A 57,671-nucleotide genomic window follows, 5' to 3' on the forward strand; every position below is an offset into this window, starting at 1 on the left:
CGATCGGGCGTCCGCTGGACAACATGCGCGCCTACGTGCTGGACGCCGGCCTGCGCCGCGTCCCGCCGGGCGTGGTCGGCGAGCTGTACCTTGCCGGCGAGGGCCTGGCGCGCGGCTACTGGCAGGCGCCGGGACTCACCGCCGAGCGTTTTCTCGCCGACCCCTTCGGCCCCGCGGGCAGCCGGATGTACCGGGTGGGCGACCTCGCCCGCTGGAACGGCGACGGCCGGCTGGAGTTCGCCGGCCGGGCCGACGACCAGGTGAAGATCCGCGGCTTCCGGATCGAGCCGGCCGAGGTGGAGGCGGCCGTCGCCCGCCACCCGGGCGTCGGCTCGGCGGCCGTGGTGGTCCGCGAGGACCGGCCCGGCGACAAGCGGCTGGTCGCCTACGCCGTGCCCGCGGCCGGGCACCAGCTCGACCTCGACGCCCTGCAGGCCGGCCTCGCCCGGACGCTGCCCGACTACATGGTGCCCGCCGCCGTGGTGGCCCTGGAGGCGCTGCCGCTCACCCCGAACGGCAAGCTCGACCGCAGGGCGCTGCCCGAGCCCGGGACGCCGGGCGGGGGCTCCGGCGGCCGTGCCCCGCGCACCCCCGAGGAGCAGGTGCTCTGCGGCCTGTTCGCCGAGATCCTGGAGACCTCCTCGGTCTCGATCGACGACGGCTTCTTCGACCTCGGCGGGCACTCGCTGCTCGCCACCCGCCTGGTGCTGCGCATCCAGGCCGTCCTCGGCGTCGAGGTGGCGGTCCGCGACCTGTTCAACGCCTCCACCGTCGCCGAGCTCGCCGGGCTGATCGCCGGCGCCGCCGGGGCGACCCGGACGCCGCTCGCGCCGGTGGAGCGGCCCGCCGCGGTGCCGCTGGCCTTCCCGCAGCGCGGCCTCTGGTTCCTCAACCAGATGGAGGGCCCGAGCCCCACCTACAACCTCGGCGTCTCGCTGCGCTTCACCGGGCAGCTCGACCGCGAGGCCCTGTACGCGGCCCTGCACGACGTCATCGCCCGGCACGAGAGCCTGCGCACGGTCTTCCCCGCCGAGGACGGCGTGCCCCGCCAGCACGTGGTGCCCGCCGCCGAGGCCCGGGCAACGATCGGGGTCACCGAGATCGCCGAGGAGGAGCTGGACGAGGCGCTGACCCGGGCCGCCCGGCAGGGCTTCGACCTCGCCCGCGACCTGCCGATCCGGGCCGACCTGCTGGTGATCAGCCCGACCGAGCACGTCTTCCTGGTCCTCGTGCACCACATCGTCTCCGACGGCTGGTCGATGACCCCGCTGGTCTCCGACCTCGCCGCGGCCTACGCCGAGCGGAGGGCCGGCGGCGCGCCCGACCGGGAGCCGCCGACCGTCCAGTACGCCGATTACACCCTGTGGCAGGCGCGGTCGCTCGGGAGCGAGACCGACCCGGAGAGCCGGCTCGGCCACCAGCTCGACCACTGGCGGCAGGCCCTGGCCGGCCTGCCCGAGCAGCTCGACCTGCCCACCGACCGGCCGCGGCCGGCGGTGCTGAGCAACCGCGGCGACATCGTCCCGCTGGCCCTCGGCCCCGAGCTGCACGCGGCGCTCGCCGGTGTCGCCCGCACCAGTGGCGCCAGCCTGTTCATGGTGGTCCAGGCCGGGCTCGCCGCGCTGCTGTCCCGGCTCGGCGGGGGCACCGACATCCCGCTCGGCACCGCCGTCGCCGGGCGCAACGACGAGGCCCTGATGGAGAGCATCGGGTTCTTCGTCAACACGCTGGTGCTGCGCAACGACGTGTCCGGGGACCCGACCTTCCGCCAGCTGCTCGACCGGGTGCGCGAGGCCGACCTGGCCGCCTTCGCCAACCAGGAGGTGCCCTTCGACCTGCTGGTGGAGGCCCTCAGTCCGCACCGGTCGCTGGCCCGGCACCCGCTCTTCCAGACCATGCTCACCTTCGAGAACATGCCCGAGCTGACGCTGCGCTTCCCCGGGCTGCAGACCAGGCTCCACCCGGCCAACGCCCGCGCCGCCAAGTTCGACCTGGACTTCTCGCTCGGCGAGACCTTCGACGCCGCCGGCGCCCCGGCCGGGATCACCGGCACGCTGTCCTTCAACACCGACCTCTACGACCGCACCGGCGCCGAGGCGCTGGCCGCCCGGTTCGTCCGGCTCCTGGAGGCGGTGGCGGCCAACCCGGCGCTGCCGGTCTCCGCGGCGGACCTGCTGGCCGACGAGGAGCGGGCCGGTCTGGCCGGCCCGTGGCAGGGCGCCGAGGCGATCGAGGGCCCGACCACCCTGGCCGATCAGCTCGCCCACTGGGCCGAGCGGACGCCCGACGCCGTCGCGGTCAGCACCGCCACCGAACGGCTCGGCTACGCCGAGCTGGCAGCCCGGGTGAACCGGCTGGCCCGGCTGCTGGCCGGCCACGGCGTCGGCCCGGAGCGCTTCGCCGCCCTGCTGCTGCCGCGCAGCCTCGATATGGCGGTCGCCCCGCTCGCGGTCACCGCGGCCGGCGGCGCCTACCTGCCGATCGACCCCGGCCTGCCCGCCGAGCGGATCCGGTTCGTCGTCGAGGACACCCGCCCGGCGGCCGTGCTGACGACCCGCCGGCTGGCCGCCGCGCTGCCGCCGCTGCCGGAGGGGACCGCCCTGCTGCTCCTGGACGACCCGGCCACCGGGGCCACGCTCGCGGCCCTGCCCGGGTACACCCCGGAGCCCGGCGAGCTGAACGGCGCGGTGCGCCCGGACAACCTCGCCTACGCCATCTACACCTCCGGTTCGACCGGCCTGCCCAAGGGCGTCACCGTCGAGCACCGCAGCCTGGTGAACCTCTTCACGGCGCACCGGCGCGACCTGTTCGAGCCCGCGGTCGCGGCGGCCGGCGGCCGCCGGTTCCGCGCCGGAGTGACGGCCTCGCTCTCCTTCGACACCTCCGTCGAGGGCCTGCTCTGGGCGCTGGCCGGCCACGAGGTGCACATCGTCGACGACGACGTGCGCCGCGACCCGCAGGCCCTGGTGGCCTACCTGGCCGAGCACCGCGTCGACTTCCTCGACATCACCCCCTCGTATGCGGCCGAGCTGGTCGAGGCCGGCCTGCTCGACCGCACCGACACCGCCCCGGCGGTGCTTATGCTCGGCGGCGAGGCGCTCGGCCGGGACCTCTGGGAGCGGTTGGCCGGATCGCCGGCCACCGCGAGCCACAACTTCTACGGCCCCACCGAGTTCACCGTCGACGCGCTCTCCGCACCGCTCGGCGCCGCCGACCGGCCGGTGATCGGCCGGCCGATCCGCGGCACCCGTGCCCATGTGCTCGACGGCGCCCTGCGGCCGGTCCCCCCGGGCGTCCCGGGCGAGCTCTACCTGGCCGGCGCCGGCCTGGCCCGCGGGTACTGGCAGCGGCCGGGCCTGACCGCCGAGCGGTTCGTCGCCGACCCGTTCGGCCCCGCCGGGAGCCGGATGTACCGCACCGGCGACGTTTTGCGCCGGCAGGCCGACGGCCATCTGGTCTACCTCGGCCGGGTCGACGACCAGGTCCAGGTGCGCGGCTTCCGCGTCGAGCTCGGCGAGATCGCGGCGGCCCTCGGTACGCTGCCCGGCGTCGCGCGGGGTGCGGCCCTGGTCCGCGAGGACACCCCGGGCGACCAGCGGCTCGTCGGCTACGCCGTGCCCGAGCCCGGCGCCGCGCCGGACCCGGCGGACGTCCGCGCCGCCCTGCGGCGGAGCCTGCCCGAGTACATGGTGCCGAGCACCGTGGTCCTGCTGGACGCCCTGCCGCTGACCGCCAACGGCAAGCTCGACCAGAAGGCCCTGCCGGCGCCGGAGCGCGGCGCGGCCACCGCGGCCCGGGCGCCCCGCACCCCGCGCGAGGAGGTGCTCGCCGGGCTCTTCGCCGAAGTGCTGGGCGTGCCCGGGGTCGGGGTGGACGACGGCTTCTTCGACCTCGGCGGGCATTCGCTAATGGCCGCCCGGCTGGTCAACCGGATCCGCACCGCGCTCTCCGTCGAACTCTCCGTCCGCACCCTGTTCGAGGCGCCCACGGTGGCCGCGCTCGCCCGCGCCCTGGACGGCGCGGCGGCCGCCCGGCAGCCGCTCGCCGTCCAGGAACGGCCCGACCCCCTCCCGCTCTCCTACGCCCAGCGCCGCCTCTGGTTCCTCAACCGGCTGGAGGGGCTGAGCGCGACCTACAACGTGCCGGTGGTGCTGCGGCTCTCCGGCGAGCTCGACCGGGCCGCGCTGGAGCTCGCGCTCGGGGACCTGATCGAGCGCCACGAGAGCCTGCGCACGGTCTTCCCCGAGACCGGCGGCACGCCGCGGCAGCGGGTGCTGGACGCCGCCGAGGCACGGCTGCCGCTGGCCGTCGTGGACACCACCGAGGAGGACCTGCCCGACCGGCTGCGGGCCGTCGCGACTCAGGGCTTCGACCTGGGCGGGCGGCTCCCGCTGCGGGCCACCCTGTTCGCGCTCGGCGGGACCGAGCACGTCCTCGCCCTGGTGGTGCACCACATCGCCACCGACGGCTGGTCCGAGGCGCCGCTGGTGCGCGACCTGTCGGCCGCCTACACGGCGCGCCGCGCCGGCGCCGCGCCCGACTGGGCGCCGTTGCCCGTCCAGTACGCGGACTACACGCTCTGGCAGCGCGCGCACCTGGGCGACGAGTCCGACCCGGAGAGCGGCATCGCCCGCCAGCTCGCCTACTGGCGGGACGCCCTGGCCGGCCTGCCCGACGAGCTGTCGCTGCCCACCGACCGCACCCGGCCGGCCGCGGCGAGCTACCGCGGGCGCACCGCGGAGTGCTCGCTGAGCCCCGAACTGCACCGGCGGCTGGCCGCGCTGGCCCGCTCGCGCGGGGTCACCCTGTTCATGGTGCTGCAGTCCGCCCTGGCCGTGCTGCTGACCCGGCTCGGCGCGGGCGAGGACATCCCGATCGGCAGCCCGATCGCCGGGCGCGCCGACGCGGACCTGGAGGACCTGGTCGGCCTCTTCCTCAACACCCTGGTGCTGCGCACCGACACCTCGGGCGACCCGACCTTCGCGGAACTGCTGGACCGGGTGCGGCGGACCACCCTGGACGCCTACGCGCACCAGGACGTGCCGTTCGAGCGCATCGTCGACGCGGTCGACCCGGAGCGCTCGCTGGCCCGCCACCCGCTGTTCCAGGTCATGCTGATGGTCCAGAACATGCCGGCCACCGGGACCGCCCTGGGCGGCCTCGCCCTCCGGCCCGAGCTGGTGGACACCGGCGTCGCCAAGGTCGACCTGAGCTTCGCCTTCGGCGAGCGCCCGGACGGCCCCGGCGAGCCGGGCGCGCTCTTCGGGGTGGTCGAGTACAGCACCGACCTCTTCGACGACGGCACCGTCGAGGTGCTGGTGAGCCGGCTGGTCCGGGTGCTGGAGGCGGTGGCCGACGACCCGGAGCTGCGGATCGGCGCGCTGGAGGTGCTGTCCCCGGCCGAGCGCGGACGCGTCCTGGCCGAATGGAACGACACCGCCCGGCCGGTGGCGGACCGGCGGGTGCACGAGCTCTTCGCCGAACAGGCCGCGCGCACCCCGCAGGCGACCGCCGTGGTCTCCGCGGGCGTCGAGCTGAGCTACGCCGAACTCGACGCCCGGGCCGACCGGCTGGCTGCACTGCTGGCCGCCCGCGGCGCGGGGCCGGAGCGTCTGGTGGCCGTCGCGCTGCCGCGCTCGGCCGAGCTCCTGGTCGCCCTGCTGGCGGTCCTGAAGAGCGGAGCGGCGTACCTGCCGCTCGACCCGGACCACCCGCGGGACCGGATCGGCTACATCGTCGACGACGCCCGGCCGGCGCTGGCGCTGGTCACCGCCGCGACGGCGGGCCTGTTCACCGGGACGGACGTGCCGCTGCTGGCCCTGGACGGCGACCGGGCCGCCCCCGACGCTCCCGCGCCCCGGGTGGCGGTCTCCCCGGACCACCCCGCGTACGTCATCTACACCTCCGGCTCGACCGGCCGGCCGAAGGGCGTGGTCGTCCCGCACGGCGGGCTGACCAACTTCCTGGCCGACATGGCGGACCGCTTCGCCCTCGGCGCCGGCGACCGCCTGCTGTCGGTCACCACGGTGTCCTTCGACATCGCCGCCCTGGAGCTGTACCTGCCGCTGCTCGGCGGCGCGGGTGTGGTGATCGCCGACCGCGACACCGTCCGCGACCCGGCCGCGCTGCTGCGCACCGCCGCCTCCACCGGCGCCGGGATCGTCCAGGCGACGCCGTCGCTCTGGCAGGCCATGGTGACCGCGGTGCCAGAGGGCCTGCGCGGGCTGCGGGTCCTGGTCGGCGGCGAGGCGCTGCCGGCGGCCCTGGCCGCCCGCCTGCGCGAGCTGGCCGGCCCGGTGACCAACCTGTACGGGCCGACCGAGACCACGATCTGGTCGACCGCCGCCGAGCTCGGCGCGGCGGACGGGGCGGGGGCGCCGTCGATCGGCGGCCCGATCGCCAACACCCGGGTGTACGTCCTCGACGAGGGTCTGCGCCCGGTGCCGCCCGGGGTCTCCGGCGAGCTCTACCTCGCGGGTGCCGGCGTCGTGCGCGGCTACCACCGCAGGCCGGCGCTCACCGCGGAGCGCTTCGTGGCGTGCCCGTTCGGCCCGGCCGGCGACCGGATGTACCGCACCGGCGACGTGGTGCGCTGGTCGGCCGACGGCCGGCTGGAGTTCTCCGGCCGGGTGGACCACCAGGTGAAGGTCCGCGGCTTCCGGATCGAGCTCGGCGAGATCGAGGCGGTGCTCGCCGCGCACGGGGACGTGGGCCAGGCCGTGGTGGTCGACCGCCGCACCGAGCAGGGCGCCGTACGCCTGGTCGCCTACCTGGTGCCGCGTGCCGGCCGGCCGGCCCCCGGGCCGGAGGAGCTGAGGGCACACCTGCTGGCGTCGTTGCCCGAGTACATGGTGCCGGCCGCCTTCGTTCCGCTGGACGCGCTGCCGCTCACCCCGAACGGCAAGCTCGACCGGAAGGCGCTGCCCGCCCCCGGGTTCAGCGCCGCCGAGGGGTCGCGGGCCCCGCGGACCCCGGTCGAGGAGGTGCTCTGCACGGCCTTCGCCGAGGTGCTCGGCCTGCCGTCGGTGGGCATCGACGACAGCTTCTTCGAGCTGGGCGGGGATAGCATCGTCTCGATCCAGTTGGTCGCCCGGGCCCGCGCGGCGGGCGTGGCGGTCGCGGTCAAGGACGTCTTCGAGCACCGGACGGTGGCCGGTCTGGCCAGTACCGCGACGCTGATCGACGGCGCAGCGGCGGCCGAACCCGACGTCGCGGTGGGCGAGTTCGCGCCGACGCCGATCATGCACCGGCTGCGCGAGCGGGGCGGCGGGATCGACGGCTACAGCCAGCCGATGCTGCTCCGCACCCCCGCAGGCCTGGACCTGCCGACGCTCACCGCGCTGCTGCAGGCGGTGCACGAGCGGCACGACATGCTCCGCGCACGGCTGATCGAGGACGAGCACGGCGGGTGGCGGCTGAGCGTGCCGCCGGCCGGGACGGTGGGCGCGGCGGACCGGCTCGACCGGGTCGACACCGCCGCCGCGGCCGAGCTCGCACCGCTGGTGGCGGACCACCTCGCCGGCGCGGTCGCCCGGTTGGCGCCGCGGGACGGGGAGATGCTGCGCGCGGTCTGGTTCGACGCCGGCCCCGACCGCCCCGGTCGGCTGCTGCTGGTCGCCCACCACCTGGTGGTCGACGGCGTCTCCTGGCGGATCCTGGCACAAGACCTCGCCGAGCTCTGGGCCGCGGCCGCCGACGGCCGGGACGCGGCGCTGCCGGCCGTGGGCACCTCGGTGCGGCGGTGGAGCGAGCTGCTGGCCGCCGAGGCCGCCACCGACCACCGGCAGGCCGAACTCGGCTTCTGGGCCGAGGTGCTGAGCACCCCAGACGCCCCGCTGGGCGCGGCGGACGCCCCGCTGGGCACGGCACCGGACCGCGCCGGCGCCGCCGTGGCCCCGGCCGGACGGGTCGCGCTGACCGTGCCGGTCGGCACCGCCGAGGCACTGCTGACCCGTCTGCCCGCGGAGTTCCACTGCGGAGTGGAGGACGTCCTGCTGGCCGCGCTCGGGCTGGCGGTCGTCGACCGGCGCCGCCGGCTGGGCGGCTCGGCGACCTCGCTGCTGGTGGCGGTCGAGGGCCACGGACGCGACGAGGGCGTCGGCGGCGCCGATCTCTCCCGCACGGTGGGGTGGTTCACCAGTCTCCACCCGGTGCGGCTCGACCTCGGGCCGCTCCCGTGGGCCGAGGTGTGGTCCGGCGGCCCCGCTGTGGGGCGCGTGGTCAAGCGGGTCAAGGAGCAGTTGCGGGCGGTGCCCGGCACCGGCATCGGCTACGGCCTGCTGCGCCACCTCGGCAGCCGGCCCGGCGCGGAGCCGGTCGGCCCGGCGGTCCCGCGGATCGGCTTCAACTACCTTGGCCGGATCGCGCTGGGCTCCGACCCCGCGGGCTTCTGGGACGTGGCGCCCGAGGCGCTGGACCTGGACCTCGGGGCGGCCGCGCCCGACCCGGCCCACGACCTGGAGCTCGACGTCGTCGCGGTCGACCGGGCGGGCGGACCGGAGCTGCGCGCCACGCTGACCTTCGCGCCCGACGCGCTCCCGGAGCCCGACGTGCGGGAGCTGGGCGCGGGCTGGCTGCGGGCCCTGGAGGCGCTGGTCGCCCATGGGGCGGGCCCGGGCGCGGGCGGCCACACCGCGTCCGACCTGCCGCTCGCGGGCCTGGAGCAGGCGGAGATCGAGCTGTTGGAGGGCGAGTGGTAGCCCCAGGCTGACCGGCCCGGCCGGTACGCCGTTCGGCGGCGGTGGGACCCGCCCACCGCCGCCCCCTTTTCGAGACCGGAGGCACAGATGTCCCTTGCACCCGAGGAGTTCACCCGGACGATGGCGCGGGTGCCCGGCCCGGTGGCGGTGGCCACCACGGTCGACCGGGCCGGCCGCCGCTGGGGGTTCACCGCCAGCTCGTTCAGCTCCCTGTCGATGACGCCGCCGCTGGTGCTGGTCTGCCTGGGCAAGTCCGCCAGCACGCACCGGGCGTTCGTGACCGCCGACTCCTTCATGGTCAACGTCCTCGCCCAGGAGCAGTCCGGGATCGCCCTGCGGTTCGCGCGCTCCGGCGTGGACCGCTTCGAGGCCGGCGACACCCTGCCGCTGGAGCTGGGGCTGCCCGGCATCCCGGAGGCGGCGGTCCGGGTGGCCTGCTCCATGCACCAGGTCCTCGACGGCGGCGACCACTCCATCCTGATCGGCCGGGTCGAGGCGGCCGCGGTGGGCGCCGATGCCCCGCTGGTCTACTGCGACCGCGCGTTCCAGCGCCCGGTGACGCTGGACCCGGCCACTGTCTGAGTGCGAACCATGGTTCGAACTTTTTGATGGATCGTTGGCGATCCGACTCGGGTCGCCGATCCTGCTGGCATGTCCATCACGCAGAATCGACCGGAGCGACCCGGTGCGGACGGCAGCACCGCCGCGCCCGGTCCGGTGCGGCCCCGGACCGCGCGTCCACCCTACGAGCGGCCGGTCCTGGCGGTGATCGCCGCGGCCTGCGCGCTGGTGGCCTGCTGGGACCTCGACGGCCGGGCCCTCTCGCCGTACGCGCCAGCCGCGGTGCGCAGCATGGCGCACTCCTGGAAGGCCTTCCTCTTCGGCGCGCTGGACCCGGCCTCCTCCCTGACCGTCGACAAGGTCCCCGGGGCGCTCTGGCCGCAGGCGCTGTCGGTGCGGCTGTTCGGGTTCCACCCCTGGGCGGTCTTCCTGCCGCAGGCAGTCTTCGCCGTGCTCACCGTGCTGGTGCTGCACCGGGCCGTGCGCCGGCACGCCGGCCCGCCCGCCGCCCTGCTCGCCGCGGCCGCGATGGCCTGCACGCCGGTGGCCGCGGCACTCGCCCACTTCGCCTGGCCGGACACCCTGCTGACGCTCCTGCTGGTGCTGGCCGCCGACGCGACCCTGCGGGCGGTGGACGGCGGGCGGCAGGGGCCTCTGCTGATGGCCGGCGTCTGGGTCGGGCTGGCGGTGCACGCCAAGATGCTGGAGGCGTGGGGCGTGCTGCCGGCGCTGGCCGCCGTCCACCTGCTCGCCGCACCGACCGCCCTGGCCCGCCGGCTGCGCGACCTCGCCCTCGCCGGCGTCGTCACGGCCGCGGCCTCCTGCGCCTGGATAGCGGTGGTGTGGGCGGTTCCGGCCGAGGACCGCCCGTACGTCGACGCGACCTCCGACAACGACCCGTTCAGCATGGTGTTCGACTACAACGGGCTCGACCGGTTCAACGCACAGACGCAGTCCGCCGGGACGTACCCCTACCGCAGCGGCCTGTTCGACGCGGTCTTCGGCCTGCTCGGCACCCAGGTCATGTGGCTGTTCCCGGCCGCGGCCGCGGCCGTGGTGTGGACGCTGCTCCGGCGCCGCCGCGCGGGCCGCACCGACGCCGCGCGCGCCGGGGTGCTGCTCTGGGCCGGCTGGCTCGGCACCTACGCCACGGTCTTCAGCGTCGCCCAGATCAACCACGTCGCCTACGCGGTCGTGCTCGGGCCGCCGCTGGCGGCGCTGGCCGGGGTGGGCCTGGCCGGGTGCGCGCAGGGCTTCCGGGAGGGGATCCGGGAGCGCGGCCGGCGGGCCTGGGCGCTGCCGGTGCTGGTCGCGGCCACGGCCGCCTGGGCGGTCCTCCTCACCCGGCGGGCACCCGGCTTCCGGCCCTGGCTTCCCGGCCTGGTGACCACCCTGGCCGTCCTCGCGGTGCTGCTGCTCCTGGGCCTGCTCCTGGCCGTGTTCCGGGGCCCGCTCCTGTCGGGCACCGCCCCGGGCGGGCCGCTGCTGCGCCGGTCGCGGGAGCGGCTCGCGGCCGCCGGGGTGGTGCTGGGGGTGGCGGCGGCGCTGGCGGCCCCGGCCACCTGGACCGTCTCGACCGCGGTCCGGGAGTACACCGGGATCTCGACCAGCCCGGAGGCCGGTCCGCTCTTCGCCGACTGGGAGTTCGTCGACGCGCCGCACGAGGTGCGCGCACAACTCTCCGCGGCGGCCGCCGAGTTCCTGAAGCCGGAGAACCTCGGGCAGGTGCTCGGCCCGACGGTGCCCGCCGCGGCGGACCAGGCCGCGCTGCGGTTCGCGGCCGAGCGCTCGGACGGGCGCCGGTACGCGCTGGCGGTCTCCGACGCGGTGCGGGCCGCGGACCTCATCGCCGACTCGGGCGCCTCGGTCCTGCCCATGGGCGGGTTCACCGGGCGCGTCCCGTTCCCGGACCGGGAGCACTTCCTGTCCCTATTGCGGGCGGGGGAGCTGCGCTACGTGCTGGCCGTCCCGCCGACCCAGCCGGGCCCGTCGACGGCGACCACCGCGAACCTGGAGTGGGTGGCGGCGAACTGCGCGCCGGTCGATCCGGCCGAGTACGGCGTGGGCGCGCCCACGGCCGACGCGGCGGCCGGGCCCGGGGGAGCGGCACCGAGCCGGCTCTACGACTGTGCGGGCCGGGCGCCGGCGGCCCCGTGACGGACCGCCGGACCGACGGCGGTGGCCCCCCGCCGACCGCGGCGGGGGGACCGACCCGGGGCTACTCGTCCAGCAGGTCCGGCTGTTCGGCGACGATCTCGTCCCAGAGCAGCTGGAAGCTGAACCAGCCGAGCTGGGCGTCGCCGAACCCGGCGCCGGCCGCCAGCGCCTGCTCGTGGCTGAACGCCTTCGGCGTCCCGGCCGCGTGGGCGAGCAGCTGGACCTGCGCGCAGCTGTCGTAGGTGAAGAACCAGTGCACCGCCTCGTCCAGCGAGCCGCCGACCGTGATGAGCCCGTGGTGGCGCAGCAGGATGGCGCGGTTGTCGCCGAGCTTCTCCGCGATGTCCCGGCCCTGGGCCAGCGAGACCGAGGGTCCCTCGTACTCGTCGTAGAGCACCTGGCGGCCGTAGAACGCGCAGGCCTCCTGGTCGATGGGCTCCAGCAGCCGGCCGAGCGCACCGAGCGCCCGGGAGTGCGCGGTGTGGCCGTGCGCGGCGGCGGTGGCCCCGGGCTGGAGCTCGTGGATCTGCGAGTGGATCACGAAGGCGCTGGGATTGACCCGGTGCCGGCCCTCCACCACCCGGCCGGTGGAGTCGACGCAGATCAGGTCGGCGACCCTGACCCGCTTGAAGGAGACGCCGAAGGGGTTCACCCAGAACCGGTCGGCGTGCTCGGGGTCGCGTACCGAGATGTGGCCGGAGATACCCTCGCCGAACCCGTACTTGCCGAACAGCCGCAGGGCGGCGGCGAGCCGCTGCTTGCGGTGGCGCCGGGTCTCCTCGGGGGTCGCGAACTCGGGCTCGCCGGGGATCGGCAGGCCGGTGGCGGTGTCGGCCAGGAACTCGGCCTCCGGCCGCGGGGCCGTGGTGGTCATGACGGATCGTTCCTCTCGGGTCGCAGGGGGCGGGGCGTGACCCGAAGGACACGCCCCGGGGAGGGGCGGTGCGGGCCGCTCAGGTCGAGACCAGGACGTCCGCGGCCCGGGCGGCGTCCAGCTCCGCGGAGTGGTCGAGGATCGCGGCGACGATGTCCGCGCTGCGGTCCACCAGGGACGGCACGCCCCAGGTGAAGAAGAGGGCGCCGGCCCCGATGTTGCCGAGCCCGTACAGGCGCGGGTCCGGCCGCCCGTCCACGGTGAGCCGGCTGGTGGCGCGCTCAAGGTGCAGTCCGCCGTACGGGTGCCGGTCCGCGGCCCGGCCGTGCACCAGCGAGTCGACCAGCGGACGCGCCGCCGCCGGGATCCGGTCCTCGGCGGCGTTCACCGCGTTCACCACCGTGTCGGCGGTGACGGCGGCGTCGGTACCGGTCAGGGCGTCGAAGCGCGCGTCGGGGCGCACGGTGATGCTCCGCAGCCCGGAGCGGTTGGCGAGCTGCCCGCTGTCGAACATCCGCACCAGGGCGGCGGCGCTGCCCGGGGGCATCGGGCAGCAGAGGCTCATCGTGGTGCGGTAGTGGCTGCGGAGCACCTCGGCCTGGTCCCGCGGCCGCAGCAGCGGCCACACGTCGGGCCCGGTCTCCGGGACGGCGCGCTGCAGGATGCGCTGCCCCATCGCGGGCGAGTCGACGTCGCCGAGCTGGCGGCGCAGCCGCGCCACCGGGTCCTCCCGGCCGAGCGCCGCGAGGTCGGCCATCGCCGCGTCGAGGTCGGCGCCGGCGTCGCGGAACTCCGCGCGCATCAGGGCGCCGAGGTCGTCGATCGACAGGTGGCGCCGCCGCCGGGCCAGCGACCGCAGCCGCTCGGTGGTGAAGTGCCGCAGCTCGAAGGGGATCGGGCGCTGCCGGACCCCGGGCAGGACGCCGCGCCGGGAGAGCAGGCTGATCGGGCCGCGGTGGCCCTGGGCGGCGAGCGAGAGCACGATGTCGACGGCGGTCAGGCCGCTGCCGAGGACGGCCACGTGGTCGTCCGCGTCGATCTGCCGGAGCCGGCCCAGGACCGGGTACGGGTCGGTCACGAAGCCCGCCGCGCCGGCGAGGCCGTAGCCGTCCTGGGGACGGTCGCCGCCGACGCAGAGGACCACGTGGTCGAAGGACCGGACGCCGCCCCGGCCGGAGCGCAGCACGACCTCGTCCGGGCCGCGGTCGGCGGCCGTCACCGGCTCCCCGATGAGGTTCACCTGCCAGCCCTGTCTGCGCAGGTCGGCCAGGGCCGCGGCGGCGGTCTGCTCCAGGTACTCGCCGTAGACGGTGCGCGGGGCGAAGCGGACGCCGGACCAGGGGTCGAACTCCGCCGGGCCGCCGGTGGCGCGGTCCCGGGCCGCCAGCCAGCGCTCGAAGTGCCCGGGGTCGCCGGCCCGCACCGACATGTCGTCGGGGGTGGCGTTCACCCGGAGCGTCTCGGTGTCGACCTGGTACGCGCGGCCGCGCCAGAGATCGGGCGACGGTTCGAACACCGTGACGCTGCCCGGTCCGCCGCGGGCCCGGGCCAGCGCGTCGATCAGGCAGACTGCGGCCGCGCCACCTCCGACGATGCCGATCGAGAATCCACGCGACATTTCTCAGTCACCTATCGATAAATGGAAGGTGCGGAGTGCTGCATCGACAGTCGTGTCCGCGGCCGCCGGAATCCTTCCTCGCCGTCGTGGGAATGTCGTGAAGTGCCGCCCATTCCTACCAAGTTCCGACGAGTATTCCGTCGGCCCGGAATGTGGTCCACCGAACTGTCAGGTTGTTGACAGCGCGCCGGGGAGGGGACTTGGAGGCCGTATCGGACGTGGGACAGTGCGGGCCGGCGCCGTCGGAATAGCCGCTCTCGATTCTTCGATGCGGGGGGGACCGGGCACCCGTGACGCTGATAGAGCTGTCGCCTGAACGTTTGGCGAGTCGTACCCGAGAGGCAGACACCACCATGACGCAGACCGCCGTCGAAGCGCTGGAACTACCCGGGGCGGACCTGGAGGAGCTGGGGCCGGACTTCTACCGGGACCCGTACCCCGTCTACGCGCGGCTGCGTGAGCAGGGCCCCGTCGTCCAGGTCCGCTTCGGCCCGACGCCGGTGTGGCTGGTCGTCGGGTACGCCGAGGGCCGTTCCGCACTGGCCGATCCACGCCTGGTCAAGGACCAGGGCAGAATCGCCCGGGCCGCCGCCGCGCTGATGGGCGTCGAGGCACTGCCCGAGCCCGAGGAGCAGACCTTCGGCGAGAGGGTGCTGACCAGTCACCTGCTCTCCATGGACCCGCCGGACCACGGGCGGCTGCGCGGCCTGGTCGGCAAGGCGTTCACCAACCGCAAGGTCCAGGCACGGCGGGCGCGGGTGAACGAGGTGGTGGCCGAGCTGTTCGACGCGGTGGCCGGCAAGCCCGAGATCGAGCTGCTCGCGGACGTCGCGTACCCGCTGCCGATCACCGTGCTCTGCGAGCTGCTGGGCGTGCCGGTGGGCGACCAGGCGGAGTTCACCCGGCTGGCCAACGCGCTCAACTTCGAGCCGCCGGAGCGGATGCGCGAGATCGCCGGGGAGCTGGCCGATCTGGTGCTGACCTGGGTGGAGCTGCGCCGCCGGGAACCCGGGGACAACCTGCTCAGCGAGCTGGTCCGGGCGCACGACGTCGACGGGATCCTCAGCCTGGAGGAGCTCGTCTCGATGGTGTTCCAGATCCAGAGCGCCGGCTTCGGGCCGACCAGCCACCTGATCTCCAACGGCGTCCGGGCCCTGATGGTGCACCCGGACCAGCTCGCGCTGCTGCGGGCCGACCGCTCGCTGATCCCGGCCGCCGTCGACGAGTTCGCCCGCTTCGACACCACGGTGCACCTGGCGATGCTCTCGGTGGCCGCGGAGCCGGTCGAGCTCGGCGGGGTGCTGATCGCGGAGAACGACTTCGTGGTGGTCGCGACCGGTGCGGGCAACCGCGACCCGAAGTACCGGGCCAACCCCGACGTGCTGGACATCCGGGCCAGCACCGCCGCCCACCTCGGCTTCGGCCACGGCATCCACCACTGCCTGGGCACCGCGCTCGGCAAGGTCCAGGCCGAGGCGGTGGTGGCGGCGCTGCTCGACCGCTACGAGACGGTCGAACTGGCCGTCCCGGCGGGCGAGCTCACCCACAAGGTGTTCCCGGCCCGGCTGCTCGACGCGCTCCCGCTGCGCGTCGGCTGAGCCCGGGACCGTCCGCAGGTGCTCGGGGAGACCAATCCCGTCGGGCACGAGGCGAACGGTCGGACACGCCCTGACCCGGGCCGCCACGGCGTCCGGCCCCCCACGGGCCGGGCGCCGTCGTGCGTCCGGACGCCGGCCGGCCGGGTCCGTCCTGCGTGCGGTGGAGGGGCCGCCTCCCCCGCGCGAGGGAGGCGGCCCCTTCTCGCGGCAGATGCGCGGGGCCTGTTCCGTCCGGCACCGTTGAACCAGCAAGAGGCAGGTACCGCCCGCCGGATCGGTGGAGGCCCTGGCCGCCCCGCCACCGATCGGGTATCCGAACGAGGAGAGCTCCCGATGACCGCTCGCACCATCCTGACCAAGCTGCACGGCCCGACGGCGGCGGGCGTGCCCCGCTGGGCGGTGTGGACCGCGTACGCGACGACCCTGACGGCGCTGCCCTCGTGCATCTGGCGCATCGCGGCGATGAACCTCAACGCGCCGCTGATCGACCACAACGACGCGCCACCGGAAGGCCACGGCGCCGTCCTGGTGAGCGGCGAGGGCTCCTGGTGGTACGTGATCGCGCTCAGCGTGGTCAGCGAGGCGCTGGCTTTCCTCGCCGTGGGCCTGGTCGCCCGGTGGGGCGAGGTGTGGCCGCGGTGGGTCCCCGGGCTGGGCGGCCGCCGGGTGCCGATCATGGCGGCGGTCGTCCCCGCGGGCGTCGGCTCGGCGCTCCTGATGGTCTTTCCGTACGCGATGGTGATGTTCGCCAACGGCCGCATGGTGAACGGGAATCCGGACACCACGATGACCCACGGCTGGCAGACCGTCGCGTTCTGGGTCTCCTACCTGCCGCTGGCCGCCTGGGGGCCGCTGCTGGCCGTCCTGACGGTGCACTACTACCGGCGCCGCCGGGCCGCCGAGGCGGCCGGCCGGAGCCGGAAGCCGGAGGCCGCCCTGGTCGGGTGACGCGCGGACGCACCGGTCCGGTCCGGCGGCCGCCCCGTCGTGCGGTCCGGCCGCCCTGCGGACACCCGCCCGCCGCCTTCCCGCCGCCTCCCCGCCGCCTCCCCGTCTCCTCCACGGCGGCTTCACCTGGGGGGTTCGAATTGTTCGACGTGGCGTTCCGCCGCACCGCGCTCCGGTGAACCATTCACCGAGAGAGCGGTGCGGTCGACCGGCACCGCGCGACGGCCCCGCCCGCTGCGCAGCGCACCCGCGCGAGCGCGGCGGCACCGGCCGGACCACCTTCCGATGACAGGAGACAGGGATGGCCCGCACACCGTCGGCCAGACGCTGCCCGGCATACCCCGGCACCACGCGGCGGACCGCCGCACCCGCGGCCCCGCACCCGGCCGCCGACCGCGGCCGGTCGGCCGCCACCTGCCGTACCCGCCGCGGCCGCGGCACCCGCCCGGCAAGAGGCCGGGCATGATCCCGGGGAGCGGCCCGGGCGCGGCCGCCCGGACCGGCGCGGCCGGACCGGCGGTGCCCGCACCGATCCGGTACGTCGCGAGCCTGGAGCCGGTGTTCTCCGGCCCCTGCGACGGCTTCCCGATCCTGCCCGGGGTCTCCCTGCTGGACTACGCCTGGGCGAGCGCCGACGCCAACCTGCCCGTGCCCGGCCTGCACCTGCAGACCGTCGACCGGGCCCGTTTCACCGGTGCGGCGTTCCCCGGCGACGAGCTGAGCGTCGAACTCGCCTGGGCGCAGCAGGGCCCGGACGAGTGGACCTGCGCGGTCACCGTCGCCACCCCGCGCGGCCCGGCCTCGTCCGCGCGGCTGCGCTACGGCGCGGAGGCCGCGCGGTGATCGGGCTGGACGGAATCGCCCGGCTGCTCCCGCGCCGGCGCCCGATGCTGCTGGTGGACCGGATCGTCGAGGCCGTACCGGGTGAGCGGATCACCGCGGTCAAGGCGGTCACCGGCAACGAGCCCTGCTACCTGGGGCTCCCCTTCGGTACCCCGGCCGAGCGGCTGGCCTACCCGCCCGCGCTGCTCGTCGAGTCGTGGGGCCAGACCGCCGGCCTGCTGGCGAGCATGGCGGCCGGCGACGCGCCCGAGGCCGTGATGCTGCTCGGCGGGGTCAGCGGCGTCCGGTTCCACCGGCCGGTCCACCCGGGAGTGGCGCTGGAGCACCGGATCAGGGTCGCCCTGGCCATGAACGACACCACGGTCTTCGAGGGCGAGACGCTGGTGGACGGCGAGCGGGTGCTCTCCGTCGGCCGGATGACGATCGCCTACCGCCGCTGGGACACCATCCCCATCGAGGGGTTCGGCGCGCTGCGGAGCCCCGCTCCGGCCGCGGAGGCGGCCGCGATCCCGGCCCAGCGCGACCGGTGACCCGTCGCGGCCCCGCCGGGCCGTCCCCGGTGCGGCCCAGTCCTCCGCGGGGCGCAGCTCCGGCTCCCCCGTGCGGGTGAGCCGGTCCCTCCGCACGATGGACGCGAGCGGCCCGGCGGGCTGCCAGGCTTGATCACACGAAGGCATGAACTGCCCGTCGGGCCGGGGGAGTTCGGCCGATCCGCCCACCGGCCGGACGCACGTACCCCAGGGGGACTCCCGATGACCGCTCGCACCATTCTGAGCAAGCTGCACGGCCGGACGGCGGCCGGCGTGCCCCGCTGGGCGCTGTGGGCGGCCTACGCCGTTCCGCTGACCACCACGCCCTCCTGCATCTGGCGGATCGCCGGGGTGGCCGGCGGCGCACCGCTGCTGGAGCACCGCGCGGCGCCCCCGGAGGGACACGGCCCGGTGATCTTCGAGGGGCCGCAGTACGTGGTCGCGCTCAGCGTGCTCAGCGAGGTCCTGGCCTTCCTCAGCTTCGGGCTGATCGCCCGCTGGGGCGAGGTGTGGCCGCGCTGGGTCCCCGTGCTGCGCGGCCGCCGGGTGCCGATCAAGGCCGCGGTGGTCCCGGCCGGCATCGGCGCCACCCTCCTGCTGATCTTCCCGTACGGGCTGCTGATGTCCGCCCTCGGCCTGATGATCAACGGGAACCCCGACGGCACCGTGACGCACGGGTGGCAGACGGTGGTCTTCTGGGTCGCCTACGGCCCGCTGGCGGCCTGGGGGCCGCTGGTCGGCGCCCTGACGGTGCAGTACTACCGGCGCCGCCGCGCGACCGAGGCCGCTGCGGCCACCGCCGCCACCGAGGCCGCTGCGATCCCGGCGGGTACCCCCGCCGCCGCGCCGGCCGAGGCCTGGCGCGGTGAGGCGGCCGTGGCCCGCTGACGGCGGTCGCGACCGCCGGCCGGGCCCGCGTGGCGCCCTCGCGGGCCCGGCGCGGGCCCGGCGCGTGTCAGCAACCTGACGATCCGGGCCGCCGGGGCCGCTCCGCGGGCGATCGACCGCGTCCAATGGAGACCGGCTCTGCCCCCGTCGATTGGGAAAGCACGATGTTCGAACGCGACGTCACAACCGAAGGACACCCGGGCGCGAAGGCGGTCGCCGCATGAGCGCCGCCGACCCCCGCACCGCGCCGCGGCAGGCGCTGACCCTGGACGACTACGCGGCCCTGGCGCGCGAGGGGACGGACCCGGAGGTCTGGGACTTCCTCCAGGGCGGCGCCGGGGAGGAGCGGACGCTCTCCGAGAACCTCCTCGCCTTCGACCGGCGGCGGCTGCGCACCCGGGTGCTGACCGGGGTGGCCGAGGCCGACACCGCCGTCACGGTGCTCGGCCGCCGCTGGGCCGCCCCGGTGGGCGTGGCCCCGATGGCCTACCACACGCTGGTCCACCCCGGCGGCGAGACGGCCACCGTGCAGGCGGCCGGGGTGGCGGGCCTGCCGGTCGTGGTGAGCACCTTCGCCGGGCAGCCCTTCGACAAGCTGGCCGCCGCCGCGAACTCGCCGCTCTGGCTGCAGGTCTACTGCTTCCGCGACCGGTCGGTGACCCGCCGGCTGGTGGAACGGGCCGCCGAGGCGGGCTTCGAGGCGCTGGTCCTCACCGTGGACACGCCCCGGCTCGGCCGCCGGCTGCGCGACCTGCGCAACGGATTCCGGCTGCCGGAGGGCATCGTGCCCGCCAACCTGCCGCCGGGCGACTACTCCTCGCCCAGCGGGCACTCGCGCACCGAGCTGGACCCCGCACTGGACTGGTCGGTGGTCTCCTGGCTGAAGTCGCTCAGCCCGCTGCCGGTCCTGCTCAAGGGCGTCACCACCGGTGAGGACGCCGCCCGGGCGCTCGACGCCGGCGCGGACGGCCTCGTCGTCTCCAACCACGGCGGCCGCCAACTCGACGGCGCCCACGCCACCGTGGACGTCCTGGCGGAGGTCGCGGCCGCGACGGCCGGCCGCTGCCCGGTCCTGCTCGACGGCGGGGTGCGGCGCGGCACGGACGTGCTGACGGCGCTGGCGCTCGGCGCCGACGCCGTCCTGCTCGGCCGCCCGGTGCTGCACGGGCTGGCGGTGGCAGGGCAGGACGGCGTCGCCGACGTGTTCGACATCCTGGTCGGCGAGTTGGCGGACGCACTGCTGCTCACCGGCACGCCGTCGGCCGCGGCCGCGGGCCCCGCGCTGCTGCGCCCGGCCGGCGCCGGCCCCGCGCCGACCGCGGCGCCGGCGGCGGTTCCGGGCCGGCCGGCGGCGGATCCCGCCGCCCCGGTCGTGCTGCGCAAGGAGGAGCTGCACGCCAGCCTCGGCGACCCGGTGCTGGACACCATGAACTTCCTCAACGAGGTGACCACCCGCTACCCCGGGGCCGTCTCCTTCGCACCGGGCCGCCCCTACGAGGGCTTCTTCGACACCGAGCAGCTCTTCGGCCACGTCCGCCGCTACCTCGACCACCTGGCGGCCGAGGGCGACACCCCCGAGGCCGTCCGGACCAAGCTCTTCCAGTACGGCCCCACCGCCGGGCTGATCAACGGCCTGATCGCCGACTCGTTGCGTGCGGACGAGGGCATCGACGCCACCCCCGGCTCGATCGTGGTCACCGTGGGCTGCCAGGAGGCGATGTTCCTCACCCTGCGCGCGCTGTTCGCCGGCCCGCAGGACGTGCTCCTGGCCGCCAGCCCCTGCTACGTGGGGATCACCGGCGCCGCCGCCCTGCTGGGCATCCCGGTCACCCCCGTCGAGGAGGGGCCGGACGGGATCGGCACCGCGGCGGTCGAGGCGGCGGTCCTGGCCGAGCGGGCCAGGGGGCGGCGCCCGCGCGCGCTCTACCTGGTGCCCGACCACTCCAACCCGTCCGGAAACACCATGCCGCTACAGGCCCGGGAGGAGCTGCTCGCGCTGGCGGCGCGGCTCGACCTGCTGCTGATCGAGGACAACCCCTACCGCCTGATGAGCACCGGCACCCGGCTGCCCACGCTCAAGGCGCTCGACACCGGGCGCCGGGTGGTACACCTCGGCTCGTACTCCAAGACGGCCTTCCCCGGGGCGCGGATCGGCTTCGTGGTCGCGGACCAGACCGTCGAGGACGCACAGGGCGGCACCGGCCTGCTCGCCGACGAGCTGGCCCGGATCAAGAGCATGGTGACGGTCAACACCCCGCCGCTCAGCCAGGCGGCCGTGGCCGGCCTGCTGCTGGCCGCCGACGGGCGGCTCTCGGAGCTCAACGCCGGGCCCGCCGCGCACTACGGGGATGTCCTGGCGGCCGTGCTGGAGCAGCTGGAACGGCACTTCCCCGAGGAGCGGCGCCGCTCGCTCGGCCTCTCCTGGAACGTGCCGAGCGGCGGGTTCTTCCTCACCGTCAACGTGCCGTTCCCCGCCGACAACGCGGCCCTGCTGCGTTCCGCCGAGGAGTACGGCGTGATCTGGACCCCGATGTCGTACTTCTACCCGCAGGGAGGCGGCGAGCACGCCATGCGACTCTCCTTCAGCTACCTGACCCGCGCCGACGTCGAGGACGGTACGGCCCGGCTGGCCCGCTTCGTGGAGGCCGAGGCCCGGGCCCGGGCCTCGGCCCACGCCGAGGCCACGGCGGCCGCCGGCACGACCCGGGCGGCCGACCGATGAGGAGCGCCGCCGTCATCGGAACCGGGGCGATCGGCACCTCCATCGCGCTCGCGCTGGCCAGGCACGGCGTCACCGTGTACCTGGACGACGTGAACCGGACGGCCGCCCGGACCGCGGAGGCCATGGGCGCCGGCTCGCTGGCCGCCCCCGACGGGCCGGTCGACCTCGCCGTCCTCGCGGTGCCGCCCGCGCACATCGGCACCGTCCTCGCCCGGTCGCAGCGGGCCGGGCTGGCCCGCGCCTACACCGACGTCGCCAGCGTCAAGGCCCAGCCGCACGACGAGATCGACCGGGCCGGGGCCGACCCGGCCAGCTACATCGGCGGCCACCCGATGGCGGGCACCGAGCGCTCCGGGCCGCTGGCCGGCCGGGCCGACCTCTTCGAGGGCCGGCCGTGGGTGCTCACCCCCTCCCCGTGCACCGGGCAGGAGACGCTGAACCGCGCGCTGGAGCTGGCCTCGCTGTGCGGGGGCACGCCGGTGGTGATGGACGCGGCGGCGCACGACCGCGCCGTCGCCCTGGTCTCGCACGCCCCGCACCTGGTCTCCTCGCTGCTGGCGGCCCGGCTGGCGGGCGCGGGGGAGGAGAGCATCCGGATCTCGGGGCAGGGGCTGCGCGACGTCACCAGGATCGCGGCCGGCGACCCCGGTCTCTGGAACGAGATCCTGGACGCCAACGCCACCGCCGTCGCCGACGTCCTGGACGCCTACGCGGCCGACCTCGGCCGGGCGATCGGCGCGCTGCGGGCCCTGGGCGGTGCCGACGCCGTACGGCGCAGGGCGGCCGCGTCCACCCTGGACGGCCTGCTGCGCACCGGCAACGAGGGCCGGGCACGGGTCGCCCACAAGTCGGGAACGCCGCTCACCGACCTGACCGCCGTGCCGGTCCTGGTGCCGGACCAACCCGGCGCCCTGGCAAGGCTGTTCACCGCCGTGGGCGAGATCGGCGTGAACATCGAGGACGTCCGGATCGAGCACTCGATGGACTGCCCGCGCGGCCTGGTCGAGCTGCTGGTGCAGCAGAGGTCCGCGCCGGCGCTGTCGCGGTTGCTGGACGCGGGTGGCTGGGCGGTGGCGGAGAACGCCGTGGCGGAGCACGCGGTGATGGCGGCCGTCGGCTGACCCGGATGCGGCGGAGCTCCGGTGGCGCGGGATCGCCGCACTACCGGAGCTCCGCCGCGTCGCACTGGCCGGCTCGGCCTGCCCCGGCCGGGTCGCCGGGTCCGGTGGGCCGGACGGTCAGTGGCCGGCGGCCACCGGATCGCGCTGCGCGACCGGCTTGATCAGCGGTCGCGCGAGCGTGGCCCAGTCCGCCGGCGCCACGGCCAGCGAACGGTCGAGCCGGGCCGCGTTGAAGAAGATCTCTTCGTGTTCGAGCAGGCCGGGGTCGGCCAGTAGCCCGAGGTCGCGGTCGAAGGTGAACGGGACGATGGACCCGCTGCGGCACAGGGTGAGCCGCTCGGCGGTCTGCCGGTCGGCGAAGGCCGCTCGATCGCCGCCGAGGTGGTGGGCGACGGCTTCCAGGTCGACCCGGCGGTCACCGGGGACGACGACGACACTGTGCCGGGGCGGGCTCCCGGCGGTCCTGGTCCGGATTACGATGGACTTCGCGGCCTGCCGCAGCGCGTGCCCGCGCATCTCACTCGCCTCGGCGGTACGTCCTTCCGGCCGGTGGTGGATCAGACGGAACGGCACCCCGGTCTCCGACATCATTGTCAGGAGCCGGTGGAAAATGCCGTGTTCGGTCGGGTCCGTGAGCCGACTGCTATTCACGGAATTACCTCCCTCGAAAGGCTGGCTCGAACGTAGTGCCTGCCGGGGTCCGGGAATTCGGAATTGGCCAGTAGCTGTCATGACCGGAATCGGTCAGGTGTCCGGGCCCGCTCCGGCGGATCGCCACCGCGCGTGGGCGACCGTGCGCGGACCGTGGCCGATCCGGGGGTGCCGGCGCGGATCGGCGGGTCGGCCACGCAGCTTGCTGACAGGGCGGTAGGGCTGCCGTGCCGCCGCGCTGTTCGATGGCGATGGACGGAGTCGCATGTCATGGGGGAAACCATGAGGGAACTGTCGGCGGTGCCGGGACCGGCACCGCTCACCCGCCGCCGACCGGGGGACCAGGTCGAGCGCGGGCTCTTGGAGGTACAGGCACTGATCGAGGACGCCGTGGTGCGGCACCGGAACTTCGTGTCCCGGGGCGCCGTGGTGACCTCCGTGAAACCGGACGAGGCGGTGCTCTCGGCCGAGGCGGCCCGGCTGATCGGGCGGACCAGACGCGGTCTGGAGGTTGTCCTGGCCTCGGACGTGCCCCGGGCCAAGGGGATCTACCGGGCGCTCGGCGAGATGCTCGCCGCCTGCGGCGACGCCGTCACGGTGCGGCTGCTGTGCGTGCCGGAGACCCTGGACCGGGAGTTCGTCCGCACGCAGCTGGACGCGGGCCGCCAGTTGGAGGTGCGCACAGCCCAACTGCCCTGGATGGAAACGGTCCTGGTGGACAACCAGGTGGTGCTGGCCTGCGCGGACCTGGTCACCGGGAACCGCCAGGCGGCCGTGGTCCGGGACGTCTCGGTGATCCGCACCCTGCACAACCTGTTCGCCGGCGTCTGGCGGCGGGCGATTCCGGTGGAGCAGCAGCTCGACTTCGGCGGCTGGGCCCGGGCGGAGTTCGCCCGGCGGATCCTCGACCGGCTGAACGCCGGGGTGACGGACGAGGTGGCCGCGCGGGAGCTCTCGGTGTCGGTCCGAACCTACCGGCGCTACGTCGCCGAGATCATGGAAATGCTCGGCGCGAACTCCCGGTTCCAGGCCGGCGCGCGGGCCGCCGAGCTCGGGCTGCTGCCCCTCGGCCCGGCCTCCCGACCGGCCCGGCGCACCGCCTGACCTGCGCCGTCGCCCGCCGCGCCGGCCGCCGGACGCGCCGGTGGCAGCTTCCTGAAGCGGGCGTTGCCGCCGGCTCCGGGGGGCGGATAGAAATGGCGGCGGAAGGCCGGGGGCCACCTCGACCGGCCGGTTCGCGGCCGTACCACCACGGGCCGCGGACGGGTCTGCGCGGCGGCCGGAGCCCGGTCCGGAGGGGCGGACCCGAGGGGCGGCCCGGCGGAGCGCCCGACCGGGCTCCGGCGGGCGGCACGACCGCACCGCGGCCGCAGCACCACCGCGACCGCGGCGGCGGCGGAGGGGCACCGCGTGCCCCGGCCCGCCGCCGACCGGGACCGGCCCGCACGGGCCGCGTCCGCAGCACCACAGAGCCTCCGGCAGCCACCTCCCCGGGCGGGCTGCCGGAGCCGCCGTCAGACACGGCCCGTCCCGGTGGGAGACGGGCCGGGCGGCGGCACTCGGCGGAGCCGGGGCCGTTCCCCCGGCGGGTCCGGCTCCGCCGCGAAGCCCCGGGACGCCGGTGACCCACCGACCGAAGGTGCATCCATGACCCCCGAACCGATCGCGCTGCTGTTCCCCGGGCAGGGGACCCAGAAGCAGGGCATGGGCGAGCCCTGGCAGGAGACCGGCGCCTGGGCCGTCGTCGAGACGGTCTCCGAGCAGTCCGGCCAGGACGTCGCCGAACTGCTCCTGCACGCCGACGCCGAACGGCTGCGCCGGACCGACCTGGCGCAGCTGGCCGTCTTCACCGTCGCCGTCATGGCGTTCGAGGAGGCGGACCGCGCCGGCCTGACGGCCGGTGCGTCGGTGGCCGCCTGTGCCGGCCACAGCCTGGGCGAGTACGCCGCGCTGGTGGCCGCCGGGGCGCTCGGCCTGGCGGACGCCGCCGGGCTGGTCGCGGTCCGCGGCCGCGCCATGCGGGAGGCCGCCGAACTGTCCGACGGCACCATGGGGGTGCTCGTCGGTGCGCCGCTGCCGGCGGTCGAGACGCTGGTCGAGGACGCCCGGCAGGCCGGCCACCGGGTCTGGGTGGCCAATGTGAACGCACCCGGCCAGGTGGTGCTCTCGGGCTCCGCCGACGGGGTGGCGGCGGCCGCCGCCGAGGCGCCGGGGATCGGCGCCAAGCTGATCAGCGTCCCGGTCGGCGGGGCCTTCCACAGCCCGTACATGGCGCCCGCGGCCGGACGGCTGCGCGCGGCCCTCACGGGCGTCGGGTTCGCCCCGGTGCACACGCCGGTGGTCGCCAACGTGGACGCCCGCCCGCACGCCTCGGGAGACGACTGGCCGGACCTGATGGGCCGCCAGCTGGTCTCCCCGGTGCTCTGGGAGGCGGGGGTCCGGACGCTGGTGGGCCCGCTGGGCTGCCGCCGGCTGATCGAGCTGGGCCCGGGCCGGACCCTGGCCGGGATGGTCCGCCGCATCACACCGGAGACCGAAGTGCTCTCCGTCGACAGCCCGGAGGCCCTCGCGGCGGCCGCTCCGGCCCTGCAGGCCGCCCGGGGTTGACGGACCGAGAGGAGAGGGAGAGATGATCGAGAGCGCGGTCGACAGCCGCTGGTTCCGGCGCTACCCGCCGCCGGACGGGGACGTGGCCAGGCGGTTGGTCTGCCTGCCCCACGCGGGTGGCGCCGCCAGTGCCTTCCACGGCTGGGCGGACCACTTCGCGTCCGGGGTCGAGGTGCTGGCCACCCGCTACCCCGGCCGGCAGGAGCGGATCGCCGAGGAGTGCATCACCGGGATGCCGGAGCTCGCCGACGCGGTCACCGAGGCGCTGCTGCCCCTCCTGGACGTGCCGGTCCACCTGTTCGGCCACAGCATGGGCGCCTCGCTCGGCTACGAGGTCGCGCTCAGGCTGGAGCGGGACCACGGTGTCCGGCTCGCCGGTCTGTTCGTCTCGGCCCGCAAGGCCCCGCACCGGGTGAACCCCGAGCCCACCTACCTCGGCGGGGACGAGGCCCTGATCCAGGAGGTCCTCGGCCTCGGCGGCACCGAGGCGCAGCTGATCCGGGACCCGGACCTGTTCGAGCTGGTGATGCCCGCGCTGCGGGCCGACTTCCGGATCGTCGGCACCTACCGCGCGCAGCCCGGCCACCCGGTGCACTGCCCGGTGGTCGGCTACGTCGGCGACCGGGACGGCGGGATCGGCCCGGTCGACATGGCGGCCTGGGCGGACGTCGCCGCCGCCTCCTTCGACCTGACCGTCTTCCCCGGCGACCACTTCTACCTGCTGGGCGAGCGGGACGCGCTACTGCGCGACCTGGCCGCCCGGCTCGTCTGACGTGACCGGCACCGCGACCGGGCGGCCGAGCAGCGGCGTCGGCGTCCTGGACAAGACCTCGCTGCTGCTCGGCGTCCTGGCCGGCGGACCGGCCTCGCTGCGGACGCTGAGCGACGTCACCGGGCTCTCCCGGGCCACCGTGCACCGGCTGGCGCTGGCCCTGGAGAGCATCCGGCTGCTGACCAGGGACGCCCAGGGGCGCTTCCTGATCGGCCCGCGGATCGGCGAGCTGGCCGACGAGGCCGGGCGCGACCGGCTGCTCCAGGGCGCCGACGCCGTGCTGGCCGACCTGCGGGTCCGGACCGGGGCGAGCGCCCGCCTCTACCGGCGCCAGGGGGACCTGCGGATCTGCGTGGCCACCGCCGAGGGGCCGGGCACCGGGCGGCAGGCCCGCTCGGCGCTCGGCGTGGCGCTGCCGATGAAGGCCGGTGCGGGCGCGCAGGCCCTGCTCGCCTGGGAGGACCCGGACGAACTCGGCCGGGCCATGCGCGGCGCCGGGTTCGGTGCGGTCACCCTGACCAACGTGCGCCGGCAGGGCTGGGCGCAGAGCCTGGGCGCCGGCGAGCTGGGCTTCGCCGCGGTCGCCGTGCCGGTGCGCGGCGCGGCCGGCCGGGTGGTCGCGGCGCTGGTGCTGGACGGGCCGGTGACCCTGCTCTCGCGGGCCCCCGGCCGACTGCACGGCGGCCTGCTGATCGACGCGGCGGCCCGGCTCGGCGCCGGGCTGACCTGAGCCCGGCCGACCGGCCGTGCGGGAATTCCCGGGAGTCCTGGCAGTTAGTTGCCGTACGGCTTGTCCGGCCCTCCGGGGCCTCGATAGAAATCAGTTCGGCAATTCCTCGCGAATTCCTTGGAGGCGGTGATGGCGAGAAAGCCACCGCGGTGGTACTTCTCCTTCGGCAGCGCGTATTCCTGGATGGCCTACCGGGATCTGGTCACGCGCTACCCCGATGTCGCGGAGGCGATCGACTGGCTGCCGTTCTGGGAGCCGGACGACGCCCACCACGACCACCTGGAGGCCACCGGCGTCCAGCTGCCCTACGTGGCGATGTCCCGGGAGAAGTACCTCTACGTCCTGCAGGACGTCCGCCGGCTGGCCCGGGAGCGGGAGCTGCGCATGGTCTGGCCGGTGGACCGCGAGCCCCGCTGGGAGGTCTCGCACCTGGCCTACCTGGTGGCCGAGGAGCACGGTCACGGGCGGCAGTTCATCGACGCGGCCTACCGGGCCCGGTGGGAGGAGGGGATGGACATCTCCGACCCCGAGGTGGTGGGCGGCCTCGGCGCCGGTCTCGGCCTCGACCCCGGGCTGCTGGGCGGTGCCTGGCAGGACCCGGAGGTGCGAAGCCGCGGCCTGAAGGCGCTCAACGCCCCTTACCGGGACGGTGTCTTCGGGGTGCCGTACTTCATCGACGGCTTCCAGCGGTTCTGGGGCGTCGACCGGCTGCCGGGCTTCGTCTCCGCGGTGCGCCACCGCATGGCGGCCGCCACCGCGGGCGCGCACTGACCGCACCGAAGGCCGCTCCACCCCGGTGAACCCATGGTTTTGACGACAGTTCAACAGGACGACGTTCCATCCCCAACCATCCGACAGGAGCCCCGCATCATGGCGACCAACCCGTTCGAGGACGACAGCGCCTCCTACTACGTCCTCGTCAACGAGGAGAACCAGCACTCACTCTGGCCGGCCTTCGCCGAGGTGCCGGCCGGCTGGACCGTCGTGCACGGCCAGGAGAGCCGCGAGTCCTGCCTCGAGTACGTGAACACCCACTGGACGGACATGCGTCCGAAGAGCCTGGTGGAGGCGATGGGCGCCTGACCGCCCGCCACCCCCCGGCACCGAGCACCGCCCCAGCCGCCGGCCGTCGTCGACGCCCCCGCACGGCCACCCGCGGTACCACGGCCGCCGGGCCCCGGTCCGTCCCCACACGGACCGCGGTCCGGCGGCCGTTCTCGTCGGCGCTCCGTTGACAGCTTGTTGCCACCCTGCCGGTGAGACGGCCCGATCCGGGTGGCAGGACTCCTAGGGTCGGGTTCGAACGACCGTGCTGACGCTCCGCCTGGAGGAACCATGACCACGCTGACCGCCGAGCCACGGCCGGACTCCCTCGTGAGCCGCCTGGATCTCGCCGACCCAAAGCTCACCGCCCGGCTCCGCCTCGGCCTGGCCGCCGCCGAGTCACGGCTGCGCGAGACGGCGTCCGACGTCCCCAGTGCGCTGGTCGCCGAGTGGTCCCGGTACCTGATCGAGGCCGGCGGCAAGCGGTTGCGGCCGCTGTTGGTGCTGCTCGCGGCCGAGTTCGGCACCGAGGCGCGCGGGACGGCGGCCGGCCGGATACCGGCCGCGGCCGCCCTGGTCGAGCTGGTGCACGTCGCCTCCCTGCACCACGACGACGTGATGGACGGCGCCCGCAGCCGGCACGGCGTCCCGAGCGCCCCGGCCCGCTGGGGCAACCGGACGGCCGTCCTGCTCGGGGACCGGCTGCTGGTCAAGGCCGGGCAGCTCGCCGCAGACCTCGGCGAAGGCGCGATCCGGCTGCAGGGCGAGGCCGCCGAACGCCTGGTCCGCGGGCAGCTGCGGGAGTTGACCGGACCTGAGGCGGGGGAGTCCCCGATCACCCACCACTTCGCGGTGATCGCCGACAAGACCGCCTCGCTGCTGTCCCTCGCGGTGCGCCTGGGCGCCGAGGTGGCGGGCGCGCCCGAACCGGCCGTCCGGGCACTGGCGGAGTACGGCGAGCAGCTCGGCATCGTCTTCCAGCTCTCCGACGACCTGCTCGACTTCGCCTCCGAGCCGCAGGACTCCGGCAAGGACGCCGCGCTCGACCTCGCGGTCGGTGTGCGGACCCTGCCGGTGCTGCTCGCGCTCAGCGAGGACAGGCCGCGCGCCGCCGAGCTGCGCGTCCTGCTGGAGGCCGGACCGCTCGCCGCCGACCGCGACCGGCGGCGCGCGGCCGAGCTGATGCGCAACTCCAGCGCCGAGGCGCGCGCCCGGGAGCTGCTGCACGCCTGCGCGACGGATGCCCGGGACGCCCTGGCCGCCCTGCCGGACGTCCCGGCCCGCGCGGCCCTGGCCGCCCTGGTCGGCCTGGTCGAGCACCGCAGCGCCTGACGCTCCCCGAACCGAACGCGGGAAACGGCGAAGGGGGCCACCGGTGAGGTGGCCCCCTTCGCCGTACCCGTGCGGGCTCAGCCCGTGGTGCGGCCGCTGCCGACCAGGACGGGCTCCTCGCCGGCCGAGGCGGGCTCCTGCTGCGCCAGCCCCGGCCACCAGGCGCGGCGGCCCAGCAGCGTGGTGGTGGCGGGGACGAGGAAGAGCGCCATCACGAAGGCGGTCAGCAGGATGCCGAACGCCACGGCGAAGCCCATCTGCTGGAGCATCGAGTTGTCGGCGAGCATCAGCACGCCGAAGGTGCCGGCCAGGATGACGGCCGCCGCGCCCATGGTCGGGGCCGACCGGGCGACGGCGTGCCTGATCGCCGCCCGCGGGTCACTACCGCCGCGGATCTCCTCGCGGAGCCGGGCGACCATCAGGATGTTGTAGTCGGTGCCGATGGCCACCACGAAGAGGTAGACCAGCACCGGCAGGCTGAACAGCACGCCGTCGTTGCCCTTGATGCCCTGGAACAGCCAGACCGTCGCGCCGAGCGTGCCGGCGAAGCCGAGGCCGACCGAGAGCATCAGGAACCAGGGAGCGACCACGCTACGCAGCAGCAGGCCGAGGATCAGCATGATGGCGAGCCCGGCGACCGGGAAGACCACGGTGTAGTCGCGCTCGACGGCGGTGCGGATGTCGGCCATCACGGCGGTGGTGCCGCCGACCAGGGCCCGGCTGCCGGCCGGGGCGGCGGCGTGCGCCTGGTCCCGGAGCGTTCCGTCGACCAGGTCGATCGCCTTGTCCTCCATCGGCCGGTACTTCAGCGAGACGCTGTACTGGACGACCGAGCCGTCGGTGTTCGGTGCCGCGGGCGCGACCTGGGCGACGCCCTCGATACCGGCGAGCTTGTCGCGGTAGGCGGCCAGCTGGTCCTCGGGCAGCCTGCCGCCGGAGGTGTTCTCCAGGAAGACCAGGGTCGGCTCGGCCCGGCCGGCCGAGAAGCCGGCCTGCAAGTCGTCCATGGCCTGGACCGACTCCAGGTTCTTCGGCATCGACCCGCCGGTGTCGAAGTCGGCCTTGAAACCGAGGGCGCCGAGCGCGAGGACCACGAGCAGGCCGCCGGAGACGCCGGCCACCAGACCCGGCCGACGGGCCGTCAGGCCGCCGACCCGCTGGGCGAGGGCGTTCTTCGGTTCACGCTTCCAGGCCTTCGACGGCCAGAAGGCGGCCCGGCCGAGCAGCGCGAACACCGCCGGCACCAGGGTGACGCCGGCCACCAGGCTGACCGCGACGGCGATCGCGAGGGCGGGGCCCATGGCGCGCAGCATGCCCATGGTGGAGAGGGTGAGCGCCAGGAAGGCCACCACCACGGCGCCGGCCGCGGAGGCGATGGTCTCGCCGACGCGGGCGACGGCCTCGGCCATCGCGGGCCGCGGCTCCAGCCCGGCGCGCAGGAACTCGCGGTAGCGGAAGAGCAGGAAGAGCAGGTAGTCGGTGCCGACACCGAACAGCACCACGATCAGCATGGTGGAGACCGAGGCGTCGGCGGTGAGCCCGAAGACCTCGCTGGCGGTGGAGATCAGGCCGATGGCGGTCAGGTAGACCAGGGCGATCACGATCACCGGCAGCAGGGCGATGAGCGGGCTGCGGAAGATGACGCCCAGCAGGACGACGATCAGCAGCAGGGTGGCCATCATGATCATGCCGTCGGTGTTGCTGCCGGACTCCTGGGCGTCCAGTGCGCTGGCCGCCGCCCCGGTCACGCCGAGCTTGAGGCCGGTGGCGCTCAGCAGCTCCTTGGCGTCAGCCCGCAGCTGCTTGACGTCGTCGGTGACGGCCGGCTCGTAGACGTTCTTGGTGTCGGCGTAGATCTGCGCGAGCGCGATCCGGCCGTCGGGGGAGACGCTGCCCGGGTCGGCCTGGACCTTGTTGAGGTGGGGGTACTGCTTGGCCTGGAGGCCGGCGGCCACCTTCTGCACGTCGGCCTTGTCGCCGTCGGTCAGCGCACCGCCGTCCGTGCGCTGGAACACGCCGAGCGCGGCGGGCTGGTCCTGTCCCGGGAAGGCGCGCTTCTCCAGGTCGGCCACCTGGACGGACTCGTAGTGCGAGGGCAGGAACTCGGCCTGGTCGGTGGTCGATTCCAGCTTGGGCGAGAGGACGGTCAGGGCGACCGCCGCGACCAGCCAGGCGATGACGACCAGCCACGGGCGGCGGACGACGAACCGTCCGATCCGTGTGAACATGACACTCCTTGGCGTCCGGCGGGGTCCGGCGGCCCCGCCCGGGACGGGCCCGCGGGGACGGTTCGGACTGGCGGGTGGTGTGCGATCGAAATGTCGCGATCGCAGTGCGTGGGGATGCAGCATCGCACCGTCACCCGATCGCGCACCTGCGCCGTGGCAGCTTGTGGCCACTCCGGGCGGCGCGGGGGCGCGGAGCGGGTCGGCCGGTTCAGCTTGCGGACCGGCGCCGGGTGAACCGTGGCGCGCCGCCACGGGCGCTGCCTACCGTCGGGGAACCGTCGAGGAGCAGAAGGAGGGGATGGCCGGTGCCGGACACCATGACGACCGCGGCCGCCGCATCCACCATGCGTGACCGGGTCGAGGAGCTGCGGAGCCTGCGGGCCGGGATTCGCGCGGGAGACCCGAGGGCCACCGGGGCCCAGCGCGGAAAGGGCAAGCTGACCGTCCGTGAGCGGCTCGACCTGCTCTTCGACGAGGGTTCGTTCCGCGAGGTGGAGCCGCTGCGCCGGCACCGCGCCACCGGCTTCGGCCTGGAGGCGAAGAAGCCGCACACCGACGGCGTGGTCGTCGGCTGGGGCACGGTGCACGGCCGTACGGTCTTCACCTACGCCCATGACTTCCGGATCTTCGGCGGTGCGCTGGGCGAGGCCCACGCGCAGAAGATCCACAAGATCATGGACATGGCCATCGCGGCCGGTGCGCCGCTGGTGTCGCTGAACGACGGCGCCGGCGCCCGCATCCAGGAGGGCGTCACCGCCCTGGCCGGCTACGGCGGCATCTTCCAGCGCAACACCCGGGCCTCCGGCGTCATCCCGCAGATCTCGGTGATGCTCGGCCCGTGCGCCGGCGGCGCCGCGTACTCGCCGGCCCTGACCGACTTCGTCTTCATGGTCCGCGAGACCTCGCAGATGTTCATCACCGGCCCGGACGTGGTCCAGGCCGTGACCGGCGAGAAGATCAGCCAGAACGGCCTCGGCGGCGCCGACGTCCACTCCGGGGTCTCCGGCGTCTCGCACTTCGCCTACGACGACGAGCAGTCCTGCATCGAGGACGTGCGCTACCTCCTCTCGCTGCTGCCGCAGAACAACCGCGAGGCCCCGCCGGCCGTCGTCAACGACGACCCGGTGGACCGCCGCAACGACACGCTGCTCGACCTGGTGCCGGTCGACGGCAACCGCCCGTACGACATGCGCAAGGTGATCGAGGAGATCGTCGACCACGGCGAGTACCTGGAGGTCCACGAGCACTGGGCGGCCAGCGTGCTCTGCGTGCTGGCCCGGCTCGGCGGCCGGCTGGTGGGCGTGGTGGCCAGTCAGCCGCAGTCGCTGGCCGGCGTGCTCGACATCCACGCCTCCGAGAAGGCCGCGCGCTTCGTCCAGATGTGCGACGCCTTCAACATCCCGCTGGTCACCATGCTCGACGTCCCCGGCTTCCTGCCCGGGGTGGACCAGGAGCACGGCGGCATCATCCGGCACGGCGCCAAGCTGCTGTACGCGTACTGCAACGCCACCGTGCCCCGGGTGCAGTTGATCCTGCGCAAGGCCTACGGCGGCGCGTACATCGTGATGGACTCCCGCTCGATCGGCGCGGACCTCTCGTTCGCCTGGCCGACCAACGAGATCGCCGTCATGGGCGCCGAGGGCGCCGCCAACGTCGTCTTCCGCCGGGAGATCGCCGCCTCCGACACGCCGGACGCCACGCGCGCCCAGCTGGTCAAGGAGTACACCGCCGAGCTGATGCACCCGTACTACGCGGCCGAGCGCGGCCTGGTGGACGACGTCATCGACCCGGCCGAGACCCGGGCCACCCTGATCGCGGCGCTCGACATGCTGGCGACCAAGCACGCGCTGCTGCCGGCCCGCAAGCACGGGAACCCGCCGCAGTGAGCGCCACCCACGCCCCCGCCGGGCCCGGCCCGTGCAGTCCCGGCCCGTGCGGGCCGCTGCTGCGGGTGCTCCGTGGCCGGCCCACCGGTGACGAACTGGCCGCCCTCACCGCGGTGCTGGCCGCGGTGCTGGCACCGGCCGCCCGCAGGGCGCCGACCGGGCCGCCGGACCGGCCGGCACCGCCGGTGCGCTGGGAACGTGCCGAGCCGCGGCCGGTGCGCCGATCGTGACACGTTCCTGCAGGTCCGCTTGTCGCTGCCGAGAAGCGGCTGGTAAGAACGACCAATCTTGGAAGATCAACAACGGATGCGGCCGGCTCACCACACGGCTGCGGCCGAGGGGAGGCGGCTGATGCTCCAGGTGGTTTTCAGGATCCTCGGCCCCCTGGACGTCCAGGTGGACGGCCGACCGGTCCCGCTCTCCGGAGCCCGGCAGCGCACCATCCTCGCCATGCTGCTGCTCTCCGCCAACCACGTCGTCTCGGTCGACGCCCTCGCCGAGGCCGTCTGGCACGGCTCGCCGCCGACCACGTTCGTGAACCAGATCGCCATCTGCGTCTCCGGGCTGCGCAAGGCCTTCAAGGCGGCGGTCGGAGCGGACGACCTGATCGTCACCTCCCACCCCGGCTACCTGCTCGCCACCGGCGCCCACCGCATCGACGCGGCCGAGTTCGAGGAACTCGTGGCCGAGGCCCGTGATGCGCGGCAGCGCGGGCGCACCGCGGCGGCGGCCGGGCTGCTGGAGCAGGCACTCGGCCTCTGGCGCGGCCGTGCGCTCGAAGGCGTGGCCGCCGGGCGGGTGGCGGCCGAGGCGGCCCGGCTCGACGAGCAGCGCCTCGCCGTCCACGAGGAGTTCACCGCCCTCCGGCTCGACCTCGGCCGGCACCGCGAACTCATCGGCGAGCTGACCTCGTTCCTCGCCGAGCACGGACTGCGCGAACAGGCCCGGGCCCAGCTGATGCTCGCCCAGTACCGGTCCGGTCTGCGGGCCGAGGCACTGGAGACCTACCGGGAGGCCCGCCGGCTCTTCGCCGAGGAGCTCGGCATCGAGCCCGGCCCCCGGCTGCGGCAGCTGCACGACGCGGTGCTCGCCGACGAGGCCTGGCTGGCCGCGCCGCCGGCCGGCGGCCCCGCCACCCCGTACCCCGGTCAGCCGTACGCCGGTGAGCCGTACCCCGGCGATCCACACGCGGGCGATCCGCAGCCCGGAGCCGGGGCCGCCGCCTCCGCGGAGCCGGATGCGGAACGGCAGGGATTCCGTTTCGCTTTCGAGCCCGTTTCACAGCGCCGCGCTCTCACCCGGCCGGCCGGCCCGGCGGCAGAGCACCGGCCTGCCCGGACCTCGCCGCCGCCTGCCCGGACCCGGGCGGCGGACCGGGACCGCGGCGCCCGGGCCGACGAGGTGCCGCCCGCCCGGTCCCCGCAGTTCCTCCCACCGGCCACGGCCGCGTTGGAGTTCCGCCTGCTCGGCCCGGTGGAGGCGACCGCCGGGGGGCGGGAGATCCCGTTGGACGGCGCCAAGCAGCGCTCGGTCCTGGCCGCCCTGCTGCTGGCCGACGGCCGGCTGCTCCCCGACGACCGGCTCTCCACCCTGATCTGGGGCTGGGACCCGCCGGCCACCTGGACCGCCCAACTGCACACCTACGCCTCCCGGTTGCGCGGGCGGCTCGGCCCGCTCGTCGATCTGGTCCGGCGGGGCCCGGGCTACCGGCTGGACATCGGGCCGGCCCGGCTGGACCTGCGCGAGTTCCGGCGCGATGCCGACCTCGGCCACCGCGCCCTGGAGAACGGCGCCTACGCCCGCGCGGCCGAACTGCTCTCCGCCGCGCTCGGGCAGTGGCGGGGCGAACCGCTCACCGGCGTCACCCCGCAGCTTGCCGAGAAGGAGCTGCCGGCACTGGAGGAGAGCCGGCTCGCCGTGCTGGAGGACCGCATCGAGGCGGAGCTCGCCCTCGGCGGCCACCGGGCGGCCGTGCCCGAACTGCTCCGCCTGGTCGCCGAACACCCCACCCGGGAGCGGCTGCGCGGGCAGCTGATGATCGGCCTGTACCGCTGTGACCGGCAGGGCGACGCGCTGGAGGTGTACGAGGCCGGCCGGCGGCTGCTCGCCGAGGACCTGGGCGTGGACCCGGGACCGGCGCTGCGCCGGCTCCACCACCAGGTGCTCACCGGGGACCTCAGCCACCCCGGGGTGCCCGACCGGCCGGTCGCGGTGCTGACGCTGGCCGCCCGGCCCGATGCCGAGCCACCCGGCACCACCCGCCCGATCGTCGCCGCACCGCCCGGTGGGGAGGAGCGCGGCGGACTGGTCCCGGCGATGCTGCCGCCCGCCACCGCCGACTTCATCGGCCGGGAGCGCCACCTCACGGCCCTGGCGGCCGCCCTGCGCGGCGTCCGGGTCGACGGCCCGGCGACCGGGGCCGCCGTCGAGGACCCGGCGGCCCCGGTCGGCCCGGTGGTGCTGACCGGCGGGGCCGGGACCGGCAAGTCCGCGCTCGCCGTGCACGCCGCACACTTGGTCCGGGACGACTTCCCGGACGGGCACCTCTACGCGGACCTGAGTACCCCCGACGGCACCCCGCGCGACCCCGGCGCGGTGCTCGGCGGCTTCCTGCGCGCCCTCGGCGCCGACCGGCCCGAGCTGCCCGACGCCCTGGACGAGCTGGTCCGGCTCTACCGCAGCCGGCTCGCCGGCCGGCACGTCCTGGTGGTGCTGGACAACGCCGCCGACGACCGCCAGGTCCGCCCGCTGCTCACCGCGGAGAGCCGCAGCCGGACCCTGGTCACCAGCCGGGCCGCGCTCGGCGTGCTGGAGGGCGCCCGGCGGTTCCAGGTCGGTCCGCTGGACTTCCCCGGCGCCTACCAGCTGCTTGCCGCGGCCGGTCGCGAGCGGGTGTCCGCCGACCCGGCCGCGACCGCGCGGATCGTCGAGCTGTGCGAGCGCCTGCCGCTCGCCCTGCGGGTCTGTGCCGCCCGGCTGGCCGCCCATCCGCACTGGTCACCGGCCCGGCTCGCCGACCGGCTCACCCCGGCCGAGCACCGGCTGGACGAGTTGCGCCTGGACGACCTCGACGTCCGGGCCCGGCTGGGTTCCGGTCTGCCCGGTCTCGACCCCGTCGCCCGGGGCGCCCTGGGAGTGCTCGCCCGGGCGGACGCCGACAGCTGGACCCCCGCCGATGCCGCCGCCCTGCTCGGCTCGTCCGAGCGGGACGCCGAGGAGGTCCTCGAGTCGCTGACCGGGGCCCGGCTGCTCACCGCCGCCGAGGACCGGTCAGAGCTGCGGTACCGGTTCGCCCCGCTGGTGCGCCTCGTCGCCCTGGAGGAGTGCCGGACGGCCCGGCCTCCCCCTGCGGGCCGGCACGCCAGGGCGTGCCGCCCTACCCGCAGCCACCGGCGTGGCCGACGTCCAGACTGCGGGTCGGCAGCGCCACGGCCAGCAGGTCCGGCTCGCTGAGCAGCAGTTCGAGGTCGAGGTACTGCGGCCACTGCCGTTCTTCGACAGCGGTGTCGGTGCTGGTGGTCTCCATCGTCGCCTCCGGACTCCGTGCTTCTCGGTGGAGAGAGCATGGGTCCGGCGGCTATGGCGCCCCTATCTATCCTCTGCGGATCGCCTCTGCCGCGCGGCGGATCCGATGAGAGCGCGAATATAGAAATTCTATGGAGACTTGAGGCAGGGTTCCGGCGGGGACGTCCGGCACGCCCCGGCCGGCGTGCCGCTCAGCCGTCGATCAGCCGGGCGAAGACGACGGTGTCGAAGATGTCCTCCATCCGCACCGCCCGGCCGTCGCGGAACGTCCACGAGTGGACGAACGACAGGGTCTCGGTGCGCCCGCTCAGCGAGGTGACGGCGCGGACGCCGAAGACCACCACGCGGTCGCCGGAGCGGACGAACTCCTGCGGCTCCAGCCGCATCCCGCCCAGGACGGTCGGCACCTTGGCCAGGAACTCCCGGACGCCCGCGTGGCCCAGCTTGGTGCCGCCGAGCCCGTACGGGGCGAGTCCGTCCGGGTGGACCCACTCGATGCCCGGGTCCATGGTCGCCAGCAGCGCGGCGAGGTCCCGGTCGTGGAAGGCCCGGTACGCGGCGTGGACGACGGCGAGGTTGTCGTGGCCGCCGGGGCGGTCGGCGCCGCCGAGGCCGTCGACGAAGGAAAGGTCGGCGTGGTCGACACTCATCAGGGTGGCTCTCCTCAGCGGCGGATGTGGTCGGGGTACAGGGCTTCGAGGGTCAGGCGGATGCCGTCGCGCCAGTCGACCTCGCACGGACCGGTCAGCGCGCGGCGCCGGGTCGGGTCGAACTGGTAGGTCTCCCGGGTGACTTCGCTCGGCACCAGCTCGGCCGGCACCCCGGTGAGCTCCTCGATGTAGCGCAGGCAGTCGGTGATCCCGACCGCCTCGTCGCCGCCCCAGTTGACCAGGGTCGCCGGCACCGAGGCCGCCGCCCACAGGTGCGGCACCTGCCGGACCAGGTCGCTGGTGTACAGCAGCGAGCACCAGTTCTGGCCCTCCAGCGGCACCGGGATCGGCTGGCCGGCGAGCATCCGCTGGAAGTAGAGCATCGGCACGCCGCCGTAACCGCCGGGCCCGTAGGCGATGTTGAGCCGGGCGATGGTGGTCGGCAGGCCCAGCACCCGGGCGAGCGCGCGGACCGCCCCCTCGGTGGCGATCTTGCCCACCGGATAGGCCGGCAGCCAGTCCGCGACGCCGTCGATCGGGTCGTCCTCGGTGTAGGCGTGGTCCAGCGTCTGCCGGGCGTAGAGCGCACCGGTCGAGACGTAGAGGAAGGACTCCGCGGTGCGGCAGTGCGCCATCAGCCGGCCGGTGGCCGAGACGTTGACGTCGATCGCCCGGTTGAAGTCACCGTCGTCGCCGCGCCGGACCGCCGAGTGGATGACGTGGGTGAAGTCCTCCGGCACGCCCTTGAGCGCGTACTCGCCGTCGTCCTCCATGTCCCAGCGCCAGGTGGTGATGCCCCGCGCCCGCAGCTCGTCCTCGACTCCCGGGGTGCCGAAGCGGCCGAGGCACCAGACCTCGTTCCCCTGTTCGGCGAGCGCCTCCGCCACCGGCCGGGCGACCTGACCGGTCCCGCCGGTCACCAGGATCTTGCTGCCCTTCACTTGCCCTCTCCCATCGCCAGGTCCAGCTCCTTGCGCAGAATCGCCTGGAACGCCGCCACGTGCTGCGGGCTCATCAGCGTGTAGTGCTCGCCGGGTACTTCGACGTACCGGTTCGGCTCCTCGGTGAAGTCGTCCCAGCGGCGCAGCTCGTTCTCCAGCCAGTCCTCCTTGGTGCCCCGCAGCGGGATCGCGTGGAAGACCGACATCCGGCGGACGCTGCCCTCCGGCCGGTAGCTGCGGCCCAGGTCGGTGAGCCGGTCGGCGAGCTCCGCCCAGGCCGCGAACTTCGCGGCGTCCAGGTCGAGTTCGGCGATCCTCTCGGCGGGCGCGAGGGTCAGCAGGCGGGCCGACTGCAGCTCCCGGGGGAGGCGGCGCAGCTGGTCGGGCAGCTCCCGGGCCTGCTTCTTGTCGACGAGCGCCAGGAAGAAGGCCAGGTTGACGGCGGTCTCGGCGAAGTCGAGCTCGTCCATCCGGTACTTGATGTTCGGCGGCAGGTTGAAGCTGCCGACGAAGTCGACCCGCTCGCCCTCCGACTCCAGCACCTTGGCGATCTCGAAGGCGACCGCGCCGCCGTAGGAGTAGCCGGCGACGGCGTACGGGCCGTGCGGCTGCCGGGCGCGGATCGCGGCGACGTAGGTGTCGACCATCTCCTCGAAGGTACGGAACGGCTTCTCGCCCTCGTTGAACCCGCGGGCGCGCAGCGCGTAGAACGGCCGGTCCCCCACGAAGTACTGGGCCAGGTTGACGAAGACCAGCACCTCGCCGACCCCCGGGTGGACGCAGAACAGCGGCGTCTTGTCGCCGCTCAGCTGCATCGGCACGATCGGGTCGTAGGCGGTCTCGCCGGGCCCCCGCAGCCCGGCGAGAGCGCCCGCGAGCGAGCGTACGGTCGGCGCGGTCAGCACCGTGATGATCTGCAGGTCGTCCGCACCCAGCCGCTCCGCGACCTTGCTGCGCAGCCGCAGGATGTCCAGCGACGTGCCGCCCAGGTCGAAGAAGCTGGCGGTGGCGCTGATCCGGGCCGGGTCGAGGTCGAACAGCTCGCCGTAGATCTCGGTGAGGACGCGCTCCGTATCGCCCTCCGGCGCGCTGTACCCGCCGAGCCGACGGTCCGTCAACTCTTCGACGGATCTGATGTCCTGTGCATAACAGCCGGTCTCCAGGCGGTGGCGCATCAGCGCCCGCTGGATCTTGCCGAGGCTGGTCTTTGGGAAGGCGTCCTTCGGAAGCGGCAGGATCAGCGCCGGGCGGAAGCCCCAGTGCATCACCACCGTGCTGCGCACCGCGGCCAGCACCCGGTGGCGGCCGGCCTCGTCCTCCTCGGGCACCTCGCAGTGGAAGGCCACCACCAGCTGCTCGGTGTCCGCACCGGCCGGGCGGGTGGGGAAGGCCGCGACGAACGAGCTTGCCACGCCGTCGAGTTGTTCCAGAGCGGCCTCGATCTCGTGGCTGAAGTAGTTGACCCCGTTGACGATCACGCTGTCCTTGCTGCGGCCGACGAGGGTGAGTCTGCCCTCGTCGATCCGGCCGAGGTCGCCGCTGCGGAACCAGCCGTCGGCGGTGAACGCGGCGCGGGTGGCGGCCTCGTTGTTGTGGTAGCCGCGGGTGATCATCGGTCCGCTCAGCTGGAGTTCGCCGACCTCGCCCTCGGGCAGCGCGCGGTCCCCGGGGTCGGCGACCCTGATCCGCAGTCCGGCCACCGGCATGCCGAGGCTGGCGAACTCCCGGCCCTCGTCGCTGTGCGGGAAGCCCAGCGAGTAGATGCTGCCGGCGCAGGTCTCCGTCATGCCGAACGCGGGCCAGAGCGCGTCACGGCGCAGCCCGTACGGCGCGTACCGGTCGAGGAAGGCGGTGCCGGTGGTGCAGACCACCGCCTCGCCGCCGCTGACGATGTGCCGCAGCCGGGACAGGTCCAGCCGTTCCCGGTCCGCCGGCGACATGCCGTCGGCGGCGGCGTTGAGCAGGCCCAGCAGGAAGTTCGGGGTGAAGGTCATGGTCACCCCGTGCTCGGAGATCAGCCGCAGGAACTCCAGTGGTTCGCCGAGCACCACCTGGGCCGGTGCGTGGACCTGCCGGCAGCCGACGGACAGCGGCAGCAGGTGGCACTCCAGCAGGGCGGCCACGTGGTCGAAGGAGACCCAGTTGAGGCTGGTGTCGGCGGCGGTGAGCCGGTGGTAGCCGTTCTTCGCGGCCATCGACGCCAGCAGGTTGGCGTGGCTGAGCTCCACGGCCTTGGAGTTGCCGGTCGAGCCGGAGGTCAGCACCAGGACGGCGACGTCCGACGGCTGTGCCCGGTGCAGTTCCTCGGTGGGGCGCCCGCCGTCCTCGGACAGGGCGGTGAGCGTGGCGACGGCGAGGCCGTCCACCCGCGGCAGCTCCGCCGCGAGCGCCTCGCTGGTCACCACCAGCGGACCGTCCAACAAGTCGTTGACGTGGGCGAGTTGGGTGGACCAGCGGTCCTGGTCGCCGCGCAGCGGCGCCATCGGGCAGGGAACGAAGCCGCCGAGCACGGCGGCCCAGAAGGCGGGCAGGAAGTCGGGGTGCTGTTCCAGCAGCAGGACGACCTTGTCCCCGGGGCGGAGGCCGCGGGTGCGCAGGCCGCTCAGCAGGCGGCGTGCCTCGTCGAGCAGTTCGGGGTGGGTCTGGTCGTGGTGGCCGGTTCCGGCACCGCCGGAGCAGTAGCGGACTCCGTGGGCGGGTTGTCGTTCGGCGGCGTTGAGAAGCAGGTCGGCGATGCTCTGGGTGGGGATGTCCATCGTTCTCTCCATGGCTCGGTGGATCTCAGGGCGGTCAAGCGGGGAGAAGGCCACGCGTCGGCGCATGCCGGCGCAGCGGTGGACCGAGTGGGGCGAGGGGCGGAACGGCGACCGTTGGACTGAAGGTGGTCGCCGAGGTCACGGTGAGAACGTAGGGCGACTCTCCGGCGTCGGAGTGGGCGGTGGCCTGAAACGGCGCGGGGTGCTACGGATGGTGAGTGGGGCGTCGCCCGGGGTGTCAGAAGCGGAGTGACCGACCATCTGTTCGGGCGGGCGGTGGCATCTTCTTGCCTCCCGCGCAACGGGACTGTGCGCCTCCCGAAGGGCCTGGTGTAGCGGCCGGTTTCAGCCCGCGTACATTCGTTGACGCTCAGGGACGGACGAACTAGTGTCAGCGATGATCTATGTCCCGTCGCGCGACCCTTGTCATTCGTGACGAACTGTCAAGTGCCGATCCGGTGGCCGGTGTACCGCACGGCCGGTTCCGCCGGCCCGCGTCGTGCGCAGGGAGTAGTACGGGGTGGATCAACGGGGGCGAGGAATGGTGGAGCAGAAGAACGCGGCTGCCTTGGAGGCGGCCATTTCGCAGGTCCATGCGGAGCGGGTGGAGCAGGCGTTGCTCCAGGCCCGTGCCCTGATCGAGTCGACGGTATCGCTGCACCGGCGACGGTCGGGCGGTCCGCCGCCCGTCGCGCGGACGGAGGCGGAGACGCTCGGCGAGGCGCTCGACCAACTGGTGAGCGGCGCTCGGCGTTCGGTGAGCCTGGCGCTCCCCACCACCGGCGAGTTCGCTGCCCGCGCGGCACCCGCGCTGGCCGCGCTGGCCGCCCAGTGGTCCGCGGACCAGGCTCGCGCCTCCGGCGGCGGTCCCGCCACCCCGTCCGTCCAGGAGGGGCTGGTGGTCCGGGTGCTCTGCGTGGGCAACGGCATCGACACCGCCATCGCCCTCGCCCGCCGGCTGCGCGGCCCCCGGGTGGAGATCCGGGTGTCGGAGACCGAGCTGCGCGAGGCGTTGATCGTCGACGGCCGCGGCGCGCTGGTCCGCTCCGGGGCCGAGCACAGCGGCGGCCACGCCGTCACGGTCAACGACCCGGCCGTCGTCCGCGCGCTCGACCTGCTCTTCGCCAGCGCCTGGACGCGCGCCCGCCCGCTGGTCGACCACCTGGGCCTGAGTCCCCGGCTGGTCAAGGAGCCGGCCCGGCGCATCCTGGAGATGCTGAGCGAGGGCCACACCGACGAGGCCGCCGCCCAGGAACTGAACGTCTCGCTCCGCACGTACCGTCGCCACGTGGCCGAGATCATGCGCGAACTGGGCGCCAACTCCCGCTTCCAGGCGGGGGTCCGGGCCGTTGAACTGGGGCTGCTCTCCACCTATGGCTGAGACGACCGGAGCAGGCCACCGAAACGGCGGGGAACAGGCCCGCGGCGCGGGAGAGACGACGGACGCAGCCGTCGGGGAGACGAGGAGCATGGTGCCGAACCGGGCCGAGGACGAGCTGGAGGAGGCCCTGCTCGAAGTCAGCGCGATGATCGAGTCGACCGTCGCCATGCACCGGGACCGCTACTCCACCGACCGGATGCTCAGCAACGTGGAGGGCGACTACGACGCCGTTCTCGACACCGCGCACGAGATCATCGTCGGGGCCACGACCAGCATCGACATCGTGCACGCCCGGCGCGTCGCCGGCGAGGACCGACAGGGGCGCTCCGAGCGGCAACTGCTCTACAGCGCGGACCAGGCCGTCTGCGTCCGGCTGCTCAGCTCGCCCGAGATGCTCGACGACGAGTTCGTCCGCGAGCAGCTGGGCCGGGAGCACCCGGTCGCGGTGCGCGTCGCGAGGGTCCCACCACTGCAGGCGATCATCGCCGACGGGACCACCGCGCTGGTGGTCACCGGTACGGCCGTCGCCCGACGTGCCTCGGTGATCCGGGTGCCCGAGGTGATCCACACGCTGCACATCCTCTTCGACAACGTGTGGCGTACCGCCGTGCCGGCCAGCGAGCGGATCGTCTTCGGCGACCGCGCGCGGGCCGCCTTCGCCCGCCAGATCCTGGGCGCGCTGCGGGCCGGTGTCACCGACGAGGTCGCCGCCCGCGACCTGACCGTCTCGGTGCGCACCTACCGGCGCTACGTGGCGGAGATCATGGCCCTGCTCGGGGCCAACTCCCGCTTCCAGGCGGGGGTGAGAGCGGCCGAGCTGGGCCTGCTGCCCCCGTCCGGCCCGGACGGGCGGGCGCCCACCCGCGGCGGCGAGTAGCGCGGCCGGCCCGGCGGCCCACCGCCGGGCCACCGACCGCTGCCCCGCCCGCGTGCGGGTCCCCGGTGCCTGCGACGTCATGCCCCGCATGCTATGGGCACCCGGTTTCACGACTCTTTCGCTCCGCTTTCACGCTCTCCCCCGCCCGCGGCTCACTCCTCCTCGACCTCCGGCGGCTGTGCCGGCTGCGAGGCGATCAGCTCGGTGAGCACGTCGATGTACCTGGCCAGCACCTCTCCCCAGGGCGCGTCGTCGGCTCGCAACTCGGCTTCCTGCTCGGCGTCGTGGTCCTGCTCGATCTGTTCCAGGACGGCAAGCGGGTGCGGGATCTGGATGGAGTCGAACCGGTCGTCGCTCAATGTTTCCTCCTGAAAGTGGCGCCGTTCCCATGGTGCCCCCGCACCCTCAGGATTCCCTTGACCGATATGGTCTTCCTTGCGGGCGCCTATATTCGCCGTCGCACGGTTCGGACGCGCGGTGCGTCGTCCCCGGTTCCTCAGCGACCTCGGATGGCCACGTACCACACGGTACGTCAAGGATCGTTCTCCATTTCGCATTTGAACGAAGTGGCGCCGCCCGGTCGGCTACCGTGCGGCGCCGGTCCGCGGACGCTGCACCCGAACTCGTAGGTCTCCCAAGACGATCCGGGGATCCGGGGATCAACTCCTCTTTCAGCTCCGGGAAGCGGCGGTGGACGAAGGCGGTGAAGCCGTCGTCGTCCTGCACCTGCGTGAGGCAGGCGGCCGGCCCGGGCGCGGCTCGGGCGGCGGGGGAGTGCCCGGTCGGGCGCCCGGACGTCAGGAGGTCGTCAAGGAACGGCCGGCGGGCGTACGGCCCGCGTCAAGGGCGGCCCGTCCGCGGCGGGTGCGCGCTCCACTGGAGTCACGGGCCCGGACCTGCGGCCCGCAGCCATCCGGAAGGAAGCGCCCGCCATGAGTGAGAACCGGACCGTCCTCGCCGTCGTCGTCGCCCTCGCCGGGCCGAACGCCCTGCCGCTGCGTCGCGGCGTCGCCGCCCCCGTTCCGGCGACGGCTCCGGGCCGCGCCGTCCGCACCGTCGGCCGGGACCGGGTCGAGGCCTGGGTCGGGGACGGGTCCGGGGCGACCGCGGCCGGCGCGGCACCGGCCGGCGAGCTCGCGCCGCGCACCCGGGCGGCCCACTGCCGGATCGCCGTGCAGTACCTCGACTGATCCCGGCCGACGGGCCGACGGGCCGACGGCCGGGCCGGATCGGATCGGATCGGGCGGCAGCAGGGCAGGGACGGGGACAGGACCGGGGTGGTTGTGCGGGAGTTCCGGGGGTCGGTTCGCGGCCGGTGGAGGGTTACCGCCGGTGGGGTCCGTCGTTCTCCAAGGCATGAGAAGCGACCGCCCCGCCCTGGCCATCGCCAACGAAGAAACGATTCTGCACGAGCAGGTGCCGATCTTCGCCCACCTCGTCGCGGTCTGGGCCCGGTGCGGCCGTACGGTCCCCGGCCGGGCCGACGACGAGTGGCATGACCTGCTCCAACCACCGCGGTTCTTCACGCCGGCCGCCGCAGCCCCGGGGGATCCGGAATGACCGACCGGGAGATCCCGCAGGTGCCCCCGCAGCGCTCCGGCGCGGCGGCCGTCGCGATGGACCTCGACCTGCGTACGGTGGTCTGCCCCGGCCTCAGCGTCCTGGTCAGGGCACGGCTGCGGTACCACCAGGCCGAGCCGTACGCGGTCTACCTGGACAGCCACGTCGACCGGGAGGAGCCGATCACGTGGATGTTCGCCCGGGAGCTGCTGGCGGCGGGGCTGGTGCGGCGGGCGGGGGTCGGCGACGTGTCGGTGCACCCCGGCGTGGGCGGCGAGGCCGGGACGGTGTTCATCGCGCTGGGCGGCGACGAGAGCACCGTCGTGCTGCGTGCCCGGGCGGCAGAGGTCCGGACCTTCCTCGGCCACACCGAGTGCGTGGTCCCGTACGGCCGCGAGCGCGAGTTCGTCGACCTCGACGTGCTGCTGTGCCGCCTGCTGGAGCCCGGCCCGCCGGAGGCGTGAGCCGGGTGCGCCGCCGGCCCGGGCCGGGGCGGCCCGGGCGGCCCGGTGGCGGCTCACCGCCGGCCGGCGGCCGGCGTCAGCGGCCCTTGGCAGCCTGCTCGGCGGCCTGCTTCTCCTGCTTCTCCTTGATCCGCACGGTCTCCTTGCGGACCTCGGCCTGGACGCCGCGCTCCCGCTCCAGCCAGGACGGGTTCTCCTCCTTGAGCGCGTCGATCTGCGCGGTGGTGAGGGCCTCGGTGACGCCGCCGCGGGCCAGGCCGGAGACGGAGACGCCGAGCTTGGCGGCGACCACCGGGCGCGGGTGCGGGCCGTTGCGGCGCAGGTCGGCGAGCCACGCCGGCGGCTCGGCCTGCAGGGCGTTCAGCTCCTCGCGGGAGACCACGCCCTCCTGGAACTCGGCGGGGGCGGCGTTGAGGTAGATGCCCAGTTTCTTGGCCGCCGTGGCCGGCTTCATGGTCTGGGTGGTCTTCGGCTTGAGCGATGTCATGGTCACCAGGGTAAGCGAGCGCGTGGCGTACCCGGTCACGGTCGGTAGCCTTGCTGCGTGACAGAGAGCGTGACAGAGATGCAGGCGAGCCCCTCGTTCCGGCTGGTGTACGTGCCCGGCGTGACGCCCGGTAAATGGGTCCGGGTCTGGGAGGAGCGGCTCCCCGACGTCCGGCTCGACCTGGTCGCGGTGCCGGTGGAGGAGGGCGAGCCGACCCTGCTGGGCGGTGGCGCGGACGCGGGCCTGGTCCGGCTCCCGGTCGACCGGGACAGCCTCAGCGCGATCCCCCTCTACACCGAGACCACGGTGGTCGTCTTCCCCAAGGACCACTGGCTGGCGGCGGCCGAGGAGGTGCCGGTGGCGGACCTCGCCGACGAGGTCGTCTTCCATCCGCAGGACGACACCCTCGGCTGGGGGGCCGCCCTGCCCGGGCGCCCCGCGATCGAGCGCCCGGCGACGACCGCGGACGCCGTCGAGCTGGTCGCGGCGAACGTCGGGGTCCTGCTCGTCCCGCAGTCGCTGGCCCGGCTGCACCACCGCCGGGACCTCACCTACCGCCCGGTTCCGGATGCGCCGCAGTCCCAGGTGGCCCTCTCCTGGCGGCAGGACCGGACCACCGACCTGGTGGAGGAGTTCATCGGTATCGTCCGCGGCCGGACGGTGAACAGCTCGCGCGGGCGCGGCCAGTCGACCTCCGCCGAGCAGCCGAAGCAGCAGTCCCGCGGCGGTACCGGCAAGCCGGCGGCCGGGAAGGCGGCGGGCAGGTCGGGCGGAGTGAAGGCGACGGGCGGTCGCTCGGGCGGCGGGAAGACCGGCGGCGCCCGGTCCGGCGGCGGCAGGACCGGCGGGACCGGCACCGGACGCTCCGGGGCGGCCAAGCCGGGCGCGCGCCGGGGCCGCCCCGGTCGGTAGCGTCCGCCGGGGGCCGGTGGCACGTGCCCCGGCCGACCCCCGGCCGACCCCCGGCCGGGGCGCCGGCCCGTCCGCCGCGCCGTTCCCAGGAGGCTCCCAGGAAGGGGCAACCGAACAGTCGTTCCCCGCTGTCATCCAGTGAGACCGGGTACGCGGGCCCGGACGGCACAGGAACCGGGCGCGAACGAAATGAACCTGACTGGCACTCCCTTCCTCGTCCTCATCGTCGTCCTCTTCGGGGCGTCGATAGCGCTGGCCATGGCGCAGTGGCTGGGCAGAGGGGCCCTCTTCGAGCCGGCGCGGACAGCGGAAGGACGGCGCGCGCCACTGCGCGCGCTCTCGTACCTCGGCACCGTGCTGCTCTGCCAGTTCACCGCCGTGGCCTTGGTCTTCGTGATCGTCAACAACGAGAACCAGCTCTACGACAACTGGGGCGACCTGCTGGGCACCTCCAGCCACGTCCGGGCCGTGCCGGTGCCGCCGAAGGACGAGGGCCTGGCCGGAGACCGGGGTTCCGCCGCCGGCGCCACCCCCGGCGGGCCGCCGACCGGCACTCCCTCGCCTCCCTCGCCGAAGGTGGCGCAGGCCTTCCACGCGCCCGATTCGGACGCGGTTCCCAGGAGTGTGAAGCAGGCCGACCTCAAGGGCCGGCTCTCCGGCGTCGACGGCGAGGTGCTGGTCTGGACGCCGCCGCAGTACGACGACCCGGCCTACAAGGACAAGACCTTCCCGGTGGTCGAACTGCTCGCCGGGTTCCCCGGATCCTCCAGCGCCTGGTTCGGTGACACCATGAACGCGGCCGGGCAGCTCGAAGGGCCGATGAAGTCCGGCCAGGTGACGCCGTTCATCCTGGTCGCACCGCGGGTCACCCTGCTCGGCGGCACCGACACCGGCTGCGCCGACGTTCCGGGCAAGGTCAACGCCGAGACCTGGCTCTCCCGGGACGTCCCGCAGATGGTCGTGGACAACTTCCGGGCCGACGCCACCGCGGACCGCTGGGCCCTGTCGGGCTACTCGGCCGGAGCCCACTGCGCCCTGCGCCTGGCGCTCGCGCATCCGAACCGGTACCGTGCCGCGGTCGGCATGTCCGGATACAACGACCCGGCCGGCGAGCCGTCCTCGCTGACCGCCAAGGACCAGAAGCTGCGCGAGACCGCCAACCCGCTCCACATCCTCACCCACGCCCCGACGCCGCCGAACGTCGCGCTCTACATGACCGGCAGGCGGGGTGACGGGCTGGAGGACGCGACCGCCCTCCAGCAGGCGGCGAAGAGTCCGACCACCGTGACCTCGTTCGAGACCAGCGGCGCGCACCTGACGTCGACGTGGAAGCCGCTGGTCGTCCAGACCTTCAAGTGGCTGACCGGGATCATCCCGCCCCGCTGAGCGCCCTTCTGGCCGTCCTCCCGACACTCCTTCGACAGTCCTTCGACAGCCCGGCCGGTCTCGCCGGCCGGGCTCCCCTCAACGGACCGGGCAGCGGGCGGCCCGGCCCTCCGTCGGCCCCCGCGCACGTGTTCCAGGGGCACGGCCGACCCCCTCGGACACCCCCGGGGGTATATCGGGGCGGCGAGGGGTGGCGGACTGCTGGGCAGGGGGATCCGAAGGCGAAGGCGAAGGGGTTGCGGCATATACCCCCTGGGGGTATAAAGAACTTGCCGCAAACAGATACCCCTAGAGGGTATCGACCGAAGATCGGAACCATCCACCGCACCGGAGGAAACCATGTCCTGCTGCTCCAGCAACGGCACCTGCTCCACCACCACCACCGTCGAGCCGGCCCCCGTCGCCGTCACCGCCGTCTACGCGGTGGCCGGGATGACCTGCGGTCACTGCGAGCGGGCCGTCGGCGAGGCCGTCGCCGGGCTGCCGGGCGTCACCGCCGTCTCGGTCGACGTCCGGGGCGGCCTGGTGACCGTCTCGGCGGAGGCGGAGCTCGACGACGCGACCCTGCGTGCCGCGATCGGCGACGCCGGCTACGCGCTGACCGGCCGCGCCTGATCGCTCCGGCCCGCCGGCCCGTACCCCAGGTACCCCCCAGGGGTTTCCGGGCCGCGGCGGGCCGGAGCGAGGCGGCTCTCACCGCCCACTGGTCCCGCCCGCTCACCCTCCCTCCCGTTCCCCCTGCCGGCCCGTCGCACGACCACTCACGAGGAGTTCAGATGACCACGCAGGCCCCCGCCTCCACCGAGGTGGAACTCCGGATCGGCGGCATGACCTGCGCGTCGTGCGCCGCCCGGATCGAGAAGAGGCTCAACCGTATGGACGGTGTGACCGCCACCGTCAACTACGCCACGGAGAAGGCGAAGGCAGTCGTCGATGGCGGTGTCGGGGCCGCCGACCTGATCGCCGCCGTCGAGGCCGCCGGCTACACCGCCGCCGTCCCCCGCACGGAGAGCGCGGAGCCGGCCGGGGGCCCGACCGACGGCGCACCGGACGGCGGTCGGCCGGACGACCTGGCGCCGTTGCGGCAGCGCCTGACCACCGCGCTCGTGCTGGCCGTCCCCGTGGTCGCGATGGCGATGGTCCCGGCGCTGCAGTTCGACAACTGGCAGTGGCTCTCGCTGACCCTCGCCGCCCCGGTGGTCACCTACGCCGCCTGGCCGTTCCACCGGGCCGCCTGGACCAACGCCCGGCACGGCGCCGCCACCATGGACACCCTCGTCTCGCTCGGCACCGGCGCCGCGTTCCTCTGGTCGCTGTGGGCGCTGTTCTTCGGTCACGCCGGCATGCCGGGCATGCGGCACGGCTTCGAGCTCACCATCGCCCGCAGCGACGGCTCCTCCAACATCTACCTGGAGGCCGCCGCCGGCGTCACCGCGTTCATCCTGGCCGGCCGCTACTTCGAGGCCCGCTCCAAGCGCACCGCCGGTGCCGCTCTCAAGGCGCTTCTGGAACTCGGAGCCAAGGACGTCACCGTCCTGCGCGGCGGAGTGGAGGTCCGCATCCCGACCGCCGAGCTGGCCGTCGGTGAGCAGTTCGTGGTCCGCCCCGGCCAGAAGATCGCCACCGACGGCGTGGTCGTCGAGGGCGCCTCGGCCGTGGACGCCTCGATGCTGACCGGCGAGTCCGTCCCGGTCGAGGTAGGCATCGGCGACGCCGTCACGGGCGCCACCGTCAACGCCGGCGGTCGCCTCGTCGTCCGCGCCACCCGGGTCGGCGCGGACACCCAGCTCGCCCGGATGGCCAAGCTCGTCGAGGACGCCCAGAGCGGCAAGGCCGCCGCCCAGCGCCTCGCCGACAAGATCTCCGCCGTGTTCGTGCCCGTCGTCATCACCCTGGCCGTGGCCACCCTAGGCTACTGGCTCGGCACCGGCGAGGGCTGGACCGCGGCCTTCACTGCTGCCGTCGCCGTGCTGATCATCGCCTGCCCCTGCGCCCTGGGCCTGGCCACCCCCACCGCCCTCCTGGTCGGCACCGGCCGTGGCGCCCAACTCGGCGTCCTCATCAAGGGCCCCGAGGTCCTCGAGAACACCCGCCGCGTCGACACCGTCGTCCTCGACAAGACCGGCACCGTCACCACCGGCCGGATGACCCTGCTCGCCGTCCACACCGCCGACGGCATCGACGAGAACGAGGCACTGCGGCTGGCCGGCGCCCTGGAGCACGCCTCCGAACACCCGATCGCCGCCGCCATCGCCACCGCCGCCGCCGAGAGGCTCGCCACCCTGCCGGCCGTCGAGGGCTTCGAGAACGTCCCCGGTCTCGGCGTCCAGGGCATCGTCGACGGCCACGCGGTGGTCGCCGGCCGCGAGGCGCTGCTCGCCGACTGGGCGCAGTACCTGCCCGAGTCGCTCGCCGAGGCCAAGCGCACCGCCGAGGCCGCCGGGCGTACCGCCGTCGCGGTCGGCTGGGACGGCGAGGCGCGCGCCGTCCTGGAGGTCGCCGACGCCGTCAAGCCCACCAGCGCCGAGGCCATCGCCGAACTGCGCGCCCTCGGCCTGCGGCCGGTCCTGCTCACCGGCGACAACATCACCGTCGCCGAGGCAGTCGCCGCCGAGGTCGGCATCGCCCCGGAGGACGTGATCGCCGAGGTGCTGCCACAGGACAAGGTGGCCGTCGTCCGGCGACTCCAGGACGAGGGCAAGGTCGTCGCCATGGTCGGCGACGGCGTCAACGACGCGGCCGCACTCGCCCAGGCCGACCTCGGCCTGGCCATGGGCACCGGCACCGACGCCGCCATCGAGGCCGCCGACCTCACCCTCGTCCGCGGCGACCTGCGCGCCGCCGCCGACGCCATCCGCCTCTCCCGCCGCACCCTCGCCACCATCAAGGGCAACCTCTTCTGGGCCTTCGGCTACAACGTCGCCGCCCTCCCGCTCGCCGCCGCCGGCCTGCTCAACCCGATGATCGCCGGCGCCGCCATGGCCTTCTCCTCCGTCTTCGTCGTCGGCAACAGCCTCCGCCTCCGCACCTTCCGCTGACGCCCGCGGGGCCCGTCCCGCCGCCCCTCACTCGTTCGGGTGAGGGGCGGCCGCCATGTCCGGGGGCGGGCCGTGCGGTGGCTAGCGTCGGCGGGGACCCCGCAGCCGCACCGAGGAGACGCACCGTCGTGAGCACTGAACAGACCCGCAGGATCGTCCTGGTCCGGCACGCCAAGGCCGAGTGGTCGGACGGTGACGACCACGACCGCCCGCTGGCGGACCGGGGCCGCAAGGACGCCCCGGCTGCCGGCCGCCGGCTGGCCGGCGCGGGCATCGCACCGGACCTCGCCCTGGTCTCCACTGCGGTGCGCACCCGGGAGACCTGGGGGCTGATCTTCGCCGAACTGCTCACACGGCCCCGGACCGTCTACGAGGAGCGCGTCTACGAGGCGACCCCCGGCGAGCTGATCGCGCTGCTCAACGAGGTCCCGGACGACGTGGCCGACCTGGTGCTGGTCGGTCACAACCCCGGGATGCACGCCCTGGCCGACGCTCTCGCCGGCGAGGCCGACGGCGACCTGGCGGCCCGGATGCACCGCTCCGGGTTCCCGACCGCCGCCGTCGCCGTGCTCACCTTCACCGGCTCCTGGAAGAGCGTCGAGCACGGAGTCGCCAGGCTGGCCGCGTTCTGGACACCGCACGCCTGACCGGCGCGGTGCGGCGCGGTCAGGCCCGCCCGGTGCGCCCGGTGCGCCCGCCTCGGCCGCCGACATCCCGCACCGGCGGCGGGCCGCCGCCGCGCACTGGTCGCACACCGCCGCCCCGGCCCGGCGCCACCCGGTCGGCACCGTGGACGCCGGCGTGCTCCACGTGGACGACGACGCGGTGCCGACCAGCGCGGGCAGCGCCGCGGGCCCGACCTCCGCGGGCACGTCGTCCGCGCTCCCGGGCACTGCGGCGGGCGCCGGCGCTCCCGGCGGCGGACGCGGCCAGCGCCCCGGCCCCGGAGGCGAATTCGCTGGCCGGGGCCGACCGGTCGCTGGCATGCTGACCAGGTGGACAGACCGGAGATCTGGCTGAGCTTCGCCCCTGAGCTGCACCTCTTCGTCGCCTCGCGGCGGCGGGTGGCGCCGACGGCGGTGCGGACGGACGGCGCCTCGACCCTCGGCCACGTGGTGGAGTCGCTCGGCGTCCCGCTGACCGAGGTCGGCGGCCTGCTGGTGGACGGGCGGCCCGTGGGCGACACGCACATCCCCGGCCACGGCGAACGGATCGCGGTGCGCGGCGTCACCCGCCCGCAGCCCTCCGCCGCCCCGCTGCGCTTCCTGCTCGACGTCCACCTCGGGACGCTGGCCCGCCGGCTGCGCCTGCTCGGCATCGACGCGGCCTACGAGAACCCGGACATCGGCGACGCCGCGCTCGCCGCCCGCTCGGCCTCCGAGCGGCGGGTGATGCTCTCCCGCGACCGCGGCCTGTTGCACCGCCGCGAGCTCTGGGCCGGCGCGTACGTCTACAGCCACCGGCCCGACGAACAACTGCGCGACGTGCTCTCCCGGTTCGCGCCGCCGCTCGCCCCCTGGAGCCGCTGCACCACCTGCAACGGGACGCTGCGCAGCGTCGCCAAGACCTCGGTGCGCGACCAGCTCCGGGGCGGCACCGAGCGCTCCTACGACGCCTTCGCGCAGTGCACCGCGTGCGGCCAGGCCTACTGGCGCGGGGCCCACCACGCCAGCCTGGACGCCATCGTGGCCGACGCCGTGCGCGAGTTCGGCGGCGGTCGCCTCGCCGCCGAAGGGCCCGACGGCGCGGACCGGACGGCGGCCGCCGGCTGAGCCTTCCGGGGCGCCGGACCCGCGTGGTGTCCCTTGACAGCCGGTGCGGCTGCTGGATTACTGGGGCGTGCCCGTGCGCTGACCGAATGATCGGTCGGGATTCGGGGGCCGGCCACGACGGAGGAGACGCCATGAGCAGCAGACCGTCCGGCCCGGCTGCCGCCCCGGCGCGCCTGGGCGAGCCGCTGCCCGCGGAGCTGCTGGACGCCGGGGAGCGGATGACCGGCGAGGAACTGCGCGCCCACCAGCTCAAGCACCTGCGGGCCACCCTGCGCCACGCCTACGACCACGTCGAGCTCTACCGGCGGAAGTTCGACGCGGCCGGGGTCGGCCCCGGGGACTGCCGCACCCTCGCGGACCTCGCCCGCTTCCCGTTCACCACCAAGGCCGACCTGCGGGACACCTACCCGTTCGGCATGTTCGCCGTCCCGATGGCGGACGTCCGGCGGATCCACGCCTCCAGCGGCACCACCGGGCGGCCGACCGTGGTGGGCTACACCGAGCACGACCTCTCGGTCTGGGCCGACGTGGTCGCCCGCTCGATCCGGGCGGCCGGCGGCCGGCCCGGCCACAAGGTCCACATCGCCTACGGATACGGGCTGTTCACCGGCGGCCTGGGCGCGCACGCCGGCGCCGAGCGGGCCGGCTGCACGGTGATCCCCGCCTCGGGCGGCATGACCGCCCGCCAGGTGCAGCTCATCCGGGACTTCGGGCCCGAGGTCGTCATGGTCACCCCCTCCTACCTGCTCACGCTGCTGGACGAGTTCGAGAAGCAGGGCGTGGACCCGCGCACCACCGCGCTGCAGGTCGGCATCCTCGGCGCCGAGCCGTGGACGGAGGAGATGCGTCGCGGGATCGAGGAGCGGACGGGCATCCACGCCGTCGACATCTACGGTCTCTCCGAGGTGATGGGTCCGGGCGTCGCCCAGGAGTGCGTGGAGACCAAGGACGGCCTGCACATCTGGGAGGACCACTTCTACCCGGAGGTGGTGGACCCGCTGACGGACGAGGTGCTGCCCGACGGGGACCGCGGGGAGATCGTCTTCACCTCGCTGACCAAGGAGGCGCTGCCGGTCATCCGCTACCGGACCCGTGACCTGACCCGGCTGCTTCCCGGCACCGCCCGCCCGGTCTTCCGGCGGATGGAGAAGGTCACCGGACGCAGCGACGACCTGATCATCCTGCGCGGGGTGAACGTCTTCCCCACCCAGATCGAGGAGATCCTGCTCCGCGTCCCGGCCGTGGCACCGCACTTCCAGCTCCGGCTCACCCGGCGCGGCCGGCTGGACCACATGACGGTCCGGGTCGAGGCCCGCCCGGACGCCGGGCCCGAGCAGCGCGCCGCCGCCGCGGCGGAGATCGTCGGGGCGGTCAAGGACGGCGTGGGCGTCACCGTCGAGGTCGAGGTGCTCGACCCGTACACGCTGGAGCGCTCGGTGGGCAAGATCAAGCGGATCGCCGACCTGCGCGAGCAGGGCGGGTAGCCGCCCGCCGGACGCCCCGGTTCCGCGGTCCGGAGAGGGGCGCCCCCCCCCGGACCGCGACCGTCACCCCGGCGGTCAGCCGGCCGCGTGGACCAGCTGTCCGCCGACGTACGTCCGCAGGACGCGGGCCTCGGCGATCTCCTCCGCGGGGGCGGTGAGGATGTCCCGGTCCAGCACCACCAGGTCGGCCAGGTGGCCCGCCCGGAGGCTGCCGGCGTCGTCGTGGCCGTTGACGTGGGCGGAGCCCGCCGTGTACGCGGCCAGGGCCGAGACCAGGTCGAGCCGCTGCTCGGGGAGGAAGACCCGCCCGTCGGTGGCCGCCGGCTCCATCCGGTTGACCGCGACGTGCAGCCCGGCCAGCGGGTCGGGGCTGCTGACCGGCCAGTCGCTGCCGGCGGCCAGTGTGGCGCCGGCCCGCAGCAGGTCGCCGAACGGGTACTGCCAGGCGGCGCGCTCGGGGCCGAGGAACGGGATGGTCAGCTCGTCCATCTGCGGCTCGTGCGCGGCCCAGAGCGGCTGGATGTTGGCGATCGCGCCGATCCGGGCGAACCGCGCGACGTCCTGCGGATGGACGACCTGCAGGTGGGCCAGGTGGTGGCGGGTGGCCCGTCGGCCGTTGGCGGCCCGGGCCGCCTCGACGGCGTCCAGCGCCTCGCGCACGGCGCGGTCGCCGAGCGCGTGGAAGTGCACCTGGAAGTCCAGCGCGTCCAGCGCGGTGACGTGCTCGCGCAGGGCCGCCGGGTCGACGAAGCTCAGGCCGCTGTTGCCGGTGGCGCAGCCGCAGCCGTCCAGGTAGGGGCTGGTCATGGCGGCGGTGAAGTTCTCCGCGATGCCGTCCTGCATGATCTTCACCGACCCGGCCCGGAACCGGCCGTGGCTCAACTCGTCGCGCCGGGCGACGAGTTCGGGGATCTGATCGGCGCCGCGGTCGCGCTCCCACCAGAGCGCACCGGTGACCCGGGCGGTCAGCGTGCCGGCCCGGGCGGCGGCCAGGTAGGCGTCGGAGGGGTCCGGTTGACCGTTGAACACGCCGAGCAGCGCGTCCTGCCAGCCGGTGATGCCGAGCGAGTGCAGCAGCCGCTGCGCCCGCAGCAGCCCGGCCAGCCGGTCGGCGGCGGTGGAAGGCGGCACCAGCCGGGCGACCAGGGCCGTGGCGCCCTCCTGGAGGACGCCGCTGGGGGAGCCGTCCGCCTCGCGCTCGATCCGACCGTCGGCCGGGTCCGGGGTGTCCCCGGTGAGGCCGGCGAGTTCGAGCGCCCGGGTGTTGGCCCAGGCGCCGTGGTGGTCGCGGTTGGTCAGGTAGACCGGGCGGTCCGGGACCACCGAGTCGAGCAGTTGCCGGGTGGGCAGGCCGCCCTCGAAGCTCTCCATCGACCAGCCGCTTCCGGTGATCCAGGCCTGGTCGGGGTTGGCCTCGGCGTACGCGCGGACCCGGTCCAGGTAGTCGTCCACGCCGACGGTGCCGGTGAGGTCGCAGGTGGCCAGTTCGGTGCCGCCGTAGACGGCGTGGATGTGGGCGTCCTGGAAGCCGGGGATCAGCAGCCTGCCGGTGAGGTCGACGACCTCGGTGCCCGGCCCGATCAGCTCCCGCACCTCGTCGTGGCCGACGGCGGTGATCCGCTCGCCGGTCACGGCCAGGGCGGTGGCCCGGGAGCGGGCGGGGTCGCCGGTGTGGACGGGGCCGTGGGTGAAGACCAGGTCGGCCTTGCTCATGGGTGGTGCTCCAGACGGATCGGGTGCAGGGCGCTCGGTGCGGGTGCGGGTGCGGGTGCGGGTGCGGGTGTCGGTGGTGCAGGTGGCGCGGTCCGGCTCGGCGCCGGTCGTCGGGTCCGGGCCGGTCGGGAGTCGGGTACCCCGGGAGGCTCCCGTGGTACCCGCTCCGTCCGGCCGGGCCCGCCGTCCGGCCGGCGCCGGACGGCCGGTGATCAGACGGCCGGCGCCAGGGCCGCGGGGTCGGCGTCGTCCCCGGCGGGCCGGAGGAAGTACGCCGAGCGCCGCCGCCAGCGCGCCCAGGCCGCCGCCACCAGGCCGGTGCCGATCATCAGGACCGGGACCAGCAGCTCGAACCAGCCGTTGTCGGCGGAGAGCTCGAAGTGGTCGGCGGAGTCGTAGAAGGTCCAGGCGAGGTAGCCGCCGACCAGCAGCAGCGCCACTGCGCCCAGCAGCGGGCCGACGACCGCGCGCAGTCCCTCCAGCGGCGCGGTGCGCAGCAGGTGGCGGAAGCGCACGGCCGCGGCGGCGGCGGTGAGCGCGTAGTAGAGCGCCACCACGATGCCGATCGCGTTGACGGCGGCCGAGATGAGGTCGCTGACGGTGGGGATGGCGATCGAGAGCAGCGCCAGCACGCAGGCGATGCCGGTGATCAGCAGGGTGCCGACCGCCGGGGTCAGGTGCTTTCCGTGCAGCCTCGTCCAGACCGGGCCGAGCACGCCGTCGCGTCCCATCGCGTACAGGCCGCGGGCGGTGGGGATCACCGAGGCCTGCAACGAGGCGACGGCGGAGAGCGTCAGCGCGATCAGGGGCAGGGCGGCCAGCGGCTGGTGGGCCAGCTTGGAGCCGAAGTAGGCCAGCCCCTGCGCGCCGTTGTCGGCCAGTTCGTCCAGCGGCAGCACCCGCTGGAAGGCGGTGC

General features: G+C 74.7%; 43 protein-coding genes (2 of these 43 only partly in view). 32 read left to right on the forward strand and 11 right to left on the reverse strand.

Annotated elements, in window-relative coordinates; all coding sequences use genetic code 11:
- From ACF9IK_RS29135 to ACF9IK_RS29145, 3 genes are all read left to right on the forward strand, one after another.
- Window positions 1-8,699, forward strand: partial view of an amino acid adenylation domain-containing protein gene (locus tag ACF9IK_RS29135; RefSeq protein ID WP_395297048.1) — the 3' portion only. The gene continues 5,509 nt to the left of window position 1, outside the view; only the last 8,699 of its 14,208 coding nucleotides appear in the window; its start codon lies off the left edge, out of view; the stop codon is at window positions 8,697-8,699.
- A gap of 87 nt (window positions 8,700-8,786) precedes the next feature.
- On the forward strand, window positions 8,787-9,281 hold the full coding sequence (locus ACF9IK_RS29140; protein ID WP_395297049.1) for a flavin reductase family protein: 495 nt from the start codon (window positions 8,787-8,789) through the stop codon (window positions 9,279-9,281).
- Between the two features lie 69 nt (window positions 9,282-9,350).
- Window positions 9,351-11,417, forward strand: coding sequence for an ArnT family glycosyltransferase (locus ACF9IK_RS29145; RefSeq protein WP_395297050.1), 2,067 nt, complete (start codon window positions 9,351-9,353; stop codon window positions 11,415-11,417).
- 61 nt (window positions 11,418-11,478) lie between these two features.
- Here the strand turns inward: ACF9IK_RS29145 and ACF9IK_RS29150 are convergent, their stop codons facing one another.
- Both ACF9IK_RS29150 and ACF9IK_RS29155 read right to left on the reverse strand, forming a co-directional pair.
- Window positions 11,479-12,291 (reverse strand): class II aldolase/adducin family protein, encoded by an 813-nt coding sequence (locus tag ACF9IK_RS29150; RefSeq protein ID WP_395297051.1) that lies wholly within the window; start codon window positions 12,289-12,291, stop codon window positions 11,479-11,481.
- 79 nt (window positions 12,292-12,370) lie between these two features.
- The gene (locus ACF9IK_RS29155) at window positions 12,371-13,909 is read right to left on the reverse strand and encodes an FAD/NAD(P)-binding protein (RefSeq protein WP_395297052.1); all 1,539 of its coding nucleotides are present in this window, start codon (window positions 13,907-13,909) and stop codon (window positions 12,371-12,373) included.
- A 353-nt stretch (window positions 13,910-14,262) separates the two neighbouring features.
- Here ACF9IK_RS29155 and ACF9IK_RS29160 point away from each other — a divergent pair, with 353 nt between their 5' ends.
- The 7 genes from ACF9IK_RS29160 (at window position 14,263) to ACF9IK_RS29190 (ending at window position 22,559) form a co-directional block, all read left to right on the forward strand.
- Window positions 14,263-15,507: a cytochrome P450 family protein gene (locus tag ACF9IK_RS29160; RefSeq protein ID WP_395297053.1), complete on the forward strand. Its 1,245-nt coding sequence runs from the start codon at window positions 14,263-14,265 to the stop codon at window positions 15,505-15,507.
- Between the two features lie 333 nt (window positions 15,508-15,840).
- Complete coding sequence (locus ACF9IK_RS29165) at window positions 15,841-16,455, forward strand: hypothetical protein (protein WP_313762802.1); 615 nt, start codon at window positions 15,841-15,843, stop codon at window positions 16,453-16,455.
- Window positions 16,456-16,917: 462 nt separating this feature from the next.
- On the forward strand, window positions 16,918-17,298 hold the full coding sequence (locus ACF9IK_RS29170) for a hypothetical protein (protein ID WP_395297054.1): 381 nt from the start codon (window positions 16,918-16,920) through the stop codon (window positions 17,296-17,298).
- Entirely contained in the window at window positions 17,295-17,828 is a 534-nt protein-coding gene (locus tag ACF9IK_RS29175) for a 3-hydroxyacyl-ACP dehydratase FabZ family protein (protein WP_395297055.1), read from the forward strand. Before ACF9IK_RS29170 ends, ACF9IK_RS29175 begins: the two co-directional genes overlap by 4 nt.
- Before the next feature lie 222 nt (window positions 17,829-18,050).
- Window positions 18,051-18,716 (forward strand): hypothetical protein, encoded by a 666-nt coding sequence (locus ACF9IK_RS29180; RefSeq protein ID WP_395297056.1) that lies wholly within the window; start codon window positions 18,051-18,053, stop codon window positions 18,714-18,716.
- 220 nt (window positions 18,717-18,936) lie between these two features.
- Window positions 18,937-21,438 carry an aminotransferase class I/II-fold pyridoxal phosphate-dependent enzyme gene (locus tag ACF9IK_RS29185; protein WP_395297057.1) on the forward strand — a complete coding sequence of 834 codons (2,502 nt, stop codon included), beginning with the start codon at window positions 18,937-18,939 and terminating at the stop codon, window positions 21,436-21,438.
- Window positions 21,435-22,559 (forward strand): prephenate dehydrogenase, encoded by a 1,125-nt coding sequence (locus ACF9IK_RS29190; RefSeq protein WP_395297058.1) that lies wholly within the window; start codon window positions 21,435-21,437, stop codon window positions 22,557-22,559. The genes ACF9IK_RS29185 and ACF9IK_RS29190 overlap by 4 nt, the downstream gene beginning before the upstream one ends.
- 117 nt (window positions 22,560-22,676) lie before the next feature.
- Here ACF9IK_RS29190 and ACF9IK_RS29195 read toward each other — a convergent pair whose 3' ends face one another.
- The gene (locus ACF9IK_RS29195; protein ID WP_395297059.1) at window positions 22,677-23,132 is read right to left on the reverse strand and encodes a YbaK/EbsC family protein; all 456 of its coding nucleotides are present in this window, start codon (window positions 23,130-23,132) and stop codon (window positions 22,677-22,679) included.
- A 360-nt stretch (window positions 23,133-23,492) separates the two neighbouring features.
- Here ACF9IK_RS29195 and ACF9IK_RS29200 point away from each other — a divergent pair, with 360 nt between their 5' ends.
- From ACF9IK_RS29200 to ACF9IK_RS29230, 7 genes are all read left to right on the forward strand, one after another.
- Window positions 23,493-24,314, forward strand: a complete 822-nt coding sequence (locus tag ACF9IK_RS29200; RefSeq protein WP_313762795.1) for a LuxR family transcriptional regulator — start codon at window positions 23,493-23,495, stop codon at window positions 24,312-24,314.
- Window positions 24,315-24,857: 543 nt separating this feature from the next.
- Window positions 24,858-25,817: an ACP S-malonyltransferase gene (locus ACF9IK_RS29205; protein ID WP_395297060.1), complete on the forward strand. Its 960-nt coding sequence runs from the start codon at window positions 24,858-24,860 to the stop codon at window positions 25,815-25,817.
- 22 nt (window positions 25,818-25,839) lie between these two features.
- Complete coding sequence (locus tag ACF9IK_RS29210) at window positions 25,840-26,589, forward strand: thioesterase II family protein (protein ID WP_395297061.1); 750 nt, start codon at window positions 25,840-25,842, stop codon at window positions 26,587-26,589.
- Window position 26,590: 1 nt separating this feature from the next.
- Window positions 26,591-27,319: an IclR family transcriptional regulator gene (locus ACF9IK_RS29215; RefSeq protein ID WP_313762792.1), complete on the forward strand. Its 729-nt coding sequence runs from the start codon at window positions 26,591-26,593 to the stop codon at window positions 27,317-27,319.
- Between the two features lie 129 nt (window positions 27,320-27,448).
- Complete coding sequence (locus ACF9IK_RS29220; protein ID WP_395297062.1) at window positions 27,449-28,090, forward strand: DsbA family protein; 642 nt, start codon at window positions 27,449-27,451, stop codon at window positions 28,088-28,090.
- A gap of 99 nt (window positions 28,091-28,189) precedes the next feature.
- Complete coding sequence (locus ACF9IK_RS29225) at window positions 28,190-28,402, forward strand: MbtH family protein (RefSeq protein ID WP_176190830.1); 213 nt, start codon at window positions 28,190-28,192, stop codon at window positions 28,400-28,402.
- A gap of 252 nt (window positions 28,403-28,654) precedes the next feature.
- The gene (locus ACF9IK_RS29230; protein WP_395297063.1) at window positions 28,655-29,695 is read left to right on the forward strand and encodes a polyprenyl synthetase family protein; all 1,041 of its coding nucleotides are present in this window, start codon (window positions 28,655-28,657) and stop codon (window positions 29,693-29,695) included.
- A gap of 77 nt (window positions 29,696-29,772) precedes the next feature.
- Here the strand turns inward: ACF9IK_RS29230 and ACF9IK_RS29235 are convergent, their stop codons facing one another.
- The gene (locus ACF9IK_RS29235; RefSeq protein ID WP_395297064.1) at window positions 29,773-31,923 is read right to left on the reverse strand and encodes an MMPL family transporter; all 2,151 of its coding nucleotides are present in this window, start codon (window positions 31,921-31,923) and stop codon (window positions 29,773-29,775) included.
- Window positions 31,924-32,240: 317 nt separating this feature from the next.
- Between ACF9IK_RS29235 and ACF9IK_RS29240 the strand changes: the two genes are divergently transcribed.
- From ACF9IK_RS29240 to ACF9IK_RS29250, 3 genes are all read left to right on the forward strand, one after another.
- The gene (locus ACF9IK_RS29240) at window positions 32,241-33,809 is read left to right on the forward strand and encodes an acyl-CoA carboxylase subunit beta (protein WP_395298715.1); all 1,569 of its coding nucleotides are present in this window, start codon (window positions 32,241-32,243) and stop codon (window positions 33,807-33,809) included.
- A complete protein-coding gene (locus ACF9IK_RS29245; protein WP_395297065.1) occupies window positions 33,806-34,039 on the forward strand; it encodes an acyl-CoA carboxylase epsilon subunit in 234 nt (77 codons plus the stop codon). The genes ACF9IK_RS29240 and ACF9IK_RS29245 overlap by 4 nt, the downstream gene beginning before the upstream one ends.
- A 121-nt stretch (window positions 34,040-34,160) precedes the next feature.
- Complete coding sequence (locus tag ACF9IK_RS29250) at window positions 34,161-37,262, forward strand: AfsR/SARP family transcriptional regulator (protein ID WP_395297066.1); 3,102 nt, start codon at window positions 34,161-34,163, stop codon at window positions 37,260-37,262.
- 263 nt (window positions 37,263-37,525) lie between these two features.
- On the opposite strand, the gene ACF9IK_RS29255 is transcribed toward ACF9IK_RS29250, so the two are convergent.
- Genes ACF9IK_RS29255 through ACF9IK_RS29265 form a run of 3 tightly spaced genes read right to left on the reverse strand, consistent with a single transcriptional unit; the run spans window position 37,526 to window position 41,681 of the window.
- On the reverse strand, window positions 37,526-37,984 hold the full coding sequence (locus ACF9IK_RS29255) for a nuclear transport factor 2 family protein (RefSeq protein WP_395297067.1): 459 nt from the start codon (window positions 37,982-37,984) through the stop codon (window positions 37,526-37,528).
- 14 nt (window positions 37,985-37,998) lie between these two features.
- Complete coding sequence (locus ACF9IK_RS29260) at window positions 37,999-38,925, reverse strand: NAD-dependent epimerase/dehydratase family protein (RefSeq protein ID WP_395297068.1); 927 nt, start codon at window positions 38,923-38,925, stop codon at window positions 37,999-38,001.
- Entirely contained in the window at window positions 38,922-41,681 is a 2,760-nt protein-coding gene (locus ACF9IK_RS29265) for an alpha/beta fold hydrolase (protein WP_395297069.1), read from the reverse strand. The genes ACF9IK_RS29260 and ACF9IK_RS29265 overlap by 4 nt, the downstream gene beginning before the upstream one ends.
- A 541-nt stretch (window positions 41,682-42,222) precedes the next feature.
- On the opposite strand from ACF9IK_RS29265, the gene ACF9IK_RS29270 reads away from it, so the two are divergent.
- Both ACF9IK_RS29270 and ACF9IK_RS29275 read left to right on the forward strand, forming a co-directional pair.
- Window positions 42,223-43,062, forward strand: coding sequence for a LuxR C-terminal-related transcriptional regulator (locus tag ACF9IK_RS29270; protein ID WP_395297070.1), 840 nt, complete (start codon window positions 42,223-42,225; stop codon window positions 43,060-43,062).
- Between the two features lie 91 nt (window positions 43,063-43,153).
- Entirely contained in the window at window positions 43,154-43,939 is a 786-nt protein-coding gene (locus ACF9IK_RS29275) for a TrmB family transcriptional regulator sugar-binding domain-containing protein (protein WP_428846387.1), read from the forward strand.
- A 152-nt stretch (window positions 43,940-44,091) separates the two neighbouring features.
- Here ACF9IK_RS29275 and ACF9IK_RS29280 read toward each other — a convergent pair whose 3' ends face one another.
- Window positions 44,092-44,298, reverse strand: coding sequence for a DUF6269 family protein (locus ACF9IK_RS29280; protein ID WP_395297072.1), 207 nt, complete (start codon window positions 44,296-44,298; stop codon window positions 44,092-44,094).
- Window positions 44,299-44,871: 573 nt separating this feature from the next.
- Between ACF9IK_RS29280 and ACF9IK_RS29285 the strand changes: the two genes are divergently transcribed.
- The 3 genes from ACF9IK_RS29285 (at window position 44,872) to ACF9IK_RS29295 (ending at window position 45,963) form a co-directional block, all read left to right on the forward strand.
- Window positions 44,872-45,129: a hypothetical protein gene (locus tag ACF9IK_RS29285; protein WP_395297073.1), complete on the forward strand. Its 258-nt coding sequence runs from the start codon at window positions 44,872-44,874 to the stop codon at window positions 45,127-45,129.
- Between the two features lie 166 nt (window positions 45,130-45,295).
- On the forward strand, window positions 45,296-45,499 hold the full coding sequence (locus tag ACF9IK_RS29290; RefSeq protein ID WP_395297074.1) for a hypothetical protein: 204 nt from the start codon (window positions 45,296-45,298) through the stop codon (window positions 45,497-45,499).
- Window positions 45,496-45,963, forward strand: a complete 468-nt coding sequence (locus ACF9IK_RS29295) for an SsgA family sporulation/cell division regulator (RefSeq protein WP_395297075.1) — start codon at window positions 45,496-45,498, stop codon at window positions 45,961-45,963. Before ACF9IK_RS29290 ends, ACF9IK_RS29295 begins: the two co-directional genes overlap by 4 nt.
- A 76-nt stretch (window positions 45,964-46,039) precedes the next feature.
- On the opposite strand, the gene ACF9IK_RS29300 is transcribed toward ACF9IK_RS29295, so the two are convergent.
- Window positions 46,040-46,450: a DUF5997 family protein gene (locus ACF9IK_RS29300; RefSeq protein ID WP_395297076.1), complete on the reverse strand. Its 411-nt coding sequence runs from the start codon at window positions 46,448-46,450 to the stop codon at window positions 46,040-46,042.
- A 69-nt stretch (window positions 46,451-46,519) separates the two neighbouring features.
- Between ACF9IK_RS29300 and ACF9IK_RS29305 the strand changes: the two genes are divergently transcribed.
- The 7 genes from ACF9IK_RS29305 to paaK all read left to right on the forward strand — a co-directional run bounded on the left by ACF9IK_RS29305 (window position 46,520) and on the right by paaK (window position 55,042).
- On the forward strand, window positions 46,520-47,362 hold the full coding sequence (locus ACF9IK_RS29305; protein WP_395298716.1) for a LysR family substrate-binding domain-containing protein: 843 nt from the start codon (window positions 46,520-46,522) through the stop codon (window positions 47,360-47,362).
- Between the two features lie 189 nt (window positions 47,363-47,551).
- Complete coding sequence (locus ACF9IK_RS29310) at window positions 47,552-48,748, forward strand: alpha/beta hydrolase (RefSeq protein WP_395297077.1); 1,197 nt, start codon at window positions 47,552-47,554, stop codon at window positions 48,746-48,748.
- A 339-nt stretch (window positions 48,749-49,087) separates the two neighbouring features.
- Window positions 49,088-49,363 carry a heavy-metal-associated domain-containing protein gene (locus tag ACF9IK_RS29315; RefSeq protein ID WP_395297078.1) on the forward strand — a complete coding sequence of 92 codons (276 nt, stop codon included), beginning with the start codon at window positions 49,088-49,090 and terminating at the stop codon, window positions 49,361-49,363.
- Between the two features lie 161 nt (window positions 49,364-49,524).
- Entirely contained in the window at window positions 49,525-51,786 is a 2,262-nt protein-coding gene (locus ACF9IK_RS29320; RefSeq protein ID WP_395297079.1) for a heavy metal translocating P-type ATPase, read from the forward strand.
- A 128-nt stretch (window positions 51,787-51,914) separates the two neighbouring features.
- On the forward strand, window positions 51,915-52,433 hold the full coding sequence (locus tag ACF9IK_RS29325) for a SixA phosphatase family protein (RefSeq protein ID WP_395297080.1): 519 nt from the start codon (window positions 51,915-51,917) through the stop codon (window positions 52,431-52,433).
- Between the two features lie 348 nt (window positions 52,434-52,781).
- Complete coding sequence (locus tag ACF9IK_RS29330; protein ID WP_395297081.1) at window positions 52,782-53,558, forward strand: Mut7-C RNAse domain-containing protein; 777 nt, start codon at window positions 52,782-52,784, stop codon at window positions 53,556-53,558.
- A 131-nt stretch (window positions 53,559-53,689) separates the two neighbouring features.
- Entirely contained in the window at window positions 53,690-55,042 is a 1,353-nt protein-coding gene (paaK, locus tag ACF9IK_RS29335; protein WP_395297082.1) for a phenylacetate--CoA ligase PaaK, read from the forward strand.
- Between the two features lie 75 nt (window positions 55,043-55,117).
- Here the strand turns inward: paaK and ACF9IK_RS29340 are convergent, their stop codons facing one another.
- Both ACF9IK_RS29340 and ACF9IK_RS29345 read right to left on the reverse strand, forming a co-directional pair.
- On the reverse strand, window positions 55,118-56,755 hold the full coding sequence (locus tag ACF9IK_RS29340; RefSeq protein WP_395297083.1) for an amidohydrolase: 1,638 nt from the start codon (window positions 56,753-56,755) through the stop codon (window positions 55,118-55,120).
- Between the two features lie 212 nt (window positions 56,756-56,967).
- Window positions 56,968-57,671 carry the final stretch of an APC family permease gene (locus ACF9IK_RS29345; protein ID WP_395298717.1) on the reverse strand. It continues 751 nt past the right edge of the window, so 704 of the gene's 1,455 nt are visible here — the last part of the coding sequence; its start codon lies off the right edge, out of view; it ends in the stop codon at window positions 56,968-56,970.

Origin of the sequence: Kitasatospora hibisci (assembly GCF_043950205.1) — a bacterium.
GTDB classification, from domain to species: Bacteria; Actinomycetota; Actinomycetes; order Streptomycetales; family Streptomycetaceae; genus Kitasatospora; species Kitasatospora hibisci.

Excerpts from the sequence above, each read along its gene's own strand:
- ACF9IK_RS29295 (WP_395297075.1), top strand. The coding sequence starts at position 45,496 with ATGACCGACCGGGAGATCCCGCAGGTGCCCCCGCAGCGCTCCGGCGCG.
- ACF9IK_RS29190 (WP_395297058.1), top strand. The coding sequence starts at position 21,435 with ATGAGGAGCGCCGCCGTCATCGGAACCGGGGCGATCGGCACCTCCATC.
- ACF9IK_RS29310 (WP_395297077.1), top strand. The coding sequence starts at position 47,552 with ATGAACCTGACTGGCACTCCCTTCCTCGTCCTCATCGTCGTCCTCTTC.
- ACF9IK_RS29220 (WP_395297062.1), top strand. The coding sequence starts at position 27,449 with ATGGCGAGAAAGCCACCGCGGTGGTACTTCTCCTTCGGCAGCGCGTAT.
- ACF9IK_RS29200 (WP_313762795.1), top strand. The coding sequence starts at position 23,493 with ATGAGGGAACTGTCGGCGGTGCCGGGACCGGCACCGCTCACCCGCCGC.
- ACF9IK_RS29210 (WP_395297061.1), top strand. The coding sequence starts at position 25,840 with ATGATCGAGAGCGCGGTCGACAGCCGCTGGTTCCGGCGCTACCCGCCG.
- ACF9IK_RS29255 (WP_395297067.1), bottom strand. The coding sequence starts at position 37,984 with ATGAGTGTCGACCACGCCGACCTTTCCTTCGTCGACGGCCTCGGCGGC.
- ACF9IK_RS29265 (WP_395297069.1), bottom strand. The coding sequence starts at position 41,681 with ATGGACATCCCCACCCAGAGCATCGCCGACCTGCTTCTCAACGCCGCC.
- ACF9IK_RS29185 (WP_395297057.1), top strand. The coding sequence starts at position 18,937 with ATGAGCGCCGCCGACCCCCGCACCGCGCCGCGGCAGGCGCTGACCCTG.
- ACF9IK_RS29145 (WP_395297050.1), top strand. The coding sequence starts at position 9,351 with ATGTCCATCACGCAGAATCGACCGGAGCGACCCGGTGCGGACGGCAGC.
- ACF9IK_RS29300 (WP_395297076.1), bottom strand. The coding sequence starts at position 46,450 with ATGACATCGCTCAAGCCGAAGACCACCCAGACCATGAAGCCGGCCACG.
- ACF9IK_RS29180 (WP_395297056.1), top strand. The coding sequence starts at position 18,051 with ATGACCGCTCGCACCATTCTGAGCAAGCTGCACGGCCGGACGGCGGCC.
- ACF9IK_RS29340 (WP_395297083.1), bottom strand. The coding sequence starts at position 56,755 with ATGAGCAAGGCCGACCTGGTCTTCACCCACGGCCCCGTCCACACCGGC.
- ACF9IK_RS29240 (WP_395298715.1), top strand. The coding sequence starts at position 32,241 with ATGACGACCGCGGCCGCCGCATCCACCATGCGTGACCGGGTCGAGGAG.
- ACF9IK_RS29170 (WP_395297054.1), top strand. The coding sequence starts at position 16,918 with ATGATCCCGGGGAGCGGCCCGGGCGCGGCCGCCCGGACCGGCGCGGCC.
- paaK (WP_395297082.1), top strand. The coding sequence starts at position 53,690 with ATGAGCAGCAGACCGTCCGGCCCGGCTGCCGCCCCGGCGCGCCTGGGC.
- ACF9IK_RS29315 (WP_395297078.1), top strand. The coding sequence starts at position 49,088 with ATGTCCTGCTGCTCCAGCAACGGCACCTGCTCCACCACCACCACCGTC.
- ACF9IK_RS29235 (WP_395297064.1), bottom strand. The coding sequence starts at position 31,923 with ATGTTCACACGGATCGGACGGTTCGTCGTCCGCCGCCCGTGGCTGGTC.
- ACF9IK_RS29285 (WP_395297073.1), top strand. The coding sequence starts at position 44,872 with ATGAGTGAGAACCGGACCGTCCTCGCCGTCGTCGTCGCCCTCGCCGGG.
- ACF9IK_RS29150 (WP_395297051.1), bottom strand. The coding sequence starts at position 12,291 with ATGACCACCACGGCCCCGCGGCCGGAGGCCGAGTTCCTGGCCGACACC.
- ACF9IK_RS29250 (WP_395297066.1), top strand. The coding sequence starts at position 34,161 with ATGCTCCAGGTGGTTTTCAGGATCCTCGGCCCCCTGGACGTCCAGGTG.
- ACF9IK_RS29140 (WP_395297049.1), top strand. The coding sequence starts at position 8,787 with ATGTCCCTTGCACCCGAGGAGTTCACCCGGACGATGGCGCGGGTGCCC.
- ACF9IK_RS29290 (WP_395297074.1), top strand. The coding sequence starts at position 45,296 with ATGAGAAGCGACCGCCCCGCCCTGGCCATCGCCAACGAAGAAACGATT.
- ACF9IK_RS29230 (WP_395297063.1), top strand. The coding sequence starts at position 28,655 with ATGACCACGCTGACCGCCGAGCCACGGCCGGACTCCCTCGTGAGCCGC.
- ACF9IK_RS29205 (WP_395297060.1), top strand. The coding sequence starts at position 24,858 with ATGACCCCCGAACCGATCGCGCTGCTGTTCCCCGGGCAGGGGACCCAG.
- ACF9IK_RS29165 (WP_313762802.1), top strand. The coding sequence starts at position 15,841 with ATGACCGCTCGCACCATCCTGACCAAGCTGCACGGCCCGACGGCGGCG.
- ACF9IK_RS29155 (WP_395297052.1), bottom strand. The coding sequence starts at position 13,909 with ATGTCGCGTGGATTCTCGATCGGCATCGTCGGAGGTGGCGCGGCCGCA.
- ACF9IK_RS29160 (WP_395297053.1), top strand. The coding sequence starts at position 14,263 with ATGACGCAGACCGCCGTCGAAGCGCTGGAACTACCCGGGGCGGACCTG.
- ACF9IK_RS29320 (WP_395297079.1), top strand. The coding sequence starts at position 49,525 with ATGACCACGCAGGCCCCCGCCTCCACCGAGGTGGAACTCCGGATCGGC.
- ACF9IK_RS29225 (WP_176190830.1), top strand. The coding sequence starts at position 28,190 with ATGGCGACCAACCCGTTCGAGGACGACAGCGCCTCCTACTACGTCCTC.
- ACF9IK_RS29270 (WP_395297070.1), top strand. The coding sequence starts at position 42,223 with ATGGTGGAGCAGAAGAACGCGGCTGCCTTGGAGGCGGCCATTTCGCAG.